The 51840-nt window shown below is 57.3% G+C and carries 49 protein-coding genes and 2 pseudogenes; 25 read left to right on the top strand and 26 right to left on the bottom strand.

All coding sequences use genetic code 11. From position 1 onward, the window contains the following. Window positions 1-204 precede the first annotated feature (204 nt). Window positions 205-891: an orotate phosphoribosyltransferase gene (locus WCA85_RS15740; protein ID WP_424065373.1), complete on the top strand. Its 687-nt coding sequence runs from the start codon at window positions 205-207 to the stop codon at window positions 889-891. Window positions 892-1019: 128 nt separating this feature from the next. Here the strand turns inward: WCA85_RS15740 and WCA85_RS15735 are convergent, their stop codons facing one another. Next, window positions 1020-1709, bottom strand: a complete 690-nt coding sequence (locus tag WCA85_RS15735; protein ID WP_424065371.1) for a response regulator — start codon at window positions 1707-1709, stop codon at window positions 1020-1022. 290 nt (window positions 1710-1999) lie between these two features. On the opposite strand from WCA85_RS15735, the gene WCA85_RS15730 reads away from it, so the two are divergent. The 5 genes from WCA85_RS15730 (at window position 2000) to WCA85_RS15710 (ending at window position 7948) form a co-directional block, all read left to right on the top strand. Continuing rightward, window positions 2000-2602 carry a YbhB/YbcL family Raf kinase inhibitor-like protein gene (locus WCA85_RS15730; protein ID WP_424065369.1) on the top strand — a complete coding sequence of 201 codons (603 nt, stop codon included), beginning with the start codon at window positions 2000-2002 and terminating at the stop codon, window positions 2600-2602. A 210-nt stretch (window positions 2603-2812) separates the two neighbouring features. Continuing rightward, the gene (gene argC, locus WCA85_RS15725; protein ID WP_424065368.1) at window positions 2813-3760 is read left to right on the top strand and encodes an N-acetyl-gamma-glutamyl-phosphate reductase; all 948 of its coding nucleotides are present in this window, start codon (window positions 2813-2815) and stop codon (window positions 3758-3760) included. A gap of 488 nt (window positions 3761-4248) precedes the next feature. After that, on the top strand, window positions 4249-5664 hold the full coding sequence (locus WCA85_RS15720) for a DUF2957 domain-containing protein (protein WP_424065366.1): 1416 nt from the start codon (window positions 4249-4251) through the stop codon (window positions 5662-5664). 89 nt (window positions 5665-5753) lie between these two features. After that, window positions 5754-6971: a DUF2957 domain-containing protein gene (locus WCA85_RS15715; protein ID WP_424065364.1), complete on the top strand. Its 1218-nt coding sequence runs from the start codon at window positions 5754-5756 to the stop codon at window positions 6969-6971. A gap of 152 nt (window positions 6972-7123) precedes the next feature. Beyond that, the gene (locus WCA85_RS15710; protein ID WP_424065362.1) at window positions 7124-7948 is read left to right on the top strand and encodes an OmpW/AlkL family protein; all 825 of its coding nucleotides are present in this window, start codon (window positions 7124-7126) and stop codon (window positions 7946-7948) included. A 234-nt stretch (window positions 7949-8182) separates the two neighbouring features. Here WCA85_RS15710 and WCA85_RS15705 read toward each other — a convergent pair whose 3' ends face one another. Continuing rightward, window positions 8183-8818 carry a LysE family translocator gene (locus WCA85_RS15705; RefSeq protein WP_424065360.1) on the bottom strand — a complete coding sequence of 212 codons (636 nt, stop codon included), beginning with the start codon at window positions 8816-8818 and terminating at the stop codon, window positions 8183-8185. Window positions 8819-8902: 84 nt separating this feature from the next. Next, on the bottom strand, window positions 8903-9772 hold the full coding sequence (locus tag WCA85_RS15700) for an NAD(P)-dependent oxidoreductase (protein ID WP_424065358.1): 870 nt from the start codon (window positions 9770-9772) through the stop codon (window positions 8903-8905). A 94-nt stretch (window positions 9773-9866) separates the two neighbouring features. Here WCA85_RS15700 and WCA85_RS15695 point away from each other — a divergent pair, with 94 nt between their 5' ends. Both WCA85_RS15695 and WCA85_RS15690 read left to right on the top strand, forming a co-directional pair. Further along, window positions 9867-10613 (top strand): Mut7-C RNAse domain-containing protein, encoded by a 747-nt coding sequence (locus WCA85_RS15695; protein ID WP_424065357.1) that lies wholly within the window; start codon window positions 9867-9869, stop codon window positions 10611-10613. A 103-nt stretch (window positions 10614-10716) separates the two neighbouring features. Next, entirely contained in the window at window positions 10717-11004 is a 288-nt protein-coding gene (locus WCA85_RS15690; RefSeq protein ID WP_424065355.1) for a hypothetical protein, read from the top strand. 181 nt (window positions 11005-11185) lie between these two features. On the opposite strand, the gene WCA85_RS15685 is transcribed toward WCA85_RS15690, so the two are convergent. The 12 genes from WCA85_RS15685 to WCA85_RS15630 form a co-directional block, all read right to left on the bottom strand. Beyond that, the gene (locus tag WCA85_RS15685) at window positions 11186-11389 is read right to left on the bottom strand and encodes a hypothetical protein (protein ID WP_424065353.1); all 204 of its coding nucleotides are present in this window, start codon (window positions 11387-11389) and stop codon (window positions 11186-11188) included. A gap of 226 nt (window positions 11390-11615) precedes the next feature. Beyond that, a complete protein-coding gene (locus tag WCA85_RS15680) occupies window positions 11616-12368 on the bottom strand; it encodes an IclR family transcriptional regulator domain-containing protein (RefSeq protein WP_424065351.1) in 753 nt (250 codons plus the stop codon). 243 nt (window positions 12369-12611) lie between these two features. Further along, window positions 12612-12887 carry a hypothetical protein gene (locus WCA85_RS15675; RefSeq protein ID WP_424065349.1) on the bottom strand — a complete coding sequence of 92 codons (276 nt, stop codon included), beginning with the start codon at window positions 12885-12887 and terminating at the stop codon, window positions 12612-12614. Next, window positions 12884-13288 (bottom strand): hypothetical protein, encoded by a 405-nt coding sequence (locus WCA85_RS15670; RefSeq protein ID WP_424065347.1) that lies wholly within the window; start codon window positions 13286-13288, stop codon window positions 12884-12886. The genes WCA85_RS15675 and WCA85_RS15670 overlap by 4 nt, the downstream gene beginning before the upstream one ends. Window positions 13289-13395: 107 nt before the next feature. Next, the gene (locus WCA85_RS15665; protein ID WP_424065346.1) at window positions 13396-14271 is read right to left on the bottom strand and encodes a DUF2242 domain-containing protein; all 876 of its coding nucleotides are present in this window, start codon (window positions 14269-14271) and stop codon (window positions 13396-13398) included. Between the two features lie 169 nt (window positions 14272-14440). After that, window positions 14441-15097 carry a lytic transglycosylase domain-containing protein gene (locus WCA85_RS15660; RefSeq protein ID WP_424065344.1) on the bottom strand — a complete coding sequence of 219 codons (657 nt, stop codon included), beginning with the start codon at window positions 15095-15097 and terminating at the stop codon, window positions 14441-14443. A gap of 148 nt (window positions 15098-15245) precedes the next feature. Continuing rightward, window positions 15246-17624, bottom strand: coding sequence for a putative bifunctional diguanylate cyclase/phosphodiesterase (locus tag WCA85_RS15655; protein ID WP_424065342.1), 2379 nt, complete (start codon window positions 17622-17624; stop codon window positions 15246-15248). A 17-nt stretch (window positions 17625-17641) separates the two neighbouring features. Continuing rightward, window positions 17642-18262: a methylamine utilization protein gene (locus WCA85_RS15650; protein WP_424065340.1), complete on the bottom strand. Its 621-nt coding sequence runs from the start codon at window positions 18260-18262 to the stop codon at window positions 17642-17644. A 112-nt stretch (window positions 18263-18374) separates the two neighbouring features. Continuing rightward, window positions 18375-18818, bottom strand: coding sequence for a group I truncated hemoglobin (locus WCA85_RS15645; RefSeq protein ID WP_424065338.1), 444 nt, complete (start codon window positions 18816-18818; stop codon window positions 18375-18377). 46 nt (window positions 18819-18864) lie between these two features. Further along, entirely contained in the window at window positions 18865-19782 is a 918-nt protein-coding gene (locus tag WCA85_RS15640) for a DUF3034 family protein (RefSeq protein ID WP_424065336.1), read from the bottom strand. 420 nt (window positions 19783-20202) lie between these two features. Beyond that, a complete protein-coding gene (gene pstS / locus WCA85_RS15635) occupies window positions 20203-21237 on the bottom strand; it encodes a phosphate ABC transporter substrate-binding protein PstS (RefSeq protein ID WP_424065335.1) in 1035 nt (344 codons plus the stop codon). 487 nt (window positions 21238-21724) lie between these two features. Then, on the bottom strand, window positions 21725-22009 hold the full coding sequence (locus tag WCA85_RS15630; RefSeq protein ID WP_424065334.1) for a hypothetical protein: 285 nt from the start codon (window positions 22007-22009) through the stop codon (window positions 21725-21727). Between the two features lie 293 nt (window positions 22010-22302). Between WCA85_RS15630 and WCA85_RS15625 the strand changes: the two are divergent. Continuing rightward, window positions 22303-22588, top strand: a pseudogene (locus tag WCA85_RS15625) (hypothetical protein); the annotation flags it as partial. A gap of 447 nt (window positions 22589-23035) precedes the next feature. Here the strand turns inward: WCA85_RS15625 and WCA85_RS15620 are convergent. The 6 genes from WCA85_RS15620 to WCA85_RS15595 all read right to left on the bottom strand — a co-directional run bounded on the left by WCA85_RS15620 (window position 23036) and on the right by WCA85_RS15595 (window position 32764). Further along, on the bottom strand, window positions 23036-25276 hold the full coding sequence (locus tag WCA85_RS15620; protein WP_424065332.1) for a hypothetical protein: 2241 nt from the start codon (window positions 25274-25276) through the stop codon (window positions 23036-23038). Between the two features lies 1 nt (window position 25277). After that, window positions 25278-26102 carry a hypothetical protein gene (locus WCA85_RS15615; RefSeq protein WP_424065330.1) on the bottom strand — a complete coding sequence of 275 codons (825 nt, stop codon included), beginning with the start codon at window positions 26100-26102 and terminating at the stop codon, window positions 25278-25280. Then, on the bottom strand, window positions 26099-27586 hold the full coding sequence (locus tag WCA85_RS15610) for a TniQ family protein (RefSeq protein ID WP_424065329.1): 1488 nt from the start codon (window positions 27584-27586) through the stop codon (window positions 26099-26101). Before WCA85_RS15610 ends, WCA85_RS15615 begins: the two co-directional genes overlap by 4 nt. Before the next feature lie 11 nt (window positions 27587-27597). Further along, on the bottom strand, window positions 27598-28659 hold the full coding sequence (locus WCA85_RS15605) for a TnsD family Tn7-like transposition protein (protein ID WP_424065376.1): 1062 nt from the start codon (window positions 28657-28659) through the stop codon (window positions 27598-27600). A 672-nt stretch (window positions 28660-29331) separates the two neighbouring features. Further along, the gene (locus tag WCA85_RS15600) at window positions 29332-30651 is read right to left on the bottom strand and encodes a hypothetical protein (protein ID WP_424065327.1); all 1320 of its coding nucleotides are present in this window, start codon (window positions 30649-30651) and stop codon (window positions 29332-29334) included. 1621 nt (window positions 30652-32272) lie between these two features. After that, window positions 32273-32764: an HAD domain-containing protein gene (locus tag WCA85_RS15595; protein ID WP_424065326.1), complete on the bottom strand. Its 492-nt coding sequence runs from the start codon at window positions 32762-32764 to the stop codon at window positions 32273-32275. Between WCA85_RS15595 and WCA85_RS15590 the strand changes: the two genes are divergently transcribed. The 10 genes from WCA85_RS15590 to WCA85_RS15545 all read left to right on the top strand — a co-directional run bounded on the left by WCA85_RS15590 (window position 32651) and on the right by WCA85_RS15545 (window position 39117). Beyond that, on the top strand, window positions 32651-33466 hold the full coding sequence (locus WCA85_RS15590; protein ID WP_424065324.1) for a DUF6471 domain-containing protein: 816 nt from the start codon (window positions 32651-32653) through the stop codon (window positions 33464-33466). The two genes, WCA85_RS15595 and WCA85_RS15590, sit on opposite strands and share 114 nt — an antisense overlap. An 878-nt stretch (window positions 33467-34344) precedes the next feature. Beyond that, on the top strand, window positions 34345-34554 hold the full coding sequence (locus WCA85_RS15585; RefSeq protein ID WP_424065322.1) for a BPSL0761 family protein: 210 nt from the start codon (window positions 34345-34347) through the stop codon (window positions 34552-34554). Continuing rightward, window positions 34551-35411 (top strand): HAD domain-containing protein, encoded by an 861-nt coding sequence (locus WCA85_RS15580; RefSeq protein WP_424065320.1) that lies wholly within the window; start codon window positions 34551-34553, stop codon window positions 35409-35411. The genes WCA85_RS15585 and WCA85_RS15580 overlap by 4 nt, the downstream gene beginning before the upstream one ends. A gap of 27 nt (window positions 35412-35438) precedes the next feature. Next, window positions 35439-35801, top strand: a complete 363-nt coding sequence (locus WCA85_RS15575) for a hypothetical protein (RefSeq protein ID WP_424065319.1) — start codon at window positions 35439-35441, stop codon at window positions 35799-35801. Between the two features lie 146 nt (window positions 35802-35947). Further along, window positions 35948-36166 (top strand): hypothetical protein, encoded by a 219-nt coding sequence (locus WCA85_RS15570; protein ID WP_424065317.1) that lies wholly within the window; start codon window positions 35948-35950, stop codon window positions 36164-36166. 571 nt (window positions 36167-36737) lie between these two features. Continuing rightward, on the top strand, window positions 36738-37064 hold the full coding sequence (locus tag WCA85_RS15565) for a hypothetical protein (protein ID WP_424065316.1): 327 nt from the start codon (window positions 36738-36740) through the stop codon (window positions 37062-37064). Between the two features lies 1 nt (window position 37065). Further along, a complete protein-coding gene (locus WCA85_RS15560) occupies window positions 37066-37209 on the top strand; it encodes a hypothetical protein (RefSeq protein ID WP_424065315.1) in 144 nt (47 codons plus the stop codon). Window positions 37210-37259: 50 nt separating this feature from the next. Continuing rightward, window positions 37260-37700 carry a hypothetical protein gene (locus WCA85_RS15555; protein WP_424065314.1) on the top strand — a complete coding sequence of 147 codons (441 nt, stop codon included), beginning with the start codon at window positions 37260-37262 and terminating at the stop codon, window positions 37698-37700. 62 nt (window positions 37701-37762) lie between these two features. Next, window positions 37763-38191 (top strand): DUF29 domain-containing protein, encoded by a 429-nt coding sequence (locus WCA85_RS15550; RefSeq protein ID WP_424065312.1) that lies wholly within the window; start codon window positions 37763-37765, stop codon window positions 38189-38191. Window positions 38192-38289: 98 nt separating this feature from the next. Continuing rightward, complete coding sequence (locus WCA85_RS15545; protein ID WP_424065310.1) at window positions 38290-39117, top strand: SIR2 family NAD-dependent protein deacylase; 828 nt, start codon at window positions 38290-38292, stop codon at window positions 39115-39117. A gap of 458 nt (window positions 39118-39575) precedes the next feature. On the opposite strand, the gene WCA85_RS15540 is transcribed toward WCA85_RS15545, so the two are convergent. Continuing rightward, on the bottom strand, window positions 39576-40190 hold the full coding sequence (locus WCA85_RS15540; RefSeq protein WP_424065308.1) for a hypothetical protein: 615 nt from the start codon (window positions 40188-40190) through the stop codon (window positions 39576-39578). A gap of 1662 nt (window positions 40191-41852) precedes the next feature. Here WCA85_RS15540 and WCA85_RS15535 point away from each other — a divergent pair. The 5 genes and pseudogenes from WCA85_RS15535 to WCA85_RS15515 all read left to right on the top strand — a co-directional run bounded on the left by WCA85_RS15535 (window position 41853) and on the right by WCA85_RS15515 (window position 46167). Further along, window positions 41853-42947: a hypothetical protein gene (locus tag WCA85_RS15535; protein WP_424065306.1), complete on the top strand. Its 1095-nt coding sequence runs from the start codon at window positions 41853-41855 to the stop codon at window positions 42945-42947. 43 nt (window positions 42948-42990) lie between these two features. After that, on the top strand, window positions 42991-43158 hold the full coding sequence (locus tag WCA85_RS15530) for a hypothetical protein (protein WP_424065305.1): 168 nt from the start codon (window positions 42991-42993) through the stop codon (window positions 43156-43158). Between the two features lie 75 nt (window positions 43159-43233). Beyond that, window positions 43234-44430: a DUF3883 domain-containing protein gene (locus tag WCA85_RS15525; protein WP_424065303.1), complete on the top strand. Its 1197-nt coding sequence runs from the start codon at window positions 43234-43236 to the stop codon at window positions 44428-44430. A 541-nt stretch (window positions 44431-44971) separates the two neighbouring features. After that, a pseudogene (locus WCA85_RS15520) lies at window positions 44972-45091 on the top strand (DnaJ domain-containing protein); the annotation flags it as partial. A gap of 512 nt (window positions 45092-45603) precedes the next feature. Then, a complete protein-coding gene (locus WCA85_RS15515) occupies window positions 45604-46167 on the top strand; it encodes a hypothetical protein (protein ID WP_424065302.1) in 564 nt (187 codons plus the stop codon). A 265-nt stretch (window positions 46168-46432) separates the two neighbouring features. Here the strand turns inward: WCA85_RS15515 and WCA85_RS15510 are convergent, their stop codons facing one another. Next, the gene (locus WCA85_RS15510; RefSeq protein ID WP_424065300.1) at window positions 46433-49045 is read right to left on the bottom strand and encodes an AAA family ATPase; all 2613 of its coding nucleotides are present in this window, start codon (window positions 49043-49045) and stop codon (window positions 46433-46435) included. 228 nt (window positions 49046-49273) lie between these two features. Here WCA85_RS15510 and WCA85_RS15505 point away from each other — a divergent pair, with 228 nt between their 5' ends. After that, entirely contained in the window at window positions 49274-49618 is a 345-nt protein-coding gene (locus WCA85_RS15505) for a LysR substrate-binding domain-containing protein (RefSeq protein WP_424065375.1), read from the top strand. Between the two features lie 216 nt (window positions 49619-49834). Here the strand turns inward: WCA85_RS15505 and WCA85_RS15500 are convergent, their stop codons facing one another. The 3 genes from WCA85_RS15500 to WCA85_RS15490 form a co-directional block, all read right to left on the bottom strand. Then, on the bottom strand, window positions 49835-50026 hold the full coding sequence (locus WCA85_RS15500; RefSeq protein ID WP_424065298.1) for a hypothetical protein: 192 nt from the start codon (window positions 50024-50026) through the stop codon (window positions 49835-49837). Window positions 50027-50169: 143 nt separating this feature from the next. Then, the gene (locus tag WCA85_RS15495) at window positions 50170-50847 is read right to left on the bottom strand and encodes a hypothetical protein (protein ID WP_424065296.1); all 678 of its coding nucleotides are present in this window, start codon (window positions 50845-50847) and stop codon (window positions 50170-50172) included. A gap of 111 nt (window positions 50848-50958) precedes the next feature. Then, window positions 50959-51267 carry a hypothetical protein gene (locus WCA85_RS15490; RefSeq protein ID WP_424065294.1) on the bottom strand — a complete coding sequence of 103 codons (309 nt, stop codon included), beginning with the start codon at window positions 51265-51267 and terminating at the stop codon, window positions 50959-50961. Window positions 51268-51840: the final 573 nt, after the last annotated feature.

Genomic DNA, 51840 nt, shown 5'->3' with positions numbered 1-51840 from the left:
ACACCCGGAAGTCGGGTCCCCGCGCACGCCGCGCCCCTCGGAAGTGTCCGAATCGGGTAAAATAACGGCCTACGCGCGCAGCAAACCCGGTCTGCACTCCACTGACTGGCAGCGTGTTCGGTCCTTCATGCGCTGAACACCCCGCTTGCTGCGCCACCGGGCCTCGCGCCCGCGCCCTCCTCGCTCACACCCAAGGATCCGCCCATGACAGGCTTCGATCGCCAGACGATCTCCGACACGACCGCCAAGATGCTGCTGGAAGTGCAAGCAGTTCACTTCAACGCGGAAAAACCGTACATCTTCACGTCCGGCTGGGCGAGCCCGGTATATATCGACTGCCGTAAGCTGATCTCCTACCCGCGCGTGCGCCGCGGCCTGATGGAAATGGCCGAAGCCACCATCCTGCGCGACGTCGGCTACGAGCAGATCGACGCGGTCGCTGGCGGCGAAACCGCTGGTATCCCGTTCGCAGCGTGGCTCTCCGACCGCCTGATGGTGCCGATGCAATACGTGCGCAAGAAGCCGAAGGGTTTCGGGCGCAACGCGCAGATCGAAGGCCTTCTGACCGAAGGCCAGCGCGTCCTGCTGGTGGAAGATCTGACCACCGACAGCCGCAGCAAGATCAACTTCATCAATGCGCTGCGCACCGCCGGCGCCACGGTGAATCATTGCTTCGTGCTGTTCCACTACAACATCTTCAAGGAAAGCGTGTCGGTGCTGAAAGACATCGACGTCGAACTGCACGCCCTCGCCACCTGGTGGGACGTGTTGCGCGTCGCAAAGGAAAACAGCTACTTCGATACGAAGACGCTCGACGAAGTCGAGAAATTCCTGCATGCACCGGCAGAGTGGTCGGCAGCGCATGGCGGCGCCACGGCGGCACCGCAGTAAGCTGAAACGAGCGGGTTCGCGACCGGGCATTTAAAAGTCCGTCGCGGCCGTTCCTTCCGCATGAAAAGAAGGCCACGTGTCGTTCGGACAAGTGGCCTTTTTTGTCATTTGCATCATCCAGCGCGCTATCAGTGCGGGCCGCCCAGCTCCCCCACCGAGTTCGACGACAGGTTCAGCAGACCATTGCTCTGCGCGTACTGGAACAGTTCGGAATCGCGAGCGAGGCCGAGCTTGCGCATCGCGGTATTCTTCTGCGTACTGATCGTCTTGATACTGCGGCTTAGTTGCTCCGAAATTTCCTTGATCGTCATGCCGGACACGAACAGACGCACCACCTCCAACTCACGCTTGGACAGAATCACCTCGTCGCTCTTGCCGCCGGCGTTCATGCGCAAGGTGTCGAGCGAAGCTTTGACCGACGGACTCATATACCCGAGATTGCGGGAGACGTGCTGAACCGCGAGCCCGATATGGCTCAAATCGTCCGCCTTGTTGACGACCGAAGTCACACCGAGTTCGCTCAGTCGCTTGAGCAGCGCAGCATTCTCGAGCATCGTCAAAACGACGATGGGCAGATCGGGAAAATTGCGGCGCAAATAACCGATCAACGGCAATCCATCGCCGTACTGCCCGCCAGGCATGGCGAGGTCGGTGACCAGCACGTCGCAAGGGACGGTCTGTAACACCTTGATCAGTTCCGTTGACTGCCGTGCGCGCGCAACAACCTGAATGCCGGGGAATTTGAGAAGCGCATGCTCTGCACCAAACAAAATCACCGGATGGTCATCAGCCACAACGACCCTGACTGGATCTGGCATTGCACTCCCTTTCCCTGATAAAACGCGCTCCGAAACCCCTCAGACATACATCATTCTAATTTCTGGGTTCTAAATTTTGTGGGCCTGCTGGCGCTCGAGCCCACGTAGACAATTGATCCGACTATAGCCGATTTCGCGTTGGCCTGGCCCTTCTGCGGAGGTTCCAAAAGGCCTATAGACCGAATGGTAGACTTGATTCGACCTCAGGACACAAAATAGGGACAATAATCGTGATGGAAGTCTTTGCTTCACGCCCCTGACGCAACCATCTTGCATGGGAGAATCGGTACATGCGCTCGCGTTGCCTGGTCGTTTCGCTTGCTTCGCCCCGTTCGCGAACGCAGTCTTTCGCAATCGCAACGCTATGTCTGGCGCTGGCCGTCGTGAACGGTCCACGCGCGCTCGCCGAGGGGCCTTTCGCGCTGACGAGTACGACCGTCCACGACGGGGGCACGGTCGACGCCACCCAAGTGTTCGATCAGGACGATTGCAAAGGGGCGAACCGCTCGCCGCAACTCGCCTGGCATGATGCGCCAGCTGGCACTCGCAGCTTTGCCGTGACGATCTTTGACCCGGATGCTCCGGGCCCCGGCTGGTGGCATTGGGCTGTGGCCCAGATTCCCGCCAACGTCACCCATCTGCCCGAAAACGCCAGCGCATCGGGTTACCTGAAGAAGCTCGGCGCGGTCGAAGCGCGCAACGACTTCGACATAGACGGCTACGGTGGTCCTTGCCCGCCACCGGGCAAACCGCATCGCTATGTCATCACCGTCTATGCACTCAACACGACCGATTTGCGGCTCGCCCAAGGCAGGCCAGCGCTGATGTTCGATCATGAAATCAGCACGGCCACCTTGGGGAGTGCGCGGATGGTAGTGACCTACGGGCGGTAACACGCGCCACAGATGCGCCGGCAAGCTCCGCGAATTCGCTGTCAACGGATGGCATCTGCGGCATAAAAGCGTCATCTCAATGTCATTTCCTTGGCGCATCGTCGTTTTTCGACGATGTTTGCGCACGCGTACCGCCATACGGTCTTAAAATGACGTTCCGGCGCACTGTAGCGCCACCGTATCCCGCATCCCGTAGCCAGTGAGATTGAGATGAGCACGAAAGTTTTTGTCGACGGACAGGAAGGCACAACCGGCCTGAAGATCTTCGAATACCTGTCGCAACGCGGCGACGTGGAGATCCTGCGTATTGAAGAAGCGAAGCGCAAGGACATCGAGGAGCGCCGCCGTCTCATCAACGCGTCGGACGTCACGTTTCTGTGTCTGCCGGATGTCGCCTCGCGCGAGTCGGCGTCGCTCGTCGCAAACGACCACACCGTGCTGATCGACGCGAGCACCGCCTTTCGCACGAGTGCCGACTGGGCCTACGGTCTGCCGGAACTGGCCCGCTCGCAACGCGAGCGGCTGCGTACGGCAAAGCGCATCGCTGTGCCAGGGTGCCACGCCTCCGCATTCGTACTGGCCATGCGCCCGCTCGTCGAGGCTGGCGTGGTGGCGCCCGACTTTGCCGCGCATAGCTATTCGATCACCGGCTACAGCGGCGGTGGCAAGAAGATGATTGCGGACTACGAAGCAGGCGGCAACGACAAACTAAAGAGCCCGCGTCCCTATGCACTCGGTCTCGCGCATAAGCACCTGCCGGAGATGGCCGCTCACACCGGCCTGAAATCGGCGCCGATCTTCACGCCTATCGTCGGCGGCTTCTACAAGGGCCTGGCCGTCACGACCTACTTCTCGCCGGATCAGTTGGCCAAGAAGGCTTCGCCGCAAGACGTGCTCGCGCTCTTCGCCGAGTACTACCGGAACGAGGAATTCGTGCGCGTTGCACCGTTTGATACCGAGGCCAATCTCGACGACGGGTTCTTCGATGTTCAGGCGAACAACGACACCAACCGTGTCGACCTGTTCGTGTTCGGCAATGAGGAACGCTTCGTCACGGTCTCCCGTCTCGACAATCTCGGCAAGGGTGCGTCGGGCGCTGCGATCCAATGTATGAACCTCGCCATCGGTGCAGCCGAGGACAGCGGATTAAAACGCTAGTCCATCATCTGCGGTGACGGCGCCTTGCTGTCACCACCGCAAAAAGCCGGCTTTCAAATGCCGGCTTTTTTGTTTCAAATTTCCGTTTAAAGCTTTCAGACTGCTTCTCTAACCAGTAGTACTCCAGATTACTTTTAAAATAAAGACTGCCATTATTTAATCAATCGGTAAATCATTCTCGACTGCGTTTCAATGAGAATAGATTTCCGCCTGGGGAAATACCTGATTCTTTCGCGAACGGTCGTTCGAAGATGATAGAGCCATTTTGCTCAAACGCCTTCCTGGTAAGGGTGTGCAGCAAAGCAACGATAGTCGCTCCTGTACTCAAAAATCATTTTTTGTTTAAAAGACTCGCAAACCTCAGGGTAGCGTGAGTCTCGCGTTTTTCGCGCTGTTTGAATCGCCATTTTTAGACGGTTCTTTCAATTGACAGCCAATAAGCGGGCAGCGAAATTACACCGCACAATTACAGGAAGGGAGACAGCAGCATGTCGGACGCCATAAATCGAGGGCTGGCAATGGCCATTGCCTTAGCCCCTCTTCTGGTCGCATGCGGTGGTGGAAACGCCAGCAATCCATCCGCCATCAACACACCGCAATGTTCAGGATCGAGTTGTCCCGTGCAGGGTCCGCCGCCCCAAGGAACGGTGGCGCCGCTGTGCCCTGCAACCGCGGAGATCGGCAACAGCACGTATCTGGGCGGCGCGGGCAGTGGCGAAGTGGTGAGCCTGAACATCAACGCGACGGCCATGACTTACTCGCTGACGTGGCTGCAATCGCCCATTCCTTTGCACACCGGTGAAGTTACCCCGACTCGCACCGGCGTCACGATAACCGGCGCGGTCGCGCACCCGCCCACCGGCGCGTTGCCCACGGCCGAACAGATACGTTGCGCCTTCATCCTGACGCCCGGCACCGGCACGGCCTCGGTTGACGGCAGCACCTACTCGACCGCCTCCACCTTCAACCAGACCAACCCGCCGATGGTGCTGATCGGCCTGGGTGTCGCGGGCGGTGGCATTCCTGGGGCGTCGGTTCAGTACAACGGCTTCCAGCCCACTGCTGCCGTGCTGGGTTCGCAGCTCTCGTCGCTGCTTGGCATCAATCTCTTTCCGGTGGCCGCGCGCAACTTCGACTTCTATCCGTTCCTCGGCTTCGCCAGCGTCGACACGAATCTTGCCGACATGAATGGGGAATACAACGCGCTGTTCTATCACCTCCAGCCGTCCAACAAATACGCGACCACAGCAAGCACGGCTCAGGAGTCGTTCGATGGCGCCGGCAACTGCTCGGTGCCGTCCGGGGCCAGCAATAGCCAGTGTGAGTCGACCGGTGGGACGTGGACTGCCGTTTCGGGGGCTTCGTATTTCACCAGTGCGGACGCACCGCGCCTGATGCCCGGACCTTCGCTGGCAGGGCTCTACACCTTCCCGATCGCAGCCAGCGCCAACATGGTTCTGGGCAAACTCAACGGTCAGGTGATCCCGCTCATCGTGCGTACCGGCGACGTCAATCCGAACAACTTCGTGGTCGACGACGAGTCAGGCATCGCGATGCTTGCTCCCGCGACACAGATCCAGTCGGGCGCGATCAATGGCGGCTACGTCGGCGCCGATTCGAATTTCGACTACACCGCAACGCTGCTAGAGGGCGCCGGCGGCAGCTTCGTCAACCCAGGCACGTCCAGCGCCGAAAGCCAGTTCGCCCTCGACTACACGCAACAGCACATTGGCCTCATCAACGTGACGGACACCAACGGCAAGACCGGCAACCTGATTTCTGCGGGCGGCCTGTACGCGATCTTCATCAACGGTGAAGAAAACGGCGGCGTCACGGCGAGCTCGGCCAATAGCGACACGCTCAATTACCCGTACTTCGGCATCGGCGCACAGATCAGCAAATGACGGCACGCGAGACGCGTACACAACTAGAGCAAGAGGTGGCTGGACTGGGAGCTGGCCATTCACAACGAGAACATTCTGAAGGGGGCGGTATGAAATGGAAATTCCTCGCGGCAATCGCTATGACTGCGCCGTTGGTGACCGCATGTGGCGGTGGTGGTAGCACCCCGCCGGCGCCAGTCGTAGCAGCACTGTGTCCCACCACGCTTGATTACAGCACGGTCTATACGGGCGGCGGCGGCGACGGCGAACTCGTCAAGCTGCAACTCGATACCACCAAGATGACCTGGCAGGTCACTTACGTGGAGTCGCCTATTCCTGAAACCACCGGCACCGTTACGCCGACCCGGGCAGGCACGACCGCGAGCGGCACGTTGACCCAGGAAACCGCGTTGCCGACCGCCAAGCTGAACCAGTGCGCCTATCAGTTAAATGGTGCGAGCCTCGACCCGAGCCGCCCCGCGCGCGTCTTCGTGGGCGAAGGCGTTGCGGGCGGCACGATCCCAGGTGCACAGATCCAATACGGCGGCGTGCTGGGTGTTGGCGCCGTGCCGGACACGACGTTTCCGTACTATCCGTTCATCGGCTTCTCCTCGATTGAAACGAATATCGCCAACCTGGCCGGTACCTACAACCAGCTTGGCTATCACCAGATTCCGTCGCAAAACTTCTTGCCGGTCTCGGTCGACGCGAAGATCACGATCAACGCCGACGGCACCTGGACCGAATGCGACAACAGCGGGATCAATGCCGGCAAATGCGAACAGCCGGGGACCAACCTCGTGCAGTCGTCCGACGGCAGCGGCGCGTTCGAAACGGATAACTTCCAGGGACAGGCCAAGCCGACGCTCGCGACCACGCCCCTTGCCAAGGGCTTCATGATTGTCGGCAAGCTGCGCAATCAACTGGTGCCGATCCTCGTGCGTACCGGCTACGCCAATCCGTCGGCGCTCCAGGCAGACGACGAATCAGGCATTTCGATTCTGGCGCCGCAAACCTCGATCGCGGTGAACTCGCAGAACGGTGAGTACATCGGCGTCGACAGTCAGTTCGACTACCGCACGACGGCGCTGGAGGGCACGGAGGCCACGCTGCTCGATCCGTTCAATGCGTCGCAGGCATCGCTCGCTACGGCGTTGAATCTCGACTTCACCGAAGCGGTACCGGGCGTCGTGACGACGACCCAGGTGAACGCATCCACGGGCACCACCCCGACCGGAAAAATGATCTTCACGGGTGGCGTGTTCGGCTACCTCGATCTGACGACGCCGGCATCGCCCTACTTCACGATCGGCGCGTTCGTCCAGTAATGCGCGCTGCGAACACTTTCACCAAGTAACGAGGCGACCACTCCCTGTCTGCATCAGCGTTTGATGCGGACAGGGTCTGTCCAGAACGCAAGCGGGAGGGGCTCGCGCCCCGCCGCCGCGCGTAGCAGGTACGCCCGCTCAGGAGGAACATGATGAAAAGAATATGGATCGCAGCGCTGGCCGCGTGCCTGTCGCTCAGCGCGCACGCCCAGCAGGCGGGCGACAACGTCGCCGCGCTTGGCTGGTTTCACGTGATGCCGCAAAAAGCGAGCACGCCGCTCACCACCAACGTCGCACCCACGCCGATCAATACGCCGCTGCGTCTGCCGAATTCGTTCACGTCGGCCGGCACCGGCCTGTCGTCGAACAACGCCGATACGGCTGGCCTGGTCTTCAGCCACTTCTTCACCGACCACATCGCACTGACATCGATCGCGGGTGTGCCGCCGGTGTTCGCGATCTACGGTCATGGCACGATCACGCCGCCCGGACCGGCAGGGGCGCTGGGCAGTCAGAACCTCGGCGACCCGTCGAGCAATCCGATTGTGAAGAGCGTACGTCAGTGGAGTCCCGCGGCTGTCCTGCAGTATTACTTCGGACAACCAAATGCCAAATTCCGGCCTTTCTTGGGGATTGGCGCGTCGTATAACTGGTTTTCAGACATCCAGTTGAATCCGAACTTCGTCAAGTCGACGCAGGAGAATCTCGGTGCTGTGCTCGCGGCGGGTGCGGGCAAACCTGGCCAGACTCAAGTTTCAGCGAAGGCCTCGTCGTCATGGCAGCCTGTGTTCAATGCCGGCGCGGAATACAACATCACGAATCACTGGGGACTGATTGCTTCGATCACGTATATCCCGCTGAAGACGACCTCGTCAGTCATTATCAAGGCTGCCGATGGGACCGAGCTCTCAGTGAGCAAAGCTGAACTAAAAGCAGATCCAATTATTGCTTTCCTGGCCGTGTCATACAGGTTTTGATACGGAACGAAATATGTGGGCAAAAAAAAGCCCGCCTAAGTGGGCGGGCTGAATCCATATCAGAGGAGACATGGAGGAGACAAGAGAAACTATAGCAAAGCGTTTGGTGCGGCGCAACATCCATATTAGGGTAGACCCTCGAAATTGCGTAAACGCAACGGCATCTGATCGGCAGGAACCGCTGCCAGCGGGGCGAGCCGCTTACCCGCGCTTTGGCGACGCCCCGCCGGCAGTTCAGTGGCGCACCAGCGCCATCATTGCGCCGAAGCCGACAAACACCCCGCCCGTCAGGCGATTGAAGGCCTTCGCCACATTGCGGCCGCGCAGCTTCGAGCCAATCCGCGTGCCGAAGCCTGCATACACGATATACCAGCTCACCTCAATCACCGCGAACGTGCCCACGAGAATGCCGAATTGCGGCAGCGTCGCATGGCCGGCGTCAATAAATTGGGGCAGCAGTGCCGCTGAAAACAGAATGGCCTTCGGATTACTGCCCGCCACCAGAAAGCCATTGCGAAACAGCGCGAATCGCGACCGCGCGGGCTTCGCGACGAGTTCATCCGTCTGCTGCGCAGCCGCTTCGTCCGCAGGAGCCCGCCACGCCTTGATACCGAGGTAGACGAGGTAAGCCGCCCCGATCATCCGCAGCACAGTGAACATGGCCGGCCATGCTTCCAGGAATACGCCCAGACCCGCTGCCGACACCGAAAGCATCAGGATCAGTGCGGACAGGCAGCCGGCCATCGTCGCGCTCGAACGGCGCAGGCCGTGCTGCGCGCCGTGCGTCATGACGAGCAGCATGTTCGGACCGGGGATGGCAGAAACGACGAAGACAGTGGCGACGAACAGCCACCAGGTATGCAGGCTCATGAAATACACGCGAGAAAAAATGACCGGACACGCATTATGCCCGGCGCGCGGCACCGGCAGGCGCCGCGCGTATCCTGAGTGGGGTCAACGCCCCGCCCGCCGCGCCGAAACGGCTCCGAGGACGGCGAAGTCCTTCTCCCCGTCACCGTGCGCAATCGCGTCGATCAGGCTGTCGCGCACCACGCTTGCGACCGGCATCGGCACGGATACCGCGTCGGCTGCGGCCAGCGCAAGGCGCACATCCTTCAGACCCAGGCGCGCCTTGAACAGCGCCGGCTCGTAGCGCTGCTCCGCGATCATCTTGCCGTAACCCTGATAGATCGGGCCGGGGAACGGACCATTCGTGATCACATCGAGGAAGTCCTGCATCCCCACGCCGTGGCTGGTGATCAGCGTGGCGGCCTCACCCAGCGCCTCGACGGCTGAGGCGAGCATAAAGTTGGCGGCCAGCTTCATCACATTCGCTTGCTGCGGCAGCGAGCCGATCCGCCAGGTCTTCTGGCCGATCGCATCGAACACCGGCTGCACGCGGTCGATCGCCTCTGCCGGTCCTGCGGCGACGATGGTCAGCTTGGCTGCCGCAGCGGCATCCGGACGCCCGAGCACCGGCGCGGCCACGTAGTTCAGACCGCGCGACGCATGCGCATGGGCCAATTCTTCGGCCAATGCGACCGAAATCGTCGCCATGTTGACGTGAATCAGTCCGCGCGGCGCATGTTCGAGCAACTGCGCATCGATCACGGCGCGCAATGCGGCGTCATCGGCGAGCATCGAGAACACCGCATCCCCGGCGAAAGCTTGCGCCGGCGAGTCCACCACCTGCGCGCCCGCCGCAGCAAGAACAGCGGCACGTTCCGGCGAACGGTTCCAGACGCGCACTTGATGGCCGACTTTCAGGATGTTTTCAACTATGACGGCGCCCATCTCGCCGAGACCGATAAAACCGATGTCCATCTGTCGCTCCACTATTCAAAAGAACTGAAAGTAGAGCACAGCCTCGCGACAGTTGCAGGAAGCACGGCACGAAACACGGTGCCATACTGATGCGATGGTCACCGCGACATTCCGTTTCTACGAGGAACTGAACGACTTTCTCGCCCGGCCGCTGCGCCGGAGCGCGTTCAGTTGCGCCTGCCCGCAAGCGGCTACCGCCAAGCACATGATCGAAGCGCTCGGTGTGCCGCATACGGAAGTCGAGTTGATTCTGGTGAACGGTGAATCGGTGGGCTTCGAGCGTCAGCTCGCCGATGGCGATCGGGTCTCGGTGTATCCGAAATTCGAGGCGCTGGATATCCAGCCTCTGCTGCGCGTGCGCGAACGTCCATTACGCGTGATGCGTTTTATCGCCGACGCCCACCTGGGCGGGCTGGCGCAACTGCTGAGGCTCGCGGGTTTCGATACTCTGTACGACAACCATTACCCGGACGCCGACATCGAAGAACTGGCCGCCGCAGAGCAAAGGATCGTCCTCACACGCGACCGCGAGCTGCTCAAGCGCCGCACAATCACCCATGGTTGCTACGTACGCACGCTCAAACCCAAGGCTCAACTGCGGGAGATTTTCGACCGGCTGGATCTGGCCGGCAGCGCCCGGCCGTTTCGCCTGTGCCTGACGTGCAACGCGCCGCTGCGGCGCATCCCCAAGGAGGAAGTGTCGGGGCGGGCCCCCGAAGGCGTGCTTGAGCGACACGCCCAGTTCGTCACCTGCGACGTTTGCCAGCGCGTCTTCTGGGAAGGCACGCATTGGCAGCGCATGCGCGCGTTAATGGACAGCGTGGCCGGAGAGCGCGCCTGAACACTCAGTCCGCGGCGTCATGCGCCGCTCGACAACGCGCCTGGCTGGCGAGCCTGCGCGGTGCGTACAATGCGGGATTACCTATCAAGCAGAGGCCCTCCGTATGGCGATGAAAAAAACCGACCTTGAGAAGAACAAGGCCCTGAAGCTCAACAATTCAATGAAGCTGGCAAGCGCCGACCGCTTCGGCAAGGCATCCGCTGCCGCACCGGTGCTGGATCGCCGGGAGCAACGCAAGCTCGATCAGGCGCAAGGACTGGTGCCGTTCGCCTGCAAGCTCAATAGCGAACTCGTGGAACAACTGAAAGAACGGGCCGCCGGACACCCCGAAGGCATGACCGGGCTACTGGCCGACATCATCAAGCGTGGCCTCGAAGCGGACGCGTCGTAATACCCGCGCGTCACACAGCACTCTTGAACAAGTCGAGTTCCACCAGCCAATAAAAAAGGCCAGAGCGTACTGCTCTGGCCTGGTTGCCTGCGATCTCTGACCGGTCCCGCATTCCGCGCCACCCAACAGGCTGAAACGCGAACGCAAACCGATGAGGCTCGCGGCGGACACAAACGGCAAATTAGTTCTGCGTACCCTTGTCGTTGGTACCGGCCGCCGATGCGGCCGACGACACCCCGGCACGCTTGCCATGCGTCTTCAGTTTCTTGTGATGCTTCGTGGCGCTAGCAGCGGCCGGCGCGGCTGCGTCGGATGCCTGAGCAAAAGCTTGAACGGACACCAGCGCGAGGACTGCAGTTGCGAGCGAGGCAATGACTTTTTTCATGTGTTAATCCCCAAACCTGAACAACTTTGTCGATGTGAATGAATAAGAACAACATGGTGAAGCAGACACGGCGACTCGGCGCCTGGCGGCTCCCCGCGGGGAGTATCACGCAGCGTAGGGCGTTTGTCACCCAGATAACGTGATCTGTATTTTCCGCGAGACAGCTCGGGTCCACGGGCTGTTCAGCCGATTTCACTGACGATATCGCGTCTCGCGCGAGCCAGGTCTACACGAGATTCCGCAGCAGGCTGGCAGTTTCCTGCAGGGTCGGCAGCACCCGATGCAAAGCCGCGTTGGCCGATTCCTGCCCGATCGGCATGCTGACGCTGATCGCCGCCACCACTGAGCCATGCCGGTCGCGCAGTGGCACCGCGACGCCCCGCATGCCGAGTTCCAGTTGCTGATCCGTGACGACGTAGCCGTTGCGGCGCGTTTCCCCTAACACCTCGCGCAACTGTGCAATGGTGGAATAGGTTTGCGGCGTGAACACCTTGATTTCATAGGATGCAAGCCATTGATCGATATCCTCGGGCGCCTGAAACGCCAGCAGGATCAAACCCGCCGAAGATAAGGGCGCCGGCGCACGCGAGCCGAGCACGAAGCCGACCGCCATCGCGCGGTTCACACCGTTGCGCGCGACGTAGACCACGTCGTGTTCATCGAGAATGGCGACTAGCGCGGTTTCCTGCACAGCGGCGGTGATGCGCTGGAGGAACGGTTGCACGGTGCGCGGCAAGCGCGCCGAATCCAGATACGACTGGCCGAGGCGCAGCACGCGTGGGGCGAGCCAGAACAGCTTGCCGTCGGTATCAACGTAGCCGAGTTCGCGCAGCGTCAGCAGATAACGGCGCGCCGCCGTGCGTGAGAGCCGTGCCCGCGACGCGACTAACGTCGGCGTCATGCGCGTGTGTTCCTCGTCGAATGCCTCGATGATGGCCAGCGCTTTCGCAGCGCCGGCAATCCAATCCTTTTCGTCCATGCCGTCCACCCGATGGTTCTCACGCCGTCATCCACGAATCGAAGGGACGGCATTGCGCGATTATCGCGCAGAGCGCCAGGCCATGTTGGACAGGAAAGGATAGTTACGCGCCAATGCGAACGACGCTGTTCGCTAGTGCTGGGTCGCGCCGCTGCTGCTAAACGAACGGCTGGCACATCGCGTTGCGAGTCGCAGAACATTGCTTCGCCGGCAAGTGGCGTACCGCGCGCAGTACGCCGCCCGTCACCAGGATTGCGCGAGCCCCAGCCGATCCGTCAGTTCTTCGCTGGGCAGCGGCTTTCTGTCGGCCGTTGGCGGGAACACGCACCAGCAACCGTCGTCGTGGCGGAAGAAGAACAGTCCCCGTGCGTCCACCGCGTGCGCGGTCTCAACCCGCACGTAGCGTCTGCCGCCACCACGCGTGCGGCTAAATTCGGTGACGCGAACCGGAATCGACGGACCCGGCGCCAGCCATTTCTCCACCAGAAACCGCAGGGATCGCTCGCTCGCCGCCCTCATGATCCGCTCCAGAGCCGTTCGTCCTGGAGCGTTTCGCGCGTCTCCTCGGGGCTGTCGGAAGCTTGCTGCTCGTGTTCTTCGGCGTCCGCCAGTTCCATGACCCGGTTGGTCGCCGCGGCCCTCAGCGTACTGCAATGGGCAGAATGCCTGATGTCTGAGAGAAGACGGACAAGCTGTCGTGCTGTTCTGCGTTTCATCGCACACCCCCGCGCTGCACCATTAACTTGATAAAGCACTTTAACTTTATGCCTGGACGGTGCGCTGCTGTAAGGTTTTTGACGAAATAGCAACAGTTTCTTTAGAACCGGCGTGGTCTCTTCGCCGACACCATCCGCCTTCAATTTGCGCGCATTGGCGCGGTGCAGTATGTGCGGTTGCCACCGCAGTGCGCGCAATGGCATGCGCTACCGCACATTCGGGTGCATCTCTCCGGGATTCAGTGAGCATCGCCGGGCGTCGGATTGGCGCGGCCCCGTTGATCCGAGGCTTGACCAACCATCACGCAAACTTACTGGCTGATGCCGCTCCCGATGGCGGGTTGTGCCGCGGCCGCTTGAGCCTGTGGCGCAGCGGGTGCCGTGGCAAGCACGGGCGCAGCGAGGTTCACCACGGTGGGCGTGCTCGTTTTGGTAATCGCCGCCGCCGGCCCTGACGATGAAGCCGAGGCTGGCGCCAGCATTGCAGCGGGCGCCAGCACCGGCGCCGGCACCACAGGAACGGGCGCCGCAGGCGTGGAAGCTGGAACGGCGCCAGCCACCGGAGAAACAGGCGCGATCGGGGGCAACTCAGCGACCACCGGCACGGGCAGCGGCGTGCTCATGACACTGCTGTTCGTTACCGGCGTCGTCTTCACGACGGTTTGCAGATAGTGATCCACCAGCGAGAAGAACCGTTCGTAGAACACGCCGGACGGGATGGTCTCGCTGGAGATCTTCACCATCTCGTCACTGTTCGAACGGATTGGCAGCGACACGGAGCCGATTATGCTCAGTCCGACGCTCGCCGAGGTATCGCTCTTCTTGAGCGCATAGCCGTTCTGCACGGCGTTCACGTACACGATGCTCGTATCGCTAGTTTCCTCGCCGGCCGTGCAGACGACGTGAAACTCCACTGCGACGTGCGAATCGCCATTGGGCTGGAAATTCTTCGTGCCGTCGACGGTATCGAGATGCGTCAACGTCGTCATATAGCCCTGGCTCAGCAGCGCGCGGCGCGCGGCTTCGCAGGTATCAGCGGTGCTTGCGTTGAAATTGCGGGCGAAGGGGCTTGCGCCCGTGTCGAACAATTCCTGCTGGAACTTGGGCTGCGGCGCGCTCGAACAGGCGGCGAGCGCGGCCAGTGCGAGCAGCGAGGCTGCGGTGGTCTTGGAAAATAGGGTGCGCATGATTCCGGAAGGCTGACAACTAAACGTCGAATGGCATGCATTGTAGAGCGGTTACCTGACGATCCTAAAACAAGCGGGCATGGCGTAACACGTTGAAAGACAACGCTTTGTATGCCGGTCGTTAGAGTGAGGCGTGAAGATGCGAGAGCCGGGGGGCGCCGGCCCTGCCTTAAGGTGCCGCAGCCGGCACGGTGGCCGACAGTCCAATTGAAGCGGGATCCGCTACGGCGCTGGCCGATGGAATAAAGAATGCCCGCGCGCCGCTCGCGGGCTCCTCGCAGGCATCGGTTACGTGGGCGTCGCATCCGTTGGCTTGCGCGGCGCCCTGCTTGGCGACCACAGGTGCGAACGTCTCGATCCGCATGCTGACCTTTTGCGCATACGCCGTCGAACCGCCATAGCTTTTCAGCGCAAGCCCCAGATCGCCGCCGGCGGACTGCAAATAGCCGTGCAGGATCGCCGAGCCGGCTTCGATGTTAGCGTCCGGCTCCGTCAGGTCTTTGATGTTCTTCAGTAGCCCACGGTGCGCAGCAGGCACGACCTGCATCAGGCCGGTAGCGCCGCGCGGCCCTTTGGCCTTTTCCTTGAAGCGAGATTCGATCGAAATGATGGCCAGCAGGAGCGCTGGCGGCAGCGAATACTTGGCCGCAGCGGACTGCACGGCATCGGAGATCTGCTCAGCCTTGACCTTGGCGAGACCGAATTTCTGTGTGAGATAGGCCGAAACCTGGTCGTGATCGCGCTCTTCGGCCACCCCGCTCTCTTCGGCCACTGCGCTCTGCACAAGGCATAGCGAAAGCATGATCAGACAGAGAATCCGGCTCATGGTCAGGTGGCGTTGGAGGGGAGGAAGCTTCCTATTATACCGATGCCAGAAAATGAGCCACTTATTTGTCTTAGGAAACGTCTTCCTCCGCCTTGTCACGGCCCCCGGCGGTCACTTCGAATCGTCCAGAAAGTCGTCGTTTCGCGTCTCAGACCGGGTTCGCGGTAGCCGTCAAATCCTCGGCATGGGCGTCCTGCCACTCGCTAAGCCAGCTTTCAAGCTTATGCGGCGGCAACGGGCGGCTCACGTGGTAACCCTGCGCGAGGTCACAACGCAGCAGCTTCAGATGATCGAGCACCGCTTCATTCTCAACGCCTTCCGCGACCACCTTCAGGCCCATGTTGTGGCCAAGATCGATGGTCGAGCGCACGATGGTTTCGTCATCCTTGTCGTCGGCCATGCCCATGACGAACGAGCGGTCAATCTTGAGTTCATCCACCGGCATGCGCTTCAGGTAGGACAGCGAGGAATAGCCTGTGCCGAAGTCGTCAATGGACAGGCGCATGCCGAGCGCATGCAGTTGATCGAGCGTCGCGATGGCATGGTTCGGATCGTCCATGATGGCGCTCTCGGTAATTTCGATCCACAACCAGCACGGTTCCACGTTGTATTTGCGTAGCAGGGCTTCGAGCGTCTCGGGGAGCTCTGCGTGCATCAGATCGCGTGCGGAAACGTTGATCGAAACTTTAAGATCCATCCCGAGCGCATGCCATTTGGCGCACTGCTCGATAGCCTTTTCCGCCACCCAGCGGGAAATAGACTTGATGTAGCCGGTCTGCTCAGCAAACGGGATGAACTCATCCGGCGGAATAAAGCCGCGCGTCGGATGCTCCCAGCGCACCAGTGCTTCGACGTACTTCACCGCGTGAGTAGCAAGATCCACCTTCGGCTGATAGTAGAGCGTCAGTTCATCGCGCTCCACCGCCTGCCGCAATTCGCTCATGAGTGACAGACGTTCGGCGCTGTGCTGGTCGTCGCGCTCATCGTAGATCGCAAAGCCTGAGTTGGTACGCTTGGCCGAATACATCGCCACGTCCGCGCGCCGCAGCAGCACATTCATGTCGGTACCGTTCTCCGGACAACTCACAATGCCGATGCTCGCCCCCACATCGACGACCTGCCCTTCCACCACGATCGGTTCTTCCAGCGCCTTCAGCAGACGGGTCGCAACGAAGCATGCGGCTTCGACATTGTCGGTGGGCAGCAAGATCGCAAATTCGTCGCCACCGAGGCGCGCGACCGTATCCGAAGCACGCAACAGGTTGGCCCGCAAACGCTTGCCGACTTCGCACAGCAGCAGATCGCCGATATGGTGACCCAGCGTATCGTTGACATACTTGAATCGATCGAGGTCCATCATCATCGCGCTCAACGGATGGCCGAGACGCAGCGCGACAATGATTGCCTGCTGCAAACGATCATTGAAGAGCGCGCGATTCGGCAAGCCCGTCAGGCGGTCCAGATAGGCGAGATCCATGATGCGGGTTTCACGTTCCGCGATACCCTCGCGCATCTGGTTAAACGCATTGGCAAGTTCACCGAGTTCATCCTGATGTTTCACTTCGATGGGCTCGGCGTAATCGCCTTGTCCAACGCGACGGGTAAACCGGATCAATGCGCCAATTGGGCGCGTCACGCTGCGCGCTGTGAAGAAACTCCCCGCCACTGAAATTGCCACACCGACCAATGTCAGCACGAGCAAGGTGGTCTGCAGACGGTGATACGGGGCCATCGCCTCCATCAACGACTTTTGCAGCACCACAGCGACGGGCTCACCGTCGGAAACGGGCCGCACGATGCGGGTCGCGTAGTCATCGTTGAGATCGCGTTCGGCGGCACGCGGCTGCGCCAGCGCGGCAGAGGCCACGGCGTGTTGCAAGGGCTGCCGCGCGGCCTGCGGCAAGGAGGTGGCGAGAACCGTCCAATGCTTGCCGTCGGGCATGCCGAGAAAAGACACGTCGAGCGAAGTAAGGCCACGCATCTCGCGCGCGAGAGCGTCGTCGATTGCAAAGCCCATCGTCACCCACGCTATGACGATTGGGGCCCTGACCGGCACAGCCACGAGCTGATACGAACGACCGTTGATCACGCCGATGACAGAAGCGTCTCCGCCGCGTTGCGCCGCGTGGATCAAGCCCGGAAACGCAAACGGCTGCCCGGCGCGGCTCGGGTCGTGGCTATCGGCGATAAGCTTGCCGTCGAGGCCCACCAGCATGACCACGTCGGCGTTGATACGCTCGCCGTGGTTTTCGAGCGCGGACGCGACCGTGGTCTGATCGTGCGAGGCGACGGCCGCGCGAAAGCCAAAATCGGATGCTACGACACCCGCCGCCTGCGTGAGCTTCTCACCGTTCGAGCGCAGCACCTCCTGAAACACCCGTTCGCCGACCGATAACTGGTCCTCGACATTGTGGTGCGCGTTGGACGCAATCACTGTGCTGATCACGACGAAGACTGCGGCCTGCACAGCAAGCATCAGCAACACAAAGACCAGGGCGATGCGGGAACGCAGACTATGGAGACGCATACCAACTCTCCCGGTGCTTATTGCGGGTCAGGTTTGAGTTGCAGGGCGAACTTCGCGGAGGCGTCCGCGTTCAATGTGATCTTCTGCGATGGCTTCGCATCGGGATCGACCGCGCGGTAGCTCCAGGCGTTGATCTGATAGTCGTCCGCGGGAAGGCCATCGATCACCGCCTGACCGCTGGCATCCGTCTTGGCGAAGTACGGCGTGTCGACGACCAGCAGATAGGCGATCATCAGGTCGTGGATATTGCAACCCATGACCACCACACCAGGTTTGTCGAACACAACCGGGTGGGCGGGGATGCCGTGATACAGATTGAGTTCGAACTTTTTCGCCGACGAGAACGAATAAACGTCGTGCTCGAAGTTGTCCTTGTTGGGGAAAGTGATGGCCCCGCCTGTTTGCACGACCGATACCAACGGCACGAACATACGGTGAATCTGGTCAATGATGGCGCCCGCCGGTGGCCGCGCCGGCAATTTGCCGCTGACCGGCGTGGCGTAGACCACGGTATCGGCGGCTGGCGCGCCCGCCTGATCCACCACTTGCACATGAAGGCTTGCCGCCGCCGCGTCCAGCGATAGAAGCGCCATCGCGCAACTCATTAGCGTGGCTGACAACCATTGTCCTGCTTGCATGATTCCTCCAGCAATCCGGTACGGCTCACGCACGCCATCGGGGCGGGCGGATACGCTCAAATCTGCGATTCCGCGCATCTTGCCGCCGCGCTGTGCGCGCCGGCCCACGCGCTCATTCGCGCTCTTCGATCTCGCGATGCATCGGCGCCAGTTTCGCCAGCAGCTTGTTTTGCTGATGAAACGGCACGTTGTTCTTGTCCATCGCCTTCTGCAAATCCTCAACCAGTGCGTTGAACGCCGCGCGGTCAATATTCAAGCCTTCATGCGAGCGTTTCATGCTGCGGCCCGTGTACACGCACGGACCACCCGCTAACACGCAAAACTGCTCGAACAGTTTTTCCTTGAGCCGCTTCTTCGAAACGCCGACAAAGTAGTCCTTGATGCGGGGGTCTGAAAACACGTTGGCAACAAGGTCGTCGGTGATCTGCGTGAGTCCGGGTTTCTCTCCCAAGGCCTGATAAAGCGAGTCGTCAGCGCGCGCGGCGGGACTGAACAAGCTCACACATGCGGCAGCCAGCAGGAGCGACATCGTCAGGCGGCGGAACAAGGCGTCCATCACATCGTCCTGTGAAATGAGTTGCGCGGGTAATGTCGAAGCGGCATCAGAAACCCACCTGCGCTGATATATACGCACCGTGCTGGTTCCGGATGGTGGCGATATCGCCTAAATTGACATACGAAGCGGTCAACGAGAAATATTTGGTCGGCGCCCAGGCGACGAACGCATCGTAAGCGTTCTGCTCGCGCGCAAAGCTCAGGTTGTTCGGCTTGGTCCGGTATTCCGCTCCCACGGCCACGCTCTTCGACAACAGATAGGCCGCCGATCCTTCGAACTCCGGATGGTAGCTATTCGAGAGGTCGCCGCCGAAACCAAGCAGGCCAAACTGATTCGCCTTGGTCATGCGTACCGTGGCGTTCACCAGCACGCTCTGGGCAAGAAACAGCTTGGTTGCCGAGAGGTAGAAATCCGTGCCGGAATTGCTCGCTGCTCCCACCGCCTGGACGATATCGCCCTGTTCGTTGTGCTTGAACTGCACACCCGCGGCGATCTGCGGCAACCAGGTATCCTGATCAAGCACGGCGTCGCCGATCACACGAACCTTGAGGCCGAAGATGTCCTGATTGAACTTGAAGCCACTCGGCAGCCCCAGCTTCGGACCGACGTCGAGCGTATCGAAGGTTTGACGGGCCATCGATATTTCCAGGCGGTTGGCCACGCCCACGGCGACACCATAGGTCGCCAGCGAGTAGTCCTCGGTCTTCAGGTAGGTGCCGTGTGCGTCGCCCCCGATCTGATCGCCCGTGCCATATCCGGCAATCAGCGCCCATGGAACGAGACCGCCACCTGCTGCGCCTTCCACCTGCGAAACGCCTCCGGTCAAGAGCAACTTGCCGCCGAAGGTGGGGCCCGACGCAACTCCATCTCCATCTGCATGAGCTAGTCCCGGCATCAATACGACGCAGGCCACGAAAGGCAGGACCTGACGCGCAAGACTGCGCAAGTGGGTTCGCAACTTCACAATCAAAGCTCCCAGGAGGACTAAGGCGAGAGCAATCCCGGAAGCGGCCACAAGGATCTGAGTCAATGTCGTGTCAATACATAGACTCGTACGAACGCCTGCATTTCACGGGACTGCAATGCGATTGCGCACGCGCATCCGCACGGGCGATGGTGGGCGTGCAAACCAAGTCGATATGACGGGTGAGGCACGTACTCGCTTAGTAACGGCAACGGGAGAGGGTTTCTTTAGGCGCGGTTACAACTGCTTGACGGTGCGCGATCGAGTTGAGACGCGTCTCAAACTGAGGGATCTAACGGGGACAGGGGTGAGCGAAGCGTGTAGATTCGCGGGTTGATTGGCAACCCGCTGGCCGCGACCTGCGGCTATTGGGGGTGGCATTTGGGTCAACTCGATGCCCGCGGGCGCAGGGTCCTTGAATCATTGCCCGATAATTGGCTTGCCCGTAGCATCTTTGATCTGCGTGCGCCATTGCGAGCGGATTTCGGTCACAACCGCGTCCGGTAGTGAGATGTAGTCGAGCTTTTCAGCAGTCGCTTCCCCTTTCGTGAACGCCCAGTCGAAGAATTTCAATGCGGCCTCGCCACGGTCCGGCTTGTACTGCGTTGAGTGCAGCAGAACGAACGTAGCGCCAACGACCGGCCACGCATCTTTGCCCGGTTCGTTGGTCAGGATTGGATAGAGCGACGTGGACCAATCTGCGTTGACTGCGGCCACCCTGAATGTTGCGGGTCCAGGTTGGACCGCGATACCCGCTGCATTCTTCATTGCCGTATACGCCATGTGGTTCGCCTTCGTGAAATCCCATGCCACATAACCTATGGCGCCGGGTACATGTTGCACATAGGTGGCCATCCCTACGTTACCTCTACCTGCGATGCCGCGTGGCCAGTGGACGGTGGTCCCTTCGCCAACCTTGCGTTTCCATTCGGGATTGACCTGTGCGAGATAGTGCGTCCAGATAAGCGTCGTGCCCGACCCATCCAGACGCCGGACCACCGCAATCGCGCTGTCAGGTAGTTTGATGTTCGGGTTCAGTGCCGCGATGGCAGGGTCGTTCCATACAGTGATTTTGCCGAGGTAGATGTCGCCCAGCACCTGACCGGAGAGCGTCAGTTCGCCTGGCTTGATATCAGGAATATTGACGACCGGCACAACCCCGCCTACTACCGTCGGGAACTGGAGCAAACCGTCCTTCGCAAGCTCTTGTTCCGTGAGTGGTGCGTCAGAGCCCGCGAAGTCGACCTCATTCGCGACGATTTGCTTGAGACCATCTGTGGAGCCGACACCCTGGTAGTTGACCTTACCGCCGCCGGACTTGAGGTAGGCATCGGCCCATTGGTCGTAGATGGGGGCAGCGAAGGTGCTGCCGGCGCCAGTAACGTCAGTGCTGTGTGCCGCGACGCCAAACAGTGTGCCGGCCAGACCAGCCGCTAGTATTAGTATGTATTTCACGAAGACCTCACTTTGAGTTGTTGGACGTCGCGATCGTCTGTATTGCTTCTTTCATGTTGCACCGTAGCGCTCTCGGCACCAAGAGATGCGCGCCGAGCAATCGTATCGAATCAATTACAGGACGATGAAGAGCGTGAGGCAAATTGAATCAACCTATGAGGGCGGACGTCGGAGAAGGGTTACTGCGCAATCTCTGATGAGCCCGGGTGTCGCCGGACCAAGATGATTCTCGAGTTATCGCTATAGAGCTAAAGCACCTGTTGGACAATAGCGTTCTCTTGAGCATTGCTTAAGCATTCCAACGCAACGGAAGTCAGGTACAGGTTGGCGCTATCGGGAAATAGCGGGCATCGCCCACGCCCAACTCGGTGAAATTGCCAATGTGAGCACCGGGGAATGAGGACTCTCCGGTATGTCGCGAGAGAGGGTGAAATTTGAGCAGGTTGCCGGGCAGCATACGCGGTGCCCGGCAATCTGCCTGAGCTAGCTACTGCCCGGTCTTTGCTGGCATCCCATCAGCGGCGGGCGGCATACCGTGCATGTCCATTTCCGACATTTGCGGCTTCGTTGTAATGTCACCAGGAACCCGGTTCCACGGACTTGAAACGGGCTCGCCGTGGTAGGTCATCCCTGCGGTTGCCGCGCCGTGAGCGCCGCCGCTACCATTTCCACCGTTGCCATTCCCTCCAGCCTGCGCATACGTCGCGGCGCACGCGCAGAGTGAGACGACAGCGACACGGGCGAGCAGAATTTTAAACGTCGACTTTTCCATGAAATTGCTCCTGCGAGTTCGGCGCGTGCCATGGCAGCGTCGAAGTTTGGTGCACCGCTAGAAGTTGACTGTTGAAAGACCTATTGCGCAGCGGCGAAGCGCAACCAGTTGCCCCGCGTTCGGAAAGGCCAGAAATTTGCCTCATCCTGGCGCAGGGCATGTAGGTAAGTCGCGGTTCGGCACCGAAAATGACAGAGCCGGGACGAAGTTAGAGCGTCCGCCCCTGCGTGGCGGTCTCACTACTTCTGCATCAGTACCTTCCAAACAACCATCACAATTGCGTGTGGTGATACTCGAACCGGAAGCTGCTGGACCTACCTGCGGACACGCGGCCCCTCATGCGTCACGACTATCCTTCCGTAGGTCGAGAACCGAAATGGGAGACCACGGTTCGCGCGCAGCGTGAGGACCCATGTGCAAGATGGTGTGAACGAGGAGGAGTTTGTGGCCAGATGGGAAGTTCGAGACGCGACGTTGGGGATGCCTACGCTGGTACTACCGTCCATACAGGTCAATGTCCGAGATGGGAGCTTTTCCACGAAAGACTTGGCGGAGACGGCTAGAAGCGTTTACCTGTAAACGCTTCTATTTCTGTTGGGCATACCCCCTGGGGAGCGCTATTAGTTTTAGTTAACGGCTCCCCTTAGTTCTGGTTAAACGTGAATTTCCCATGCAACAACAAGAACTTATAGCTGGCGCAGGTCAAAAAAATTGTTGAAGAGGTCCCGGCTCCGTCCCCCATCATCTAATTTGCTAAACTCGATTGCATGCCCAATTAGTTTTGGTTAACGAACGCGGTTAGATGCAGACAACCATCACCCGCGCCCACGTGCGGGACAAATACAAACGTCGAGTCGCTATGGGGGAAGACGACAATTCCATCAGACTGGAGAGAAAACCAGCGACAGGTCTGGTCTTTATCAGATGAGCGCTCACTATTGCCTTGCGGCCACACTCGGACTGCACGGCGCCCCTGAGAAGGACGATGCCGCTTTTTTTAATTTCCGGCCGTCTAGAGTTGCCTTGCTAGATATCCCCAGCAAACCGTTCGTCATGGTCCGGGTTGTATCGACCGGTGACACGCTCTTGGAGGATTGCAGTTTGATTCTCGGGCAGGTCCACATCGAATGTCTTGCATGCTCGTCGTTCGGCCTCCAACCTCTCGAATTCCGCTTTTTGACGCCGGTTGACCGACTTTGCGCCGGCGGGACTTCTAGGTCGTTTGGGCAGACCCTTAGCCGCCGCAATCACCTGCCTCATCTTAGCCGGCAATTTCGCGTTTCGCGCCCCTGTCTCCGACTCATAGCGACTCACAGCTTTAGCCGTATTACGAAACTCATGGGTAAGCCAGACGTTTCGTCCAAACCGTCGCCCAGAATCCGGCATTATGTTCAGTTGCTCAATCTTGCCATTCTCCTTGCTCCAAACAACGAAGTGATTCGTGTCCGGATGAGGCTTCACGTTAATCCAGAGTTCATCATGTTTTCCTGACGGTGTCGAAACGTGCATGTTCCACAATCGCTTGAGTTCGTCAGAATCATAGCGCGCAGAACCCACGGCAACGCTTCCCTCGCTGACTTTCACAGGACGAGCTTCAATCAGATTTGCATACGTCTCCTGAGGCGACCACTCTACGGCAGCATCCGCCAACCGCCTATCCCGTAGAAAATCGAAAAACCCTTTGGGCGTCGCGAGGTTGCCTTTCCAATTTCCATCCTTGACCATCCAATCAGGTAGGCGGTCGAACACGTTTCGTGTCGTGTTCCAGTCGTGCACGAAGGTTAAAACTAACTCAACAAACTCCTCGAACTGAATGCGTGCCCACCGTTCGCTTTTGGCTTTCGCGTCCTTGTCATGTCCGCTGCGGCTGCGAACATAAAATCCTGGAAGGCTCTTAAGTTTTTCTTGGATAAATCTATTGACGGCTTCCACAATCGACTTGTCGCGCCCCCTTCTAGCACGAGCAAATCGCACGCCAATCTTCGCATCGTCGATAAGTGGATTTACCAGACCTCTCGATTTCCCTGGCCCTCGGTCGAAGCGAACCTCGTCACTGCTGCCATGGACAAACCCTCCAGCGAGATTCTCGAGCTTCATCGTCTCCAAGAGTTCAGTCTTCTGCGAGAAGGCGTTGAATAAGCAGTTTCGATACGCGTTGGCTGATTCATTTTGTACCGTGACGTGCACCCCGACGATTGCGGTCGTCTCAACGCATGCGCAAAGCATGACAACTGCCTTTCCAACTCCCTGAGGATTCAGCGAGTTCTCCCCCCAAAGAAGCTCTGCATTAAAAAGTAATCCATCTAACTCATATATGGTCACGCGAGCTCGTGTGTGGTCCGTCGCGTGACCCAGACGAGCCTTCTTAGCTAGCCAGTCTGCCTCGTTCACGAAGTACTTCATCAATATATTCTTCTTCCAAATCTCTTTACCATAGTCAATGAAACGCCGTTTTCTCGGAAGCTTGTACAAGGGAATTGGTACTTTCACCAAGGTCTCATTGCGTTTTTTCTCCTCTATCAGTTCAGTGTCGCGAAACTCATCCCAAAGTTCGGTCAAGGAAAATTGCGCAGCCAGACCTACTTGACCTTTCTGCGAGTGAATTTCCGCTGCTCGTCGAATGAGGAAGGCCTCCCACTTGTCTAGGAGCTCGCGGGTCATGCGAGCCCCACGCAGCTTCGTCCTCGGATTCATCTTGATGGTCGCTAGCGGCCGCCCTGGCTTCTTCGTATTGACGTCCACCCGCGACTCGCCCGGCGCGCCTTGTTCCCGACGTCTTGGTAAAAGCGAGTTTCTTCTGGCGCCGTAGAACCAATACTGAGCGAGGAGCTTACGTATCCATTGCTCACTGACTCGGGACTTCTTAGCGGCCCGCTTGATTAATCGATTCCTAGCGCTGTCGCTGAAGAGCACCTCATTGTTGCCATGGACTAGTATCGCCTGAATCTGTGCAAACTTCTCATCACGTCTAGCGTTGTCTTTCGAGTCTTTATTCTTGGAATCGTCCCACCCGGCCATCCATTGTGGACATATACACTCAGACACGACCTCCCAAGCATCCCTATTGGAAAATAGCTCGCCTCTCAAATGCAGCGTGGGAAGCTTGCTGGCGGGAGGTTTTTTAGATTTGATTTCTAGGAAAGCTATTTGGTCGAGCTCAGAATCCCAACCAAGATAGCGCATGACATGGCCAACAGGCGCGTCGACGTAGCGAATGAGCGTCCAGGGCTTAAACGGCGCGATTGATTGTTCGTCGATGTTGCCCATTTCAGAATCCCCAAGGGGCTGTTTCCACTCCCCGCGAGAATTGATACACACCATCTGGTCGAAGTCGCAAAGGCGTGCGGAGATTGAACTCGTATTTGTGGTCGAGCCGCAGATGTCCAAGGAATATCGCAACGCATGTGAGCCGGAATAGATGATGCTTATCCGTTCCAATTTTTCGCGCGAACGGCTCAAGCAGCGAGTCCATTGGCCGTTTCAAGCCCCGCTTCTTCCACAGCTGAGAGACAATCAGAGCTTCTTCGTTCAACGCCAAGACGTTGGATTTTCTGATGTGCTTGAGGATAAACTCATAGTTGTCATACTCCTTCCTCGCGAAGTAATTCTTTACGACGGGCTCCCATGTCCCGTTAATGCCTGCATAGAATTCGTGGTCACGGGCACTTCTCCGCACGACCTTCTGCGTTAGAAACTCCTCCTCTTTATCCTTGCACGACACCCCGTGCTGCGCAAGTTCGAAATCATCGTTTTCATACAGAATATCAATATCAATGGTCGCCACCTCCTTTCTCCAGATGGGCGCCTTTGATAGATACTTTTTTGCAAACCTCTCCTCTTCATAGTATGGATAATGAGTGCGCATTGTAAGAACCCGTGTATTGAAATCGAGAAAATGCAGCGCTATACGTTCGGTTTGTGAGTGATACACGCATGTCGCTTTAATGCCAACGTAAAAGCCGGCGTCGCCGAGCTTACTATCCTCGGGCTTCATGGTTTCGAAGTCTTTGTAATGAAAACCCCGGCTGTCGACGTTTGGAATGGTTCGATTGGCGGACAATGGATTCGTTTGCGGCAGTTCGAATATTTTCATGCGCCTTCCTTGTGAACTCGTCTAGACTTTTGCGGTTTGAGACCTTTGCGCTTTCGATATTGTTCCGACGTTTCGCTCACCATTTCGAGAGCGGCCACTGTCAGAGGGAACCTCCGCCTGTCTCTCATAATGGAATTTCCCCCTTTCCAGCCTTCTATCAACCTTTTCCTAGTGACCCGGAATTTTGGAGGATGTTGTTGGAAGGATGCGAATCGCGCTCTCACGTGCGCACATAATTCTCGGTCGTCTCTTTCGTAGGCAGCTCTCAACAGAACACCTATGTCGCTTCCACGCGGCCTCCGCGGTGGAAGCAATGCGCCGGCTGATTGAGGCTCATGCTGACGGAGCCTCGTGAAGATGTTGGAGAATTTTCGTTGAACGTCGGTCCGAGACGCATGCGGGTTGTTCCGCACATAACTCCGCACCTGTTCCTTGAGTTGTTCAATGTTATTTTTGGCAAGGAGAATGGGACGCCACTCTTGATTGCGCAACGGTGCCAACAACTCCCCTTCGGCGAGCTCTTCAGCAGCCTTCATTTCATATTCAAATTCCTCCGCCGAGTCGAACAGGGTGCAAACGAGTATCGCGTTATCCAGCGGGCTGCGTAGTGTCACCTCTCCCTTAAACATGCGGGCGACGGAACTTGCTTTTCCGAACCTCATCTCATGCTTAGAGATGACCTCAGGGTGCAGCTTTTTTTCTCCTAGTTTTTTAATCTCACCGTGTTGGTATCTACTTCTTAGAAACCCGAGACGCAATGCCCGCTTTCTAAAGACATATTGCGTATGTCTAGAGTCAAGGTCAGTCTCGCTTGCAATTCGAAACAAAGAATCGAGAGCGTCTGCAACTTGTAGGTCCGACTTGAATATAGCCGAGTTTTCGCGCTCACCACGGTACACCAATGGGAACTCGTCGCACACACACATGTAACGTAGCCGGTGGAGAGAGTCTTTATACTTTGTCGAATAACGACAGCGAGTACACGCGGTCATGAGCGAGACACGATGCCGCGTACAGACAGCAATCTTTGAAAAGGCCCACTGTCTGCGGACAAACGTTCGCCCGAAGCTTCGATTGTCTTCGTCAATGCATTCCGGACAAGTTGCATCTTCAAAGTAGCGCTGAGTTGACCCCCGTTGCATACGATTTCTTGCAATGCCGGAGAGAGCAGCGATGGGATGCCTTTCACCGAACGCCGAGTGTCGATAAAACCTTTCGTAGTCGATGCGCGAAAGTGTCAACCTCATAACTTCAATTCCCGTATTGTGGCGTTGCATGTCTAGCAAATTTGGAAGTGATTTGATGCAGGCGCGCAGTCTCTCCAGGTTGGGCGGGAAGAGTGGCGGGCAGATTTCTCCTACCGTCTGACGTAATGCAGCCACCTCATTCGCGGTGGCGGTGGCTAATATTTGACGGACATAGTTCGAAATTGTCTCATTTTCAATAAGCGGTAGATTTTTCGCCGCCAAGAACATCTCTTCCATCTTTAATACTCCTAATTTAATAGTCGATGCCGGAACAGACGCATACCAGAATGTCGCAATGCCGCCCACCTCTTGCACGGCAAGTTAGCCACCCTCATCTCGACGCACGCTTCGCAGATGCGCCTCTCAACAAATTCGCGTTCTCGCTCAACGACGGCGGTGACAATGCTGCGCGAACTGCCTGAGCATGTCCTCAAGGAATACGCAGAAATTCCAGCTAACTGGGTAATGCGTCTTGCCGATAGGCGAGGGCTTCGACTGAAGCCGTTCATCATCTGCGCGTTCTTGATGGCCCGGTCGAACTCTCGCTGACAGACCCTCGACCGGCGGCAGTTGTTAGGTCGAGGCTTGCTGAAAGTAGCCATGCATTTAGTGAATCCGCGACTCTGCCGATAGAGTCGGGCAAATAACGCAGGTTTTTGCCTTCTGAGTTCTTGAATTGATGCGCGTGTGTTTTCCGAGACGAGACTAGCCCACTCGTCAAGGTTGTTCTTCGCTCTCGCGCGGGCGATTAAAGTTCTGCGGCGGTCGAACTGTCCGGAGACCCGAACCACTCTATACACTGTTGAGACGGACACGCCCAATCGAGACGCAATAGCCAAGGGCGATAGGTTGGAATCAAACGCCTTCTCTATAGCCTCCTTGCACTCGACCTTTAGAACACTTGGCCTTCGGGCGACCGGCAGACCGAGCTCTCCGGCGCGAGTCGCCAGCGTCGTTGCCGTTACCCCAAGAAGCGCGGCGGCAGAAGTCAGGGTTGGGGAGCGTGTTATTGCACTGACAACAGCGCTAGATTCAAGTCTATTGCGTGATTGGACTTTCGATTTGACATGGTTCGGTGACGTCCAAGAGACTTGGCTAAGTGACCATGTTGCAAGACAGTAAATGACCGGATGCAAGCTTCTCCGGCCGCTCAGCCATCCAACGAGTGCGCTCCTTATTAATTCTTTGTCGAGGCACACCGCCGTTAGGCGAGCGTCGGCAAAAGGTTCGGAGTGAAGGGCGCAATGTGCATCTAAGAATTCGTTCCATCGAAAGCGCCCGCTTGACGTGGTGAAACCGTGCTCATTCATTTGGTTTTTGAAGTCTATGAGCACATTCGCTCCACCGCATCCCCGCAGCATACGTTCAACACGTCTACTGTACTCAAGAGACCTATTGCGGTTTACTCTTCCTTCGGCGAAAGTACACGCATTTGCGAAGAGCCCTCCCTGCTTTGCTTCTACGACGCCCGTTTCATGCCTGGGACACACTGAAACAAATGGAGCAACGTGGATTGTCAGCGTTGGCGAATATCCGAAATCCCTGGAATTGAGTCGGTCGCACTCCTGACAATGGAAGAGCGCGTATGGGCTCGGCTCAAGGTCAACAGGCAGGTGGCAAGGGCGCAACGGCCCAGAAGTCGCGTCTATCAGGGAGTCGCGCACCCGTCTTCCAGTAACCTCGTCGGTACAGATGGTCCAGTACCGATACAGCATGTGCGAAGAATCCAGCAAATTGTCGAGACCTCCCAAGATGGGAAATCGTTCACAGAGCGGTCGGATTGGCGCGGGCATTGCTTCCATTGGGGGGCCGCGTCGACCCATTGCGACGCAAAGCGTCCAATAGTCGGACCGAAATCCAGAGAACAGGGCTACCTGTCTCAGAAAACTGAGGACAGTCTCGTGCTCATGTATCGCGTTGAGAGGATATAGTGCGTCCATATCACGGAACGGATTCACCATAGAAAAATTTTCGGCGGCATCTTACGTCGCGTGGCCCATCATTTCGAGAGTCTCCATCGAAAGAAAGTCCTGCCACACTCTGCCGTTGGGTAGCCTCACTGGTCCATTTTTTCCGCTCCTCTCTTTTTGCTTTGCGTAGAATTCTCCGAGAAATCCGGCCACTCTCTGAAGTTGGTCGGTCTGCTTCACGAAGGCCCTCACTACACCTTCGATGAGTTGCTCTGAAGGATGCCTCGCTTTGGCTCTCACCGCGGCGATATGAAGATTTCGGTAAAACGAATTTAATGCTTCCCTGCTGCCGTGTGTGCAGCTCGCCGCAGCTTCCAAGAGACCGCCGGGAACCGTGTCATATGTTTCCCACTGAAGACTCTGGTTGAGAAGGTTGAGATTCATTGTGTGAAAGAATTTGCTGTCCGTGTCTAACCATTGAATCTCTTCGAGCGCTCCGTTTGTGAGGCTGGAACAGACCGTCCCCATGTACACGAGCTTTTCGTACACTGGAGCGGTGCATACAAATACTACGGCTATCCCCGTCCGGCGCATGAATTCCTCAAGAAAGTCGAGTATCTTTCTCGATTTTTCTTCATGGAAAGTCGAACTCGACGCGCCAACAACGAATAAGATGCCGACGTTAGCAATTGCTGCGAGCGCTGTCACATAGATAGGCCGCGTGGCGCGCTTCGCGGTAGCACGAAAGACCGTCCGGAAATATTGACCGTTGCCAGCACCCCCATCAAAGACAGAAACGAAGTTTGCCTCGAATTGGTCAAGGGTTCCGCAGGCAGGCCAATGAACCACCATGGTCGGCCAAAATGGAATGAAGTTTTCATCGTCAAGTGGCAATGTTCGCATCGACGAGCCAAGAATCTGGGTCGTGCGCTCTATAAAACGAAGTCCGCCCGACTGAGCAACGCAACGAAGTAAATAGCCCGTGCCTTTTCTTGTGGCCACAGGCATAAGCTGAGGATTTCCGGCTTTGATAGCATCCCCGAAACTGCGAAATCTGGCGACGTTTTCTGGGCTGAGCGGATTAATCTTCGCCCACGTTATGCGGACCGCGTCGTAGAAATCGCAGTGAAGTGCCTGTTCTAGCGGCGTAGCGTCAAAGTGCATGTCAATTCTGTTAAGCAGACCAACCTTCTCGGTTCCACTAAGCGAGCGTGTTTCCTTTGTGACCTCTACGCCTCGTTCTCTCAGTTCTGCCTCTGCCTCTCCAGCAGTTGGCCTAGTTGGATAAATTTGCAGTAGCGGATTCGCTCTAAGGATTTCACGACGCTCTCCTGTGCTCACCATGCGTAGCGATGTACTTGATGACATCGTCATGGCCGGTTCTTCAGTCATGTCTCTTACTCCCCAAAAACAAACGGTCGAGTTTCGTATCGTGTACGCGTGGGGTTTGAGTTGGCGCGTGCCGCCAGATTCGTGGATTGAAACCGTAGCTTTTCGAACGTCGCATTGCCCGCGGCCGTTCCTGCACTCGACTTAGCATAGTGCTCCACCTTTGCTGGAGCGTGGTGTTATGCACACAGGGTTCTTTCGTGCTATCCAATTTTAACTCCTTGTATTATCGCAAAAAGCTGTTTGCAAAAGACGTGGAGGGCCCGCGCGAGCACTTACTCTGTTGGAGTATTGGCTCCATAAGAGTCTTAGAATCGAGCGGGCACATTGCCAGTGTGTGTGTCCTCGCGACTAGGTTTGACATCGCGGTTGAAGTACAACACCGCCGCAAAGACAGCCCTTTGAAATTCATCCAGTGTCATCAATGCACTCAAGCTTCTTTTTTGCGCGATTGGTCGCTCGCAAGCATTGGGTAAAAAGTGTCGAGCCATTCGGAGTTCAATTTTTTGTGGATGAAATCTCTGAGGCTTTCATTGGGAGGTTTCGGGTAGTTCATCGTATCCGTCTCTGGATTAAAAGTGGTCGATAGCGTTCGCAGAAGCAGTGCTCGCTCGGCGTGCGGCCTCGGGAATCAGGTGGGAAAGCGCGACGGTCACTATTGTTGCGGCGTAAAGGGACTCAAGCTGCCAGCGTTTCGCCAATCGGGGTTGCACAGTTGCATCACCAATAAGCGTCGAATCGTCGATTGGATGTGCAAGTTGGCACTTCGCGTCAGCGGCTGCGGGCACTTGGGGAAAGTTTGCGGCGCACAGGCCTTGGTCAGACTCTGTGTGCACATCGCTACGCATGTGGCCGCCCTCTTGCCGCCATAGCTTTACCGATACCTCGAGTTATGAACCCTCGCTGCGCCAGAAAGTAGATATTGAACTGGCTACACAGTTGAACGCCTTTGCGCCCTCGACAGTCAGGGCAGGCCCCGTAGGGGTCGGCCGCGACTCTGTTGATGGTCGTCGACATGCACGTCCCTCCCGCGCGCTTCCGCGAAGCGCGTTTTTGAGTTGACTCGACGCATCCTCTGTGAGAACTCCACCGAGTAATCGGCGGACGGCTCTCCCAGGCGATGCACCAAAGCGGCTGGGCGACGTTTGCCGGCCACTAATCAGCACCAAACAGGCTGCTTCCTTCGTACTGCATGCTTCGTCTTTCGGAAAAGAGCGAAGACCAATAAGTCCTTTACTATTAAGGCATATGCACCGCCTTGTGATATACCTATCAAATATTATTTCGTCAACCTAACTAAATTTCCATGTGAACTATAATACGCGACGGATTCTGTTCGTCAATACATTATTCTCGTTCAAATACGCTCGCCGCCCTATGAGCCTTGCTGGAAACAGCTTTCCCGAGAACACTTTTTTTCTGTCGGCTTGAGCGGCGCATCGTTAAGCGCTGCTTCAATCAGACTTTTGTGATGAATCAATCATTTGAGCCGCACCTAACGCTCGAATCAGAGGTGAGCTAAGCCGCTGAAGTTGTAAAACGAGGCAATTAAAGATATACGCCATCGAGACATGAGGTAACAGCGATTCCCGATTGCCCGCGCATTTGACTTGTGCGCGATGCTTCAAGCCCGACGTGCGAGCATGTCTCGCAGTCTTATCCAATCTCCGATTTGCGCCGCCCAGAGCCCACCAGGCACAATGACTGCACGGTCACGCAACGGCACCGGCACCTGTCGTGCATCGCTCTCCAAGACGGTGAGCTGCGCTGGCTCCCGCCGCTCCACGTCTGCCGCAAGCCACCCGCATCGGCCAAAAGTATTCGTCTGCCATCGACAACGCAGCATGCGGTTGCCTGGAACCGTGGCACCAATGACGCGATGGCGGAGCGGATATGGCAAAAAGTCCAATACACAACGAAAGCCCAAGGAGCTGACCCAAGCAGAGTTGACGACCACGCCGACGTGCTCTTGGTCTACCACCAAGGCGGAGAGTTGACTTGCGTGTGGACTTTCTCTGAATCGATGGACGTCGCCCGGCAAAAGTTTGTGGAATACTGCACCTCGCGGCACGAGAACACCCTCAACCGCAAGATAGAAAATACAGTTCCGGGCCATGGATTCGACCATTTTTGGAGCCAGCGAGTAGCAAGCGATATACTCCCTTGGTTGCTACGGAGCAATCGCATGCGGGTCGGACTCGTCGCGTTTATGCGTTCTTTTGCTTCTGTCGAGCCACCTATCTTTTTGCGAAATATTTCGCACTTAAGCGTAGTCCATAAGCTACAAAATGCAAGAACTTTTATGAGCGAAGCGGATACCCCGTGGGCGCGGCTAGCATCACGCGTAACGCGCGTGGTCTTGACCCGCAAGGACGTAACATACGCATCATTGGTTCAAGCCTTGGCAGCCGATGGGGTGCGTGACGGAGAGCGCGCGATAGTCTCGCGTATTTCGCGCGGCACGCTCAGGCTGAGCCTGTTTCTACACATTCTATCGATTACGCGGGTCCGCCCGCCGGAGCGATGGGCGGACACCCTGGTCGCGAACGACGATTGGGAAGCAAAGGCACAAGCTGTTTCGTTGTTGGAGCTTTCTCGTCAACCATCAGAACTTCTAGACGACGTAGTTGCGCGTCTAGCGAGACTCGGCACTACCATATCGTCGAAGACCCTTGATACCCAATTGCGGACTGGCACGTTGCAACTCAGCCTATTCCTGCAGTTGCTCTACGCGCTGAATTCGGACGCGTTGGAACGGTACATTGACCATGAAGATTTAGTCGACGCGGCTAAAGCTACTTCCGTCGCCCCGAGTTAGGCGAGCTCAACACGAAATCAAGCTTGCGATTTTGGCGCGATGGACTAAGGTACTTGAAGTGCGAAATATTTCGCACCTATAAGACCTACTAAAAGCCGAATCATCGCACCGTCTTCCGTCGTGAAATGGGCCGCGCAACGGTCGCTTACCGCACCGCGACAAACTCCGTTCGGAGTTGGCGATGCCAGTTTGGTTACTAGCCCCGGTGGTCGACGAGTCGGAGTTCACATCCATATTCCGGAAGGTCATGCAGCCAGAGCTTGCCGAGCGGCGCTCCGTCAGCATTTCGGGCGGACAGCAGGGGCGGCAGAGTAAGTTCGCCGATTTGCAAACTCAACGAAGCAACGCTCGTAGGTCGCACCACTACAGGTCGTAGGCCCGGTTGGATGGGACATGGACATGGTCCATACGTCCATACATAGATTAAGCGGTGTGCGCTGTACAGAGTGGTCGCCAGCCGTAACGTTACGCAAGACGTCCTCGCCGCGCACGAGGTGGTCGCACGCCAGTCGAACCCCTCCTGGCCGTCCGGTGGCCGTCGGCGAACTGGAGCAAGCTATGCCTATTTGGAGAGTCGCACCCGTGACCGAAGAATTGGAAATCTCGCTGTTGGATTGGCGCATTCTAGAAACTAACTCGGGGTCTAGACACTTCATAGGTAGAGACCAGGTCGACGACACCGGCCGAGTGAGTTCGGCGGTCTCGCTGTTTGACCCGGTTTCCCTTCGAGGCACCACCCACTCCGGTCGGACCTATCAGTTGATTGGGCCCGATGGATGGGCGGAGGACGCGCTCTACGTGTGGGAGCGATGGTGCGAGCTTAACGAGGTGACCTCGTACGCCGACGTCTCGGAGCAGCTATTAGCTGGAGCACAAAAATGACGAAGCCCGATGAGCGAACAAAGGCCGTGTTGGAGACTAGAGACTTCCTGCGACTGCTTGCTGTCGCAGATGAAGTCAATATCCCAGGGCTGGTCCAAAGCGTCGCCTCCGGTCTGCTGAGGCATTATCCATTGGACAGCGACCTTGCAGTGTCAGCGTTGGCGTTGCCAGAGCTTTGGGCGCTTCCAGGAAAGAGTCCAAAGTGATTACCGCAAAAACGCAGGCTGACGGGGAAGCAAACCCTCTTGCAATCAGCCTGGAGATGCTCGGGCATCTCATCCGAGACAGTCGTATCTGCGCCGAACTCGACCTCATTGATGCCGCAGACCTGATTGGTGTCTCCGCAGGAGTGCTGGCTCGCATCGAAAGTGGAAAATCTGTTGGAACAGACCGCCTGTTCAAGGTGCTGACAGGCTTCGGCCTGGCCCTGCTGGTGACGCGAAAAGGCGACGCCGAAGTTGCCTTGAGGGCTCTCGGTCATACCGCAAATTGGCCCGACATCAAGGCGAGTCAGCCACGTGCTAGGGAGCGCGACTGGACATCTGCCCTCGTACTGGATAACAACACTCCGACGCTTTTCGTCGACTACGACGGGACGCTTCACGCTGGACATGCGCTCATTGATGAAACCGGTCACGTAACGCTCGACACTGGCCGGCCACTGTTCGAGTTTGCACCGCTACTGGTGGAGATGCTGGCCCCGCACCCGTCGGTCGAAATCGTTCTTACGACTTCCTGGCTGCACACGTTGCCAGAAGACAAGGTCATCGCGTACCTGCCTCCAGAACTCGCGCAGCGCGTGGTTGACACGACACAGCACATTCCGCCGCGTTTCAGTTATCTGCAAAACGGCTCCGGACGCACCGACGTCATCACCTGCTACGCATTCGGGAAGCGTCTGAATAACTGGCTGGCAATCGACGATTCCGTCTTCGACGCGTTTCACTTCGGCCGTGAACCTGGAGAGCTGGTGAAGAATTTTCTTCTTCTCGATTCGGCGAGCGGCATTACCGATGAGGAGGCTCAGCGACGAATTCGGGAGTGGCTGGCCGAGACAAGGTAACGGACCCATCTGATAGGGACACTGCACATGCTGAGGGTAACAGTCGAATTGTGGCCTGATGGTCTCGAAACCGGTCGCAAGGTGTTGGCAAGCGCAAACATCGGCCGGGTGAAGAGTGGCGCGCTTGCGGACTACCGGGTTGAACTCGGCGAAGAGCCGCACGGAACAATAAGCGGCACCCTGCTCGAATACCCACGCTTCGCTACGCCCATCTGGGACCTCGTAGCCCGTGCGATTGCCATAGCGTTGACCGGGAAAGAGGATTTGCCTCCGCGCTCGACGTTCCGATTCGCGAGGCTGGAGACATCACGTATGTGCGGGTTCGAGAGATACCAGAGCCAGCGCGAAGCCTGTTCCGGCAAAACATCGCCAACTCGACGCGACCGATGATTGAAAATGACCCGGAGCCGATGGATTGCGCCTGCTCGTAGGACTGACTCGATTTTCGGCCGGAGGCAGATGACCGGCAGCGATGTATATCCGTCGTTGAGCCGCCCGACCGCTCAAAAAGTAAGAGGTATGCAAGGAGTTTCACCATGACGACTGAGGAGGCGGCCAGGTTTCTCTTTGTCAGCCGGCCACACATCCACCATCTTCTTGAGATTGGGCAACTGGTTGCAGTGATGCCGAGGAACGTGTCCGGTGAGGTCGATATTGATACCGCTTCAATTCGAGCATACAAGGCAAAGAACCAGGCGGCGGCACGCGCATATTTCGATTCGCAAACCGAAGACAAAGACCCGTCTGGGCTGTAGGAAGGAAGCACAACATGAAACCACCCAGAAACCTTGTTCTGCGCACCTTGCTCATAGACCCGGACCTCGACCTAGACCTGCGCATCGAAGCGTTTGACAGGCGCCTCCCCAAGAACGACCTCTTCAACCACTACCTTCGCGTCGGTATGCAAGCCGTCCGTTCTCGACATACAGGCCAGTGCGCGGCCGCTAGTACACGGAAGAGTGCAGCAACCGGCAAGCCAACCGCCGAGGCCCCCGCTCCCGACAAAGCAAGGAAAGCCAGCACAACCACCGCGTCCAAAGCGACCCCAAAAAAGCGTGCGGCAGTCAAACCACCGAGCAAGCCCAAAGTTAAATGATATGAAACGGCTATGTTTCACTTCGTTGCAGAAGCAATATCGACCGGTTCGTGATGTGGCTTGGCTGGACCGTCGTTCGACTTGATGCCGAGAACTTCGCTCACTGACGTCGATATCGATACCGCCTCGCTCCGAGCGATATCAGGCGAAGAGACATGCTGCGGCACACGCGCATTTCGTTCGCAAACCGAAGACGAGGGGCCACCAGAACTGTAGAGAGGGAGAACAGCATGAAATCACCGGGAAATTATGTTCTGCGCACCTTCTACGTAGACCCGGAGCTCGACGATGACCTGCGCACCGAGGCGCTTGACAGACGTATCTCCAAGAACGACCTCATCAACTACTATCTTCGCATCGGTATGCAAATGGTCCGCTGTCGGCATCCTGGTCAATGCGCGGACAGCAGTACGAAAAAGCGTGTAGCAACTACCACTCCAACCGCCGAGGCCACCACTACTGGCAAAGCCAAGAAAGCCAACACAGCGACTGCGCCCAAAGCGACGTCCAAAAAGCGTGAGGCAGTCAAAAAGCGGAGCAAGCCCGGAGCCGAATGACATGAAATGGCTACTGCGTTTCGCCTCGTCGCAGAAGAATATCGACCGGGTCGCGATGTGGCTCGGCGGGACAGTCGCAGTTGCGGCCGTTTTACTTGCCGGCATGGTCGCAGTCATGCTGATACTCGGGCGAATGCATTCCTGACGCGACAGTCACAAGACGTGTACTCGAAGGCAAGGTAAGGAACGCAACTCATGGAATCAATCGAGCTTCCGCCGGAGGAACATTTTCCGGACGGCGATGTACCCGACGACGATATTCGCGCCGAGGCCCAGACGAACCGACGTAAGCTCGTTGAGGCGGGAGACCTGTTAACGGCCGCCAGCCTTCAGGTCGCGCTTTCAACCTCAAAACAGGCGTTGAGCCTCGCCACGCGAGAGAGAAAGCTCTTCATGTTAAACATCGACGGGAATGAGTACTATCCCGCGTTCTTCGCACGCCCGGTCGCCCCTCGACGGACACTCGAGCACGTGTGCCAGGAGTTGGGCTCGCTGCCGGGCTGGTTAAAGTGGGATTTCTTCACTGCCCCACGAGAAACGCTCGGCCGCATGAGCGCGCTAGAGGCGCTGGCAGATGGCGAAGAAGAACTTGTGTGCAAAGTCGCGCGGGGCTTTCTCGCTGATAACACCGATTGAGACTATCGGTTTTGTCGTCCGGAAAGGATTCATCCCCCGGCATTCGACGTGAAGGAACTCATATGCCAACTTACGATGAAGATGTCTACGGGTGGGCGTTCGAACAGGCGCGATTTCTGCGCCAGCGCCGGTTTGACCTGCTGGACATCGAACACCTGGCTGATGAGATTGAGGATGTCGGTAAAACGGAGCTGCGCGAGGTTGTCAAAGATGTCGCCGTAATGCTCGCATACTTACTCCAATGGCACCTCCTGCCGGCCAGGCGCACCATCGGCTTGAGGTTCAGGATTGAGGCACAGAGGTCATGGATTGCTGAGAGCCTGGGAGAGTCTCCGAGCGTGCTAGCCAGGCTTGATGAACCTCGCAGATTCCAGCTCATATGGGGAAAAGCGCTGGCGCGAGCGATGACCGAAAATGAACTTGACTGCTTCCCTGCCGAATGTCCATGGACAATGAAGGAAGTTTTATCCGAAGACTGGCTACCTGCCTAGACGCTGTGCACTAACCTGCTTCAATGTCTTGAAGTTATCCGCGGCTCCAGCAGCGTGGCCGGCGCCTCGTCGTGCTAGTAACGAATCGGAGGACTCAATTGGTTTCCGACGACCACGTTGGACAAGCTGCGAACTGGCTCCGCGATGCTGACGGTTTGCTGATTACAGCGGGCGCCGGGATGGGTGTCGACTCCGGGTTGCCGGACTTCCGCGGCACAGAGGGCCTTTGGCGCGAATACCCGGCCCTCAAGAGAGCGAAGCTGGCCTTTGAAGACATGGCAAATCCGACCAGCTTCGCAACGAACCCCGCACTCGCATGGGGCTTCTACGGGCATCGCTTGGCGCTCTATCGTGAAACCCAGCCGCATGAAGGGTTCGAGATTCTTCGTCGTTGGGGCGAGCGTATGGAGCACGGTGCATTCGTTTTCACAAGCAACGTTGACGGGCAGTTCCAGAAAGCTGGCTTTGCGGCGGATAGGGTGGCAGAGGTACACGGGACCATTCATTCGCTCCAGTGCACCGTGCCCTGCCAGGATTTGGCGTGGTCTGCGGACGAATTTATTCCTAAGGTCGACAACGATTCGGGTACGTTGGCGAACTCTCCGCCGACTTGTCGCCACTGCGGGAAGCTGGCAAGGCCCAACATCCTGATGTTCGGGGACTATGCATGGGTCGGGAAATATTCAGAACAGCAGCTTGCCCGGCTCGCTGCCTGGAAACCAACGGTCGAACGCCTTGTCGTTGTCGAACTCGGTGCCGGGCGCGCTTTGCCGACCGTTCGCCGGTTCAGCGAACGACACGGCCCAAGGGTCATACGCATCAACCTGCGTGAGAATGCGATTGCTCCTACGTACGGTATTGGCATCGCTTGCGGAGCGAAAGAGGCGCTGCAACGTATTGACGACAAACTGAATCGCATTAGCTAGCCGTGGCTGTCGACCCGTGCGCGGGCCCGCGCAAGCCCCGCAAATTCTGCCTCGCCTTGCGAGTCGAACGAGCGGAATATGCTTGAGGCTTCAACAAATTTCGTTATTTTGTTATCTGTCTCGCTTGCCGCGTGCCGCTCGGGTCGTGATTTCCTCTTGATGCAGGATTGCGTGGCCCCAACGCACATAGCTGCCGTACTGTTCGCTCAAGACTGAGAAATGGAATTAGGACGCTGCATTAGCGTACGTGAAGCGGCCTCGGGCAATCCGGCATTCCCATATTGGCGCCTACCAACACGACTTAAGAATCGGGACGGCGCCCGCATCATGCTAGCAGCGGTAGTTGCTCAATCGTCGTTAAGCGTTCAGATGCCAGGTTCGCAGGAGTAAGCGGTCCAGAAAGGATGAGCTGACGCAGTACCTAACTCCTCCTCTTCCAGCCAAGCACCCCGGAGGCGTTATGCCTTCGAAGCCCAGTATGCGTCCGCCTGTTCCGGAGAACGCACGTGAAGTGCTTCCTGCCATGCAGGCATGACGGAGTAAACGTAGGCATTGACGAAGGCTTGGATGCTTTTAGCGCTGTATGAAGCCAAGCGTTTACTCGTCAGAGATTCCGCCTGGTCTTTAGTGATTGCCTCTCCGCACAGCAACCCCATCGCAAATTTCGTATCCATAGGCGCGTAGGCTCCGCGCTTTACAACGGCTAACAGGCACATAGCGGTAGGAACTCCTACTCCAAGCATCCTTTTTGTGGTGCGGAGAAAGGCTTCGAGTGCTTTGACCAACTGTGTGGAAGACATCGCTTGCGGGTCGTCCGGCAACGCAGCAATCTGCTTCAGCAGTTCATTGCAATCGCCTACCGACGGAAACGGAATCCGGTGCTTGGCGGCCACGACGTCGAACACGAAGGAGGCGTTCTCGAGTTCCCGCGGTGAACACTCGGCAAACCTATAGTTGTCGGTCCTTTTCCAGATGCTCGTGCGGAACGGAGACCGAATCACAGCTACCGTGGCTTTTACGACGGTACGGAGAACTGCAGCGACAGGAGATGGGCGATTTTCGGGCGCAAACATAGTTATTTCCTCTACGAATTAATGGATATTCCGCGTCGGACCATCCGACGCGACGTCTACTTCAACAGACGGACTGCCCGAACGGGCGCCACGCATGGAGTTGACGCCTACTGCAGTGCCCAACTCGCTCTTTACGAGTCAGGAATGCGCTTGCCAAGCGCCTTGCCTGTAGACATATCCTTCGCAGCCGCTGGAATCGAATTGTCGGTCCAACGGCAGGAAATCTGGAGTCGTTCGTCATTACGCCAACGACCCGCACTAGCCTGCTTCTCGGTTCCAATTATGACGCAAACAGGGGTAGAACAGTCAAGCCGGAAAACTACCCCTGCGCATGAGAGGTGCAGAGTGGGCACTGCCGACCACGTTTAACGTTGAGTGTTCTCGCAGGTCACTGCAGCACCGACTGAGCGATTTCGTCCATCGACGCTTCGTCGCTGCTGGAGGCGCTGGGACAATCGATATCGAGGCGACCTCGTGAAAGGGCGCGGCGCGACCGGGCGCGCGATTGCGTCGATGTGTTGAATCTGTGCTGGCATTAGCATCCTCCCTTTGATTAGTGCTGGAAAATCTATCCAACGTTGGTGATAGCAGAACGCGTTAACGTAGCGAAACCGTGCTCGTTCATTTGGATTTTGCAGTCTATGGCCTATTTGCTCGACTGCCCCCCGCTGCATACGTTCTACAGACCTCCCGTACTCAAGGGACCTATTGAGCCTTGCTCTTTCTACGGCCACGGCGCACGAATTCGGAGTTTCGCGCGTCAAACGTGTCGAGTATCTTGAGTCCCGCCGCCAACCCGCATTCAAGATTTTCATATGGTTGCCGATAGACAACGGGTGCTATTACTTTGTCATTTGGAACCAAAATTTATGAAAGTTGATTTGAAGTCCATTTCACGTTTCGCGCTGCTTCTATCCGCTACTGCATTGTCTGCTTGCGCACTCAATGCGCCAAATTTCGCAACCCCCGTCGTTATGTACGACGGGCCTCACCTAGAGAATTCACAGGTGGCGCGAGTGATGGCTATGGATTTCGCGGTAAAACCCTCTGACGCAACGCAGCGGGTTTGGACATCCCGTGTGGTAGCGGTTGACGGCAAGAAAGTCGAGGGCGACATTAACAGCCCGCGCATCATTCACTTGCTCCCTGGGAAGCATCATTTCTCGATGACTTGTTCGACGCCTTACTGGAGCGAAACGCGAACACAAGATGTCGACCTGAATATCCCCGCGGGATATGTTGTGTTTCCATGGGCAGACGTGCGAGCGACAATCTTAAAAGGCGGAGTTCCGGTTAGCGGTTCGTGCTCCCCGTTCTTGTCGTCTCAGGAGCCCACGACAGGAGTCGTCCACGTAATGTAGTAAAACGTGCGCCTTTGCACGCCTGCTCGAGCAGAACGTCCGCGGCGTGCGCAAGTTCGTGTGTCGGCCGCCGGACCTGGCACCGATGCTTGTCAATCCGTTTGGGGCGACGTACAAGGGCGCAAACGTGTCGGAATTCGAGACACAGCGGATGGACCCGCATTCGTCTGAGCCGCCCGCGTGGCTTTTGTGCGTATCGCCATGTCACCTGGGCCTAGTGCATACTCTTTCGAGTGAAAGTCCCAAGCCATGCGCGGCTTTGGAAGCAAACAGAAAGGGGAAGGCCGTGGCGGGAGTATTCATGTCGGTCAACAACCAACTCGTCTCGCTGGAGCGCCAGAATTTCATACTTGAGACGGACCTGCAGAGCCTGATTGGGAAACATCATGAGTTGCTCGCGGGCGATGCCATCAATCCCGCCACGCCCCGCCGATGGCTGCTCGTTGCTCAGGAGTATCCACTGAACGACGGCGACGGCGGCGCGCTGTCCGTCGACCATCTGTTTCTCGACCAGGACGGCGTCCCTACATTGGTTGAGGTGAAGCGGGCCTCGAACCGCGAGTTGCGCCGCGAGGTGGTCGCGCAGATGATGGACTATGCCGCGGGGCTCATGCGTTGCGATGTTCGAGACATCCGGCAGCGCTTCGAGCGCCGACACGCATCGGTCGACGAGGCTCAGCGTGAACTGGAGAGCTACCTCGCCGGAGAGAGTGACGCTGAGACCTTCTGGCAGCGGGTTAGCGCAAACCTGGACGGGAAAAAGGTCCGTTTGCTCTTTGTCGCGGACGAGATTCCGGTGACCCTCCGGACAATTATCGAGTTCCTGAACGACCAGATGCGCACAGCGGAGGTGCTGGGCGTCGAAATCCGGCGCTACGGCCGCGAGGGCCAATGGGCCTATGTCCCAAGTGTTGTCGGCCTGACCACTCTCTCTCAGACCCGCAAAGCGGTTTCCCTGCCCGCGAGCGATGGCACGCTCGACAGTTTCAGGGCCGCTCTGCTCACGGGGAAGCGGGCAACAGAAGAGGCGGCCCGGAATCTTAATTCGCTACTTGAGTGGATAGGGCAGCGGCACCTCGACTTCAGGGTCACTCCAACGAATACGCTGATAGTCGCGCTCGACTGCAATATGGAGGGCGACCGGGATATTGACGCCTGTGTCGGCTTTAAGGTCTTCCGGGATGGTCCGGTCGTCTTCTTCCTCGACAGGAAGCCGCTCAATCTCAAAGTGGGAAGGGTGGCGGAGCAAAGGGCAAAGCTTGCTCAATGCCTGGGTGTGCCCGAGATTCCGGAAGGGCTGCGCGCGGTGGGCTTTGGTGATATACGGCTCGAGAATATGTCCCGGGTTGTGCAGATTCTGGAAAACATCTGGCAGGATTGCGATAACCAGGCCTAGTCCAGCCATTGCAAAGGACACCGCAAAGCCGCTCTTCACGAACATGAGCGTTGAAGCGGGACGCACGGCAGAAGCAGCGTGGGAGCTCGGCCTGTTCCCGGACTGGCGCGAACTTGCATCTAGCGGCTGGAACATCGTCGACCTCGGCGCAGGCAATGCGCGCGCAGATACCGGTGAAGTCTCATCCGGATTGTGGCAAGCCATAAAATGAAGCGAACCGGCTTTGCTCTAAGATTTCCGTCCGATTTGCCGATAACTCAGTCAGCGAACATGCCATGAGCTCTTGTTGCTGCTCCCACCTGCGAAGTATGGCCTCTCGGTGCGCCAAATTCTTGCCAACATGCCAAACACATCTCCATTCAATCGTGCTGCACTACAAAACTTCGAAAAAACCTATGACAACGTTCGCGAGCAGAAGGCGCTCCACGCTCGTGGCGAATTCCTTGATGCCTTTCCAATTACCGGCCTTAAGAAACTGACACTCGATAGGTATGTTATTGGCCAGAAGACTCCGACGTTTTGTGCATATGTGGAAGCGAAGACGAGAAGCTGGGCAGTTATCCAGGGTGCAACATCCTTCAAATTCGGCATTTACTACGGCGTCGTGAAAGGTGACAAAACGGCCGAATATCGCTTTACGCGCAAGTTCGGTGAGACTCGCGATGAAGCGTTCGCTAATATAAAGGAAGCGCTCCTTGAACTGGTTCAATTAGGCGCTGAGCGCCCTCTGAACTTCGAAGCAATCGACGCCAACCTACTTTCGCAGATGTTCAAGGCGAAAATTCTGAGCTTGTACTATCCAGACAAGTTTACAAACGTCTGCAGCCGTGACCACCTCACGATGCTTGGTCAGGAACTCGGTCTCGGCGAAGACCGGCACATCAGTGAATTTCAGAACGGACTCGCAAGACTGAAGGATGCTGATTCGCATACTCGCGAATGGAGCAATCCGAAGTTCATGTTGTTTCTCTATAACACGTATATCAACACGGACGATGTCGAAAAAGTCGCTCGAGTACGACCTCCGCGAAAGAAGTCGAGTCCCAAGGTCGATTTCGACGCGCTTTTGAAGCAGCGCGACGCAATCGGCCTCGCTGCCGAAGAGTTTGCGCTCGAATGGGAGAAACAGCGACTCATCGGTGATGGTCTGGTTGACGTGATTGACAAAATTAAAGACCGTCGCGAGTACCCAGGTGATGGATATGATTTTCGCTCTTTTTCATCGCGAGATATAAGTAGGTTCATCGAGGTTAAAGCGGTCGGCAAGGCTGGTGGTGCGAACGCCTATAGGTTTTTCCTTTCGGCGAACGAGCACGTGGTATCGCTGGCTGCCGCCAACGAGCCGGAGTATTACTTCTATTTGGTCTTCTTCAACCGTCAAGGACAGCCGTACGACTTGCTACCGATAAAAGCGACAGTTCTATATGAGTGTGCTGAACTCACTCCTGCTGCGTATCAAGTGCGGTTCGATTTGGAAGGGTAAGGTCGCCGAGGTACACGGCACTATCTATTCGCTGCAATACACGGTGCCGTGCCACGACTCGGTGGGGGCTGCGGACGAGTTCATTCCTGAAGTCGACGAGAGTTCGGGTACGTTGACGAACACCCCGCCCATTTGCCCCCGCTGTCGGCAGCTTGCTCGGCCTAACATCCTGATGTTTGGGGGCTACGCATGGGTCGAGAAATATTCGGGACTGCACCTTGCCGGCTAGTTTCCTGGATACCAACGGTCGCGCGACTTGTAGTTGTGGAACTCGGAGCGGGACACGCCTTGCCGACCGTTCGCCGGTTCAGCGAGCGGCACGGCCCGCGAGTCATCCGCATCAACCCGCGAGAGGATGCCATTTCCGCCGCGTACGGTATTGGTATCGCTTGCAGGGCAAAAGAGGCGCCGCGGCGTATTGATGACCGACTTTGTCGCATCAACTAATTTGAAGCAAGCCGCCGAGCGACGTGGTGGGTCATGGTGTGCTTTTTGTTGCATGCTACGATGGTTCGCGACATGATTGAGAATTGGGGGACCGATGGCAACCTTATCTGAGACGCATGGGGTGTGCCCAGACGCCACTGGGGACGAAATCAAGCGGGCGTACAGGAAAGCCGTGATGAAGTCACATCCGGACAGGAGCGCTGGCCAGGAAGAGTGATGTGCGCTACCGCGCGATTCGTTGTGGACACTTAACCACATATTCTTCAATATTGCGCCTGTATACGCTTTAATTTGGCAGCCTAGGACGAAATTGGCTGCCATCTTGGCTAACCGAGAAAGTAGGCCGCCGTTTGAGTGGCGCCCCGAGTCTTCCGTAAGGTCGGATACCTGCTATAGAGGCTACGAAATGGCAAATCAAACGAGGCGGCAAGACTTGGAAGGTATCGAGGATGAAGACCTTGGTACCGGCTTTTTTCTCATTCCCGACGTTGAAGATAGCCAGTATGGTGCCGCGCGTAAAATTGAAATAGCTGGCATAACCTACAGCGACTGCATCATTCGCGGCCACTTCACCATGGAGTTCAAGTGGGTTCCTAACAGAGTTATGGAGGCGAATCCGGATTCGCGCTCCCGGTGCGATGCGCCGTGCGTCGACGAATGCATCCGGTTACGATGCGTCTGCAATCAAGCCGTAGGCAACTGCATATGATAGGTTGGCTTTGCTTCTTGGTTTACGTCGTGCTGTTTCTGTTCGGACTAGTTTTCGCGGTCAAGGCGACTGACAACTTCGACGACTTTACCAAGCTGCTTACCCCGTACGTCGCGGCGATTTCAGCCATGCTTGCTGCGGTAATCGCATACATAAATGTGGCGCGTCAGACGAAATTGTCTTTGAAGGTCGAGCAACTCAAGGCCGACCTTACCAAGGATGTTGAACTGGTAAAAACCAGCCTCGCCGCCGAGAGTATCGCTTTCAGTGAGCTATCGAGAGCAATGAATGCCCACTATTTCTCCGTCGCGAAGGTCGAAGAGGGGCAGTTCAACGCAACCATCTCCCAAGCCTGCGACGATGCTATGGCCGCTGTGGAATATCAGTTGATGCGATTGAGCGACGATTGTCGGCTTGCGTTTCGTACGTTTTGGCAAGAGCTTCACGTGGCTGAGCAGAAATTTGCGATGGCCGCATCGAATGACGAACGAGTCGCTTATTGGCAAACCAGGAAAAAGCGCGTGAACCAGTTGCAGAAAGAATTCGAAGACGCTTTTCGGGCGCAACAATCCGCTCGGTGACGTGATAAACGTCTCGACTCTCACGTGGTTGAACAACAGTGTTGGCCTGTTGAATGCAACATCCACTCAGATTCTTCTCCTGAACTGGCTGTTGCTTCTCATTGTTGTCTCGCTTGACGGGCGTCTGGGTACGGGTTTGGCTTCTCCGCTCGAACGATTCGCTCGGAGAAAATCCACGGCGACTCTAAAAGACATTGCGTTGGTGCGGCCGAGACGCTAGCGCGGGTCGGCCTTTTCACTAATTGACCAATCGTGGTGTGAAGCATCAGGCTCTTGCAGCGAGTAGTTCCTTGCGTCGCTGAATGACAGCGTTTCGCCACGTGTCTAGCTTGTCAATATCTTTGCTGAGCTCGTCGGGGTCCGGTATCGGCAATCTACCAACGCGCGTCGCGGCGTCATGCTCGAACTTCGAACTCTTCGTCATTCCCGCATCGATTTCGCGATAATCTTCGTCCGACACGGTAACTTGCCTGAGACGTAGCGTCGAGACTCCCTCTCCAAAACGCTGTATCGCGTCGTTGAACAGTACCTCTTCGATGCAGCGCTCCCACGCTAACCGCAAGTCACCATACGCTTGCGCGGTCAACCCGCGATGGGCGTCATCATCACCTTCTTTGTGGGCCTTTTGAATTTGCGGCAGCACCTGCCGCAAACGGCCTATCCTGTCTTTGGTACCAAGGATGTCGAAGGGCAGTTCGCTCGAATGCGTTCCGAATCCTGCGGCTGTTCTTCGAATGTAATTTTTGACCAACTTCGCATCCGCCTCCTTAGCCTTCTGTTCGAGAATGCAAAGGAAGTAAATGTCATGCGTGAAGACAATAACCTGGCGAACCAGTGATTCCTCTACGAGCCGTTGCGCCACCTCCCAACGACGACGATGGTCCAGAGATGAAACAGGGTCGTCGAACACTACTCCGCCGTGTCCCTTGCCAAGCTTGATTTCGGCGAGAAAGGAGGCGATAGCGATTGCCCTTTGTTCACCCTCGCTCAGAATTGAAGCTGGCGTACCACCGCCTGGTAACTGAAGTGTGAGCTTGAACTGGGTCCGACCTCCGGGCGATTCCGGCTTCATAGTTACCAGCAGCTCGTGGCATTTGAGCCTCTTGAGCTCATCGTTCAGCGCATCTGCTAGCTCCTTACTCGCCAATGTCCGAGAGAGTTCGGTGGACTTTCGCGATATTCCTCGCGCATCCATCCCATCGATACATTTTTTCAGCTTCGCGCAGTATTCGTGCTTTGAAATCGCTTCCAGGACTGCCAGCTTCACTTCGCTCAGTTTGCGCCGTGCGTCGAGTTCAAGACGCTCCGTAACCATCGCTGCCTTAGCTTTTTCATCGGCAGACGCTTCAAGCGCCTTTGCCTGAGCCTCCAGAGCGTCCATCGTCTCGGCCAGCTTAGCCTGCGGGTCGGCTGGTAACGCCGAGACCGCATCCCACGCTAGCTTCCCGCCGGCGGCTTCCTGCATTTCAGTCTGTCGCGCGTTGAGACCTGCTTGCATCGCTTCGCAAGTTGCCGGCAACGCAGCATCGAGCTCAGCAAGTTCCTGCGTCAGAGCGTCGTCGAGTAGAAGTTCAAGCTTTGCGGTCTTCACTGCATTGAACGCCATGACCGCCACTCTGCGAGCGTCGATAGCAGCTTGCTCGACCTTTTCCTTGATGAACGCGTCGAAGCGAACAAGCCTCTGAGCGCCATCGACGCCGAGCGGGTTCTGGCATAGCGGACAGAGGGCGTCCTCCCGCAAATCAGGAAAGTTATGTCCCTCATGCGAAATGGCCGCAAATTGACGGGCCGCTTCGAACAGCGCCTTCCATTCGTCTCCGCCGGTACCTGTTAGCTGTCCGGGCACCTGCTTGAACTCTTCGGCCGCTAAATCGGCAGCCTTCTTCGCCGAGGTGGACTTTTCAATCGACGCGCGCAGCGCATCGAGCTTGTTGTTGGAGACCACGGCAATTGCGGTTTCGATTCGCTCCTTCAACGATTTGAGACGGGATGCCTTCTGGCGCAGCGTCCTCGCTTTCTGCTTTGGCTCGGTTTCCGAAAGCGTTTTCGTCAGCAAGGTCAACCGGCCTTCATCTTCCGGGGATAGTGCCGCAAGCTTCTCGATGTCTTCGCGACTGGCTTTGCTGGGAATTTCGCCGAGGACCTTTGCGACGGCCGTGCGCTCCTTCGCGAGCGTTGCGTAAGCTGCGTCGCTCGGCGCATTATCGGCTTTCTCTTGTGTCGCTCGTGTCCTCAGTTTGCTGCAGACGCCAACCAATCCTTCCAGGATGTCCAGACCATAAGGGACATAGGCGAAATCCCCATGGTTGTCGATGTATGCCCTGGCGCAATGAGTATCAAAGATAGAGATGTCAGACAGCGGCTCCGGCGGTTCAACCGAATGTTCCCAAGCAAAATAGGTAGTGGTGCCGTCAACGAGGGTTTCAAAAATGGCTTGCGCTGGGCCCACGGTGTCGGGGTCGAGCTTCGCGTTTGGCAGAATCGGTTCGCGACGGTCTCGTGCGCGGCACGCGTGCTTGAACACTCGAGAGTAGCCAGATTTTCCTGCCCCATTCTCTCCGAAAATGGCTGTGATGCCTGTTGGCGAGATTGGCAGCCGGCCGCCTTGAACTAGCGCATTGACATTCTTAATGTTTGCGATTGCCGCAATCTGAACAAGCCTCGTGGGATTTGCCGGCGGCGCAACTTCTGCGTCCTGCAGCTTTTTCGGTTCCCGGCCGTCGGGGTCAGGGATGCCAGCCTCAGACTTAGCTAGTGCGTAAAGGTCTTCAAGGTCTTGTGGCGAAATTATGCGGTTGGCGTAGAGACGAGCAATGGCGTCTTGTTGCCAAGCTGAAAGGTCTTTAGACCACGCGTGGATTTCCTGAATGATTGTCATCGGCCGCGCTCTCTCGTTAGTATTTTTTCGGAGGCGCCCCGGCAGGTCACCTCCATTGTAATGGACGAGAATTCTAGTGCAAACGCGTGATGCGTAACCGTGTAGCCGAACGGAAAAGCAACGAAGATTTGAAAGATATTGACGGGGCTTCGCCAAGCGGATGCCGGCGCCGAAAAGACATCATGAGTCACAAGCCGCCGTTCAGGCTCGAGGCTGTGAAGGGCCTGCCTGGTCGGCCATTATTGGGCCAGATACCGCCGAGGTCATCCGCTTTCGTGGCGAGTCAACGTGAACGGAGAATCTCGTCGGATTTCGCCGCCTGCGACTCATCAGATTAGCGACGGCGATTCGACTGTGGACGCAGCTCTTGCGGGCATGGGACTTTGCCAGATGCCGATGCCCTTGGTGCGGCCACATTTGGAGTCGGGTGCATTGCTCTCAGTGCTTGAAGATTTCTCAAGCGACCTTATCGATGTGCACGCGGTCTGGCCCAAAGTGGCTCATTTGCGACCCAAGGTCCGCCATGTCGTCGACACTCTTGTAGACCTTGCTGAACAAGGCAGGTTGGACTGATTGCGAAGGCCGGAACAGGTCGCAAGACCGTAAAGAGGCGATGCTTTGAATCGGAGACCACAATCGAAACATACCGACGCCAGCGCTCAGCACAATTGCGGCGGCGGCAAGGCCTTGCACGTCTTGCGAGTGCGAGCGTCAAAGCGGCTTCCTGTCCCGACGATGAGTACTCCGTTTGCCTGCCCGGAAAATATCCACCCGTCGCTGGGGCGCGCATTACAGTTCACCCACAGTCGAGGGCGGGGCATTGACACTGAGTATCCAGCTCGTTCGCGAGAATCCCTTGGTGGCGAGTGGTCGCTTGCGGCACTTGTCGCCCTCCTCGAGCAACGAGCCGGCGTCGGCGAGCTGCGATTGCTGCGTACCGCGGCTGAACGCAAGCGCAGAGGGAGCGATTGTTTTGGTCAATACGCCGCGCCAGTCCGATGACCTGGGGTTGAACTATTTCGGCATCCGCGCGGTCTGACGCGCCCAAGAGGGGGCGCAATAATTCGCGACACGCGAATCTGGTGGTACCGCTACGCCCTGCATGTCGGCCGACGTACCAGGCGTTACCCTTCCCGCGCCCGACGACGCAGCTCCAGTCTGCCTGATGCAAGGGTGTCGCCCGGTATTCTCCGTATGCCCGGAAAATCGGTAGCAGCAGTCCACGCTGTTCCAGTCTCGTTCATGAGGCGTGCGTAGAGGCTTTTTCCTTCGTTCCAGGTAGCAAGTAGAAGCGCGCCATCCGGACCAGCCACCCATCCCTGTAGCGTAACAAGGTCCCCGGTAGAGCCACCAATGTAAGCATTGTCAAGCCGCCACTTAAGGCCATCGGTCTCAATGTTGACCTTGCCCACCGGTCTGTCTCCGGCTTGGTTCGAGGCCCATGAGCGCATGAGCCAGAGTTCGTAGCCTTTTGGCATCGCACGCGACAAGGAGCCGGCTATTGTGACATGCTCAGCCGCGGCGCCATCACTTGCAGCAGGCGACTCGAAATCAACCTTGTAGCGCCTCGCTGACAATGCGCGCACCCCACGCATACTCCACCACGCCAGAAATACTCCGACCGCGAATATCACGCAGCCGACCGCGACTAGGAGCGGCCCCTGGGTACCGCTGGGCTTGAACGAGAAGCTGCTCAACTGAACTGCGCCGGAGCCAAGTACGAGAAGCACCATACCGACCAGAACAAACGCAAGCCATACGGTCTCGGCCATGAAACCGATAATCGCCTTCACTGCGCTCATCATTATCTCCTTCACACCATTTCGAGAAGCTCTAGAGGTGGCCCTAATGCTCCCGAAGCGCCCTCATTGGTCGAGCGGGGCATCCGGCAACTGAACTCGTCGACGACCGAGTTACGGTTTGCCTTTGAGAGTGAATGGGGCTAACAGTAATTTCACATCGACCTGTTGCCCTTGCAGCAACAGCAGCCGTGCGTGAAGCACTGTATTTTCGAGAACTAGCTTTGCGGTGCTGAGTAAGTACAGCGCGTGAATGTCGGATACAGACATGTCTGCTTCGACCAGATGGTGCCGCTCAATGAGCGAAATCACCACAAGACGTCTGAGCTCCTGCTCTCCAAACGGAAGGTCCGCATAGTCAATCGGGTCGTCAGCTTCCACTTCTCGCAGCATGTCAACAAGCGCTTCTGTGCTCACATTCATGTGTCGGCTCCGCGTTGTCGTTAAGGACCACCATAGGCAAATTGCGTCATACCGCGCTCAGCCTACTGGGCAAATTTCCTGACGTCCAGAGCACGTGGTTGAGGTGTAGCAATTACGCTCAACGAGCCCCTCTGCTGCGCCGCTGGCAGCAATTCGCTCGCTGCCAGCAACGTTCTTTACTTCTCAGATTTCTTCATGGGCGGCAATGTCTTCGGAACCCGGCTCGCACAGTTCACCTTCTATATTCAAAATGATTCGCGTCGGCTCGCCTGTTTCCTTTTTCACGGCACCCTCGTTGGTCCGGATTAAGCGGCCATAGAAAACGCTGTTGGGGTCGGCCGGCAAATCTCCAGTCAGAAGTAACGCACGGATTCGGGGAGTTCCCAAGGATGGTTGTCTCGCATTTTTCTTGTACGGCACTGCACGACGACCTATCTTTTAATCGCTCACTGGATGGAGACGGCCATGGCTTGCGCTGTGATTGACGTGCACTTTGACAGCAGGAGTTTGTTTCTCGACCTCTCAGATGGACGTGCGGTTCGGTTCCCGTTGGGCCGATTCCCAGCTTTGCAG

The sequence above is a fragment of the Paraburkholderia sp. genome (genome assembly GCF_049581445.1).
Taxonomy (GTDB): domain Bacteria; phylum Pseudomonadota; class Gammaproteobacteria; order Burkholderiales; family Burkholderiaceae; genus Paraburkholderia.
This window is presented reverse-complemented; position numbering and strand designations above follow the sequence as displayed.

What these genes read in the sequence shown, in the direction of transcription:
- WCA85_RS15530 (WP_424065305.1), top strand. Translation starts at nt 42,991, where the DNA reads ATGAGCGTTGAAGCGGGACGCACGGCAGAAGCAGCGTGGGAGCTCGGC.
- argC (WP_424065368.1), top strand. Translation starts at nt 2,813, where the DNA reads ATGAGCACGAAAGTTTTTGTCGACGGACAGGAAGGCACAACCGGCCTG.
- WCA85_RS15700 (WP_424065358.1), bottom strand. Translation starts at nt 9,772, where the DNA reads ATGGACATCGGTTTTATCGGTCTCGGCGAGATGGGCGCCGTCATAGTT.
- WCA85_RS15630 (WP_424065334.1), bottom strand. Translation starts at nt 22,009, where the DNA reads ATGGAAAAGTCGACGTTTAAAATTCTGCTCGCCCGTGTCGCTGTCGTC.
- WCA85_RS15575 (WP_424065319.1), top strand. Translation starts at nt 35,439, where the DNA reads ATGCTGAGGGTAACAGTCGAATTGTGGCCTGATGGTCTCGAAACCGGT.
- WCA85_RS15540 (WP_424065308.1), bottom strand. Translation starts at nt 40,190, where the DNA reads ATGTTTGCGCCCGAAAATCGCCCATCTCCTGTCGCTGCAGTTCTCCGT.
- WCA85_RS15490 (WP_424065294.1), bottom strand. Translation starts at nt 51,267, where the DNA reads ATGAATGTGAGCACAGAAGCGCTTGTTGACATGCTGCGAGAAGTGGAA.
- WCA85_RS15705 (WP_424065360.1), bottom strand. Translation starts at nt 8,818, where the DNA reads ATGAGCCTGCATACCTGGTGGCTGTTCGTCGCCACTGTCTTCGTCGTT.
- WCA85_RS15735 (WP_424065371.1), bottom strand. Translation starts at nt 1,709, where the DNA reads ATGCCAGATCCAGTCAGGGTCGTTGTGGCTGATGACCATCCGGTGATT.
- WCA85_RS15710 (WP_424065362.1), top strand. Translation starts at nt 7,124, where the DNA reads ATGAAAAGAATATGGATCGCAGCGCTGGCCGCGTGCCTGTCGCTCAGC.
- WCA85_RS15620 (WP_424065332.1), bottom strand. Translation starts at nt 25,276, where the DNA reads ATGGGCAACATCGACGAACAATCAATCGCGCCGTTTAAGCCCTGGACG.
- WCA85_RS15680 (WP_424065351.1), bottom strand. Translation starts at nt 12,368, where the DNA reads ATGGACGAAAAGGATTGGATTGCCGGCGCTGCGAAAGCGCTGGCCATC.
- WCA85_RS15650 (WP_424065340.1), bottom strand. Translation starts at nt 18,262, where the DNA reads ATGCAAGCAGGACAATGGTTGTCAGCCACGCTAATGAGTTGCGCGATG.
- WCA85_RS15605 (WP_424065376.1), bottom strand. Translation starts at nt 28,659, where the DNA reads ATGAATGAGCACGGTTTCACCACGTCAAGCGGGCGCTTTCGATGGAAC.
- WCA85_RS15565 (WP_424065316.1), top strand. Translation starts at nt 36,738, where the DNA reads ATGAAATCACCGGGAAATTATGTTCTGCGCACCTTCTACGTAGACCCG.
- WCA85_RS15665 (WP_424065346.1), bottom strand. Translation starts at nt 14,271, where the DNA reads ATGCGCACCCTATTTTCCAAGACCACCGCAGCCTCGCTGCTCGCACTG.
- WCA85_RS15510 (WP_424065300.1), bottom strand. Translation starts at nt 49,045, where the DNA reads ATGACAATCATTCAGGAAATCCACGCGTGGTCTAAAGACCTTTCAGCT.
- WCA85_RS15670 (WP_424065347.1), bottom strand. Translation starts at nt 13,288, where the DNA reads ATGCCATTGCGCGCACTGCGGTGGCAACCGCACATACTGCACCGCGCC.
- WCA85_RS15495 (WP_424065296.1), bottom strand. Translation starts at nt 50,847, where the DNA reads ATGAGCGCAGTGAAGGCGATTATCGGTTTCATGGCCGAGACCGTATGG.
- WCA85_RS15720 (WP_424065366.1), top strand. Translation starts at nt 4,249, where the DNA reads ATGTCGGACGCCATAAATCGAGGGCTGGCAATGGCCATTGCCTTAGCC.
- WCA85_RS15555 (WP_424065314.1), top strand. Translation starts at nt 37,260, where the DNA reads ATGGAATCAATCGAGCTTCCGCCGGAGGAACATTTTCCGGACGGCGAT.
- WCA85_RS15615 (WP_424065330.1), bottom strand. Translation starts at nt 26,102, where the DNA reads ATGAAAATATTCGAACTGCCGCAAACGAATCCATTGTCCGCCAATCGA.
- WCA85_RS15595 (WP_424065326.1), bottom strand. Translation starts at nt 32,764, where the DNA reads ATGGCCCGGAACTGTATTTTCTATCTTGCGGTTGAGGGTGTTCTCGTG.
- WCA85_RS15695 (WP_424065357.1), top strand. Translation starts at nt 9,867, where the DNA reads ATGGTCACCGCGACATTCCGTTTCTACGAGGAACTGAACGACTTTCTC.
- WCA85_RS15645 (WP_424065338.1), bottom strand. Translation starts at nt 18,818, where the DNA reads ATGGACGCCTTGTTCCGCCGCCTGACGATGTCGCTCCTGCTGGCTGCC.
- WCA85_RS15660 (WP_424065344.1), bottom strand. Translation starts at nt 15,097, where the DNA reads ATGAGCCGGATTCTCTGTCTGATCATGCTTTCGCTATGCCTTGTGCAG.
- WCA85_RS15655 (WP_424065342.1), bottom strand. Translation starts at nt 17,624, where the DNA reads ATGCGTCTCCATAGTCTGCGTTCCCGCATCGCCCTGGTCTTTGTGTTG.
- WCA85_RS15535 (WP_424065306.1), top strand. Translation starts at nt 41,853, where the DNA reads ATGTCGGTCAACAACCAACTCGTCTCGCTGGAGCGCCAGAATTTCATA.
- WCA85_RS15550 (WP_424065312.1), top strand. Translation starts at nt 37,763, where the DNA reads ATGCCAACTTACGATGAAGATGTCTACGGGTGGGCGTTCGAACAGGCG.
- WCA85_RS15610 (WP_424065329.1), bottom strand. Translation starts at nt 27,586, where the DNA reads ATGGAAGAGATGTTCTTGGCGGCGAAAAATCTACCGCTTATTGAAAAT.
- WCA85_RS15600 (WP_424065327.1), bottom strand. Translation starts at nt 30,651, where the DNA reads ATGACTGAAGAACCGGCCATGACGATGTCATCAAGTACATCGCTACGC.
- WCA85_RS15560 (WP_424065315.1), top strand. Translation starts at nt 37,066, where the DNA reads ATGAAATGGCTACTGCGTTTCGCCTCGTCGCAGAAGAATATCGACCGG.
- WCA85_RS15715 (WP_424065364.1), top strand. Translation starts at nt 5,754, where the DNA reads ATGAAATGGAAATTCCTCGCGGCAATCGCTATGACTGCGCCGTTGGTG.
- WCA85_RS15740 (WP_424065373.1), top strand. Translation starts at nt 205, where the DNA reads ATGACAGGCTTCGATCGCCAGACGATCTCCGACACGACCGCCAAGATG.
- WCA85_RS15685 (WP_424065353.1), bottom strand. Translation starts at nt 11,389, where the DNA reads ATGAAAAAAGTCATTGCCTCGCTCGCAACTGCAGTCCTCGCGCTGGTG.
- WCA85_RS15730 (WP_424065369.1), top strand. Translation starts at nt 2,000, where the DNA reads ATGCGCTCGCGTTGCCTGGTCGTTTCGCTTGCTTCGCCCCGTTCGCGA.
- WCA85_RS15675 (WP_424065349.1), bottom strand. Translation starts at nt 12,887, where the DNA reads ATGAGGGCGGCGAGCGAGCGATCCCTGCGGTTTCTGGTGGAGAAATGG.
- WCA85_RS15570 (WP_424065317.1), top strand. Translation starts at nt 35,948, where the DNA reads ATGACGACTGAGGAGGCGGCCAGGTTTCTCTTTGTCAGCCGGCCACAC.
- WCA85_RS15585 (WP_424065322.1), top strand. Translation starts at nt 34,345, where the DNA reads ATGACGAAGCCCGATGAGCGAACAAAGGCCGTGTTGGAGACTAGAGAC.
- WCA85_RS15690 (WP_424065355.1), top strand. Translation starts at nt 10,717, where the DNA reads ATGGCGATGAAAAAAACCGACCTTGAGAAGAACAAGGCCCTGAAGCTC.